The sequence below is a fragment of the Leclercia pneumoniae genome, from assembly GCF_017348915.1.
Lineage (GTDB): Bacteria > Pseudomonadota > Gammaproteobacteria > Enterobacterales > Enterobacteriaceae > Enterobacter > Enterobacter pneumoniae.
On record NZ_CP071383.1, the window covers coordinates 1,092,561 to 1,150,231 of the forward strand.

Here is a 57,671-nt window from a genome sequence, read left to right on the forward strand (position 1 = left end):
TTTAGCGCGCCTCCGGGAATGGTATAGCTGGCAAAGGCAGAGGCCATATGGGCGGGTATACGCGCCGGCGTTTTGCCCTCCGTCCCTGCCACCGTGGTGCTTTTGTTTTCTGCATCCGTCCAGGTATAGGAGCCAATCAGGTTGATGTTCTCCATCAGCGTGGCGTGGATCTCTGCTTCAACCCCTTTCGAGCGAACTTTGCCGGCGTTCTCAAACCAGCCTTCGGCGCTGTTGTACGTTGCGACGTTCTCCTGGGTTAAATCGTACAGCGCCAGGGTCATCAGGGTGGTGTCCACTGGCTGATACTTCAGGCCAATCTCCGTCTGCTCGCCGGTGGTCGGTTTAAAAGGCCCGACGCCCGGCGCGCGGTTGGTTTGCAGGTTCGGTTCGAAGGAGGTGCTGTAGCTAATATAGGGCGACAGGCCAAAATCAAAGGCGTACAGCAGGCCGGTACGCCAGGTGAATTTGCTGTCGTTTTGCTGGGTGACGCTGCTGTCCGTGAAGTCTTTGGTGCGAACTTCGCTCCAGTCGTAGCGCCCGGAAACCAGCCACTCCCAGTTTTTCCAGCTCATTTGATCCTGCAGATAGAGGCCCATCTGGTCGAGATTTTGCTGTTCATCCGTTGCGGTGCTGAACGTGCTTTCATCGACATTCACGCCGTAGACCGGGCGGGTCCAGTCGAGGTCGTACTGCGTGCCGGCGCCGCGCGCCAACAGCTGTTTATCTTTGCTGGCCTTGTAGTCAACGCCACCCAGCAGAATGTGGCTGACTTCGCCAGTATTGGCCAGATACTCCAGCTGATTATCCAGTCCAAACTCGTTGGTGGTGCGCACTTCACGCTGCGCCCGGCGGGTCAGCAGCGTGCTGTTGGCGGCGCTATTGGCATAAACAAGGTAGCGATACTTCTGCTTGATAGTGGCGTAACGCGCGTTCTGGCGGAAGGTCATATTATCGGTGAACTGGTGCTCCAGCTCGTAGCCGATAAGGGTCTGCTCGCGCCAGGACTGGTCGTAACTGGGATCGCTCACGTTAAAATCGTAGGGAATGTACTGGCCGTTAGCGCTCTTTACCGTGCCGTAGGCGGGCAGGAAATTGCGGTAACCTGCATCGGGATCTTTCTGGTAGCTGGTGAGGAGCGTAAAGCGCGTCTGATCGTTTGGATACCAGGTGATCGCCGGGGCTATCGCCATACGCGTCTCTTTATAATCGTCCACCTGGTTATGCTGGGTGCGAGCAATGCCGTTCACACGATACAGTACGCGACCATCGTCGCTAAGCTTGCCGCCGAAATCAAATGCGCCTTCTGCCAGATCATGATTGCCGGTGCGAAACTGCACATTATGAATAGCCTCTGCGGTGGGGCGTTTGCTGGTCATGCTGATTAAACCACCAGGGTTTACCTGACCGAACAGAACGGATGCCGGACCCCGTATCAGCTCCACCCGTTCCAGTAACCATGGATCGATCGTCCCCGTCTGGGAAGAGGCGGTTGCGCCAAAGCTCAGCCCGTCGAGGAACTTTGGCACATAGCTAAAGCCGCGCACAAAGACCTCGTCGTTACGGTTGGATGATCCGCGGTATTCTGTAAAGACCCCGGCGGAGTAGCGCAGCGCCTGCGATACGGAGGTGACATCCTGCATTGCCATCTGGTCGCGGGTGATCACCGAGACCGACTGCGGCGTCTTCAAAATTTCTGCGCTGGTTTTCGTCGCGGAGAGCGTTTTGGTGGCCACAATGCCGGTGACCGGGGCCGTGGGCTCCTGACTCACACCCTGCGTAACCACAAGCGTTTCTTCATTGTTTGCGGCCTGAGCCACCATGCTGACTGTCGCCAGGCTCATAAGCCAGAGGCGCATTACTTTATTCTTTTTAAACATTTTTATTATCTATCCTTGGTTGCTATCGCCATAAAAACACCGGTAAAAACGTTTTAAATGATATTGCAAACAATTACCATTTGCATTAGCGTTACTGACAAATTTTGCGAGGAAAGGGCGTAAATGAAAAGGGTGTGGAGTGGGTTGCTGTTAGGAATAAGTACACTGCCAGCCATGGCGGCGACCTGTGAACACTCTTCCCTTCAGGGGGATGTACAGGGGAAATTTGATGCCAGCGGCGAAGTCTGTTTTACGCTGCCGAAACTGAATGAAAACTATGTCTCGGCCACGCTAAAAGGGGTAACGGACGCCCGCCTGCTGGATGGACAAAATAGCCGGGTTCGCACCCTGATTGAGAATGGCCCGGCGGACGGCGAACACTCGCTACTCTTCGCTTTGCCGGTGCGCCAGAACACCTCCCTGGTGCTGCACGGCGAACCGGGTCAACCCTGGCATTTTCAGTGGCGAATAAGAGAAACCTCCGCATTACCGCGCGTGCAGATGCTTGAGCCTGAAAGTCCGACTCTGAATGCGCTGGCAAAAACGGTTGCTGCTGGTGGGAGTACTGAGGCGTTCTGGCAGGCGCAGCGTCGACAGGGAACGCCGATGGTGGAGCCGGTGGACGCCGACCACAAGCGGGTGACTTTCCTCTGGCGCGGCGCGCGGGAAAACGTCTTCATTCTTGGGTCACCGGCGGGCGACCATGACCCCTTGTTCCGGTTAGGGCAAAGCGACGTCTGGTTTCGTAGCTATGTAGTGCCTTCCGATACCCTGATGCAGTACAAGCTGGCGCCGGATGTGCCGGTTATCACCGGCTCCCCACGCGATCAACGTCGGGCGATCCTGGTCAGCGCACAGGCCGATCCGCTCAACCCCCACACTGCCGTGCAGGGTAAGCAGGATCGCTGGAATCGTTATTCACTGCTTGATCTCAGCCCGACGCGCTACTGTTCCGCGCAGGCCGCCGCCACGCCCATTGTGAATGGCTCGCTTACCCGTCACACCTTTACCAGCACCCAGCTTGGCAACAGCCGCGACGTGTTGCTCTACCGGCCGCGCAGCGCGCAGCCAGCGCGCTGGACGCTCATCCTCTTCGACGGGCAGATCTATCAGCGCGACTATCACGTCGCCAATATCTTCGATAGCTTAATTACGCGGCATGTTCTGCCGCCGATAAATGTGGTCTTTATCGATAGCCTCGATCACGCCCGCCGTAGTCAGGAGTTGCCGCCTAATCCGCGCTTCGCCAATGCCATGGCCCACGAGTTTCTGCCCTGGCTACGGGGTCAGGGCGTGGCTTTACAGCGGCAAAAAACAGTGCTGGCGGGCTCCAGTTACGGTGGCCTTGCCGCCTCGTGGGTGGCTTTACGCTATCCACGCCTGTTTGGCAATGTGCTGAGTTTGTCCGGCTCTTACTGGTGGGCGCCTGAAGGCGAAGAGGCAAGCTGGTTAACACGTCAGTATCAGCATGCCCCGCGCTACCCGATTCGCTTCTGGCTGCAGGCCGGCAGGTTTGAAAGCAGTGGTCCGGATGGCGGTATCTACCGGAATACCCTGGAGTTTGAGCAGGTGCTAAAAGAGAAAGGGTATCGGGTGAGTTTTCACCCGTGGTCCAGCGGTCACGATTACACGGCGTGGTGCGAAGCGCTGGTCCAGGGGATGCGCGATTTCACCGATTTACGACGTCCGTGAGAACCAGCGGCGCCAGATGAAACGCAGGATGAAAAATTCAATGGCGCCCAACAGCAGAAACCACAGGCAGAACAGAATAGTGTAAAGCTGATTCAAATCGACCATATGGAAGGTGGTCATTAGCTTTTGCGCCAGCCACAGACCCAGCGAGGGCGCGGGCAACAGCAGCACGGAGAGAAAGGCCATCAGCAAAATGCCGCCTGCCGTTAACAGCGATTCTAACGGGTGTTTCATAGTAATGTTAATCGTCAGTTAAAAATAGCATTGTCCGGGATAGCGCAACGTAAAGCAATATAAACCTCTGGCCGCGAGGGCGGATAATAATCCGCCGATGTACGCCGGAATTGCATTATTTTAGTGGAGAATATTCAAGTAATCCTTATCCGTGTAAATTAATGTCATCCCACGGAAAATAATTTAACGAAAGTGTAGGTGCTATATCCAATTAACGTGGCGATAACAATGGCAGCGACAATATATAACGCCAGGCGGCGACCGCGATAAATACCAAACATGCTTCCCCCTTGTTTAAGGTTGGTTTAGAAATATTTTGTGAAAATCATTATATGAAATAAGTTGTGCTGAGTTTTGCCATTATCTTTTTAGAATATATTGCGATAAATCAATTTTTGCCACAACTTATTAATTTATTTCACGCCCATTTTAATAAGCCAGAAAGGAATTCCGGCTGCCATTCACATGAAATTAAAGGAACTGACTATGACGAAAATGCCTAACCCGCCGTCTTCGCCATCCCCTGACAACAAGGCTTCTGGTCTGGCGTATCAGCAGACCGTGGAGCAGACTCTGGCCGCGCTGCAAACCCACACTAACGGTCTGAGCCGCGCCGAGGCGGATGAACGCTTAAATAAATATGGCCCGAATGCGTTGCCAGAGAAAAAAGCGAAACCTGCCTGGCTGCGTTTTCTGGCCCATTTTAACGATGTCCTGATTTATGTACTGCTGGCGGCAGCTGTATTAACGGCGGTAATGGGGCATTGGGTCGATACGCTGGTTATTCTTGGCGTGGCGGTCATTAACGCCTTAATTGGTCATGTTCAGGAAAGCAACGCCGAAAAATCGCTGCAAAGTATTCGAAATATGCTCTCTAGCGATGCGCGTGTTATTCGTCACGGCGAGCACGAAACCATTCCAACCACTGAAATCGTTCCGGGCGATATTATTGTCTTGCGCGCAGGAGATCGTATTCCGGCGGATATGCGTCTGATTGAAGCGCATAATTTACGCGTGGAAGAGGCGATACTGACCGGGGAATCCACGGTGGTGGATAAACATACCGATGTGCTGCACGGCGAACTGCCGCTGGGCGATCGCACCAATCTCGTCTTTTCAGGCACGACCGTCAGCGCGGGCGGTGGCGTGGGCGTGGTCATCGCCACCGGGCAAGAGACTGAACTTGGGCACATCAACCAGATGATGGCCGGTATAGAGAAGCACCGCACACCGCTGCTGGTACAGATGGATAAGCTGGGCAAAGCGATTTTCGCCATTATCCTGGCGATGATGGCGGCGCTGTTTGTCTTTAGCATCCTGTTGCGCGATATCCCGCTGGGTGAACTGCTTCTCTCCCTGATAAGCCTGGCGGTCGCCGCCGTGCCGGAAGGTTTGCCGGCCATTATTTCGATTATCTTGTCGCTGGGCGTGCAGGCGATGGCGCGTAAGCGGGCGATCATCCGCAAACTCCCTACCGTGGAAACGCTGGGGGCAATGACCGTGGTCTGTTCGGATAAAACCGGCACCCTGACCATGAACGAGATGACCGTGAAGGCAATCATCACCGCCGAAAGTTGCTACAGCGTGGACGGTAATAGCTACGAGCCGGAGGGGAAGATCTGCCTTGAGGGCAGCGACGAGCCGGTACAAATCCAGCCAGGCACCGTGCTGGAGCAATATCTGCGCACGATTGACCTCTGCAATGACAGCCAGTTGGTTAAGGACGAGCGCGGCCTGTGGGGCATTACCGGCGGGCCGACCGAAGGGGCGCTGAAGGTGCTGGCCGCTAAAGCGAAGCTAAGCCCCGTGGCGACCACGCTTATTAGCAAAATCCCGTTCGACTCCCAGTACAAGTACATGAGCACGCACTACCAGGTGGGCAACGACGCGCAGATTTTAATTACCGGCGCGCCGGACGTGATTTTCGCCCTTTGCGAGCAGCAGCAGACCCGCAACGGCGCCGAGCCCTTCAACCGCGCGTACTGGGAAGACGAGATGGCGCGCTTTGCCCGGCAGGGGCTGCGCATGGTTGCCGCCGCCTTTAAGCCGGCTGCCGCCGACAAGCCAGCACTACGTCATGAGGATCTCAGCAGCGGGCTGATCATGCTGGGGATCGCCGGCATGATGGATCCACCGCGCCCGGAAGCGATCGATGCCATCCACGCCTGTCAGCAGGCGGGGATCCGTGTGAAGATGATCACCGGTGACCACCCGCAGACGGCCATGAGCATTGGGCAGATGCTGGGAATTGCTAACAGCAGCCAGGCGATAACCGGCTATCAGCTGGAGCATATGGACGATGCAGCGTTGGCGACCGCGGCGGTGCAGTATGACATTTTCGCCCGTACCAGCCCGGAGCATAAGCTGCGCCTGGTCAAGGCCTTGCAGGAGAAGGGCGAGATTGTCGGCATGACGGGTGACGGGGTGAACGATGCGCCCGCGCTGCGTCAGGCGGATGTGGGCATTGCGATGGGTATTAAAGGCACCGAAGTGACTAAAGAGGCGGCCGAGATGGTCTTGACCGATGACAACTTCGCCACTATCGCCAGCGCGGTAAAAGAGGGGCGCCGCGTTTACGACAATCTGAAGAAGACCATTCTCTTCATTATGCCGACCAACCTCGCGCAGGGGCTATTGATTATCATCGCCCTGCTGGCGGGGAACGTCATTCCGCTGACGCCGGTACTGATTTTGTGGATGAACATGGCAACCTCCGCCACGCTCTCTTTCGGCCTGGCTTTCGAAGCCGCCGAGCGCAACATCATGAAGCGTCCGCCGCGCCAGACTGCGCAGTATGTGATGGATGCCTATGCCGTATGGCGCGTGGCGTTCGTTGGCACCATGATTGCCATCGCCGCCTTTGCGCTGGAAGCCTGGCTGGCGCCGCGTGGGCACAGCGCCGAATTTACCCGCACTGTGCTTCTGCAGATGCTGGTCTGCGCCCAGTGGGTCTATATGATTAACTGCCGCAACACCGAGGGCTTCTCCCTCAACCGCGGCCTGCTGGCTAACAAAGGTATCTGGCTGGTAACGGGTGTACTGCTTCTGCTGCAGTTGGCGATTATCTACCTGCCATTTATGCAGATGTTGTTCGGTACCGAGGCGTTGTCACTGCGCTACTGGTTCGTCACCCTGGCGGTGGCTGGCGCAATGTTCTTTGTTGTCGAAATTGAGAAAAGATTGACCCGCAGGTTCCGTAAGGCGGCATAAGATACATGGTTCCTCCCGCCCTCTCCTCAACGGGGAGAGGGCGAGAGGAGATCACGCGCCTTTAGGCCATCATTCCTGTCCGTAAGCGTTACGGACTCGTTGCCCACAGCTCAGCATGTTTCTGCACCAGGGTGATCAGCGACCCGCCGTCGGCGACGAAATCACGCATGCGCTGCGCCTCGCTTTTACCCTGTTTCAACATCAGGCCAATCTCCTGAATCGCGCTTGTCGCCCCCAGCTTTTCGGCTGACGGGGCGACGCGCTCCAGCAACCATGCGATATCCTCTGCAATGGTCTTCTGCTCACCGCTGTGAACATCCGTCAAAATGCCCGCCAGACCGTAGCGGCAAGCTTGGAAGCGATTGAACCGATACAGTAGAAAATCCTGCTCCTGATGTTTGTAAGGCCGGGTGGTCAGCAGCCAGTGCGAGGTGGCCTGAATCAGACCCGCGATATTAATGGCATGGCCCAGCGTCAGGGGGGTGTCCATTACCCGCACCTCCACGGTGCCGAAATGGGGGCTGGGGCGGATATCCCAGTGCAGATCTTTGATGCTGTCGATCATGCTGGTGGAGCTAAGCCGGCGGAAAAGCCCTTCGAACGCCTGCCAGTTAGGTGCCCAGGGCATCAGGCCGTTATCCGGGAAGCCTGAAAAGATATTCAGCCGTGATGAAGCAAACTGGGTGTCGGTGCCCTGCATATAGGGCGAGGAGGCCGCCAGCGCAATAAAGTGCGGCACAAAGCGGGATAAACCGTGCAGCAGATAGATAGCGTCGTCACCGGTGCGGCACCCCACGTGCACATGCTGCCCGAAGACCGTCGCCTGTAAAATCAGGTAGCCAAAGCGCTCCAGGGTGACGTTATAACGCTCGTCGTCGCACACTTCCTGGCGTTGCCATTTCTGGAAGGGGTGGGTACCACCGCCGCAGATCTGCACATGATGCTCGCTGGCTGCTCGCAGAATGGCCTGCTGGATAGCCGAAAACTGTGCGGCGGCCTGGTCAATGCTCTGGCACACGCCGGTGGCAATTTCGAGCATGCTTTCGGTGATATCGTGTTTGACTTCACCGGCCTGGATCTCGTTTTCAACCGCGGCAATCAGCGCGGAGGAGTCCTGGCTAAGGTCATAGCCCGGTGGGTTGACCACCTGTAGCTCCAGTTCAATGCCAAGCGTGAAGGGTTCAGAGGCGTGGAAGTCAGGTAAAGGCATGGCACACTCCGTTGTCAGGTATCATTTCAGTATAGACAACGCAGGCGGTTCGCCCTCGCTGGTCAGTTGCCGGTATCGGCACACCCCGGCTACTCACCGCGTTTTGCCGGGGCGCGTTTCATCCCGCCTTGATCTTCACTGACCGTCATTGCCGATTTTTTCTCTCCTTGTCTCCCCATAGCCTCAAAACCCATTGTGCTTTACACTGCGCGCTGCAAAAATTGAGTTATGAACGATCAGACAGGCGGTAAAAGCGATGAACGGAACAATCACAACGTGGTTTAAAGATAAAGGCTTTGGATTTATCAAAGATGAGAACGGTGACAACCGCTATTTTCATGTGATTAAGGTCGCTAACCCTGATCTGATCAAAAAAGATGCGGTGGTGACCTTTGAACCGACCACCAATAACAAAGGCCTCTCGGCGTATGCCGTGAAGGTGATCCCCGAAAGCAAATACCTCTTTATTGCGGGCGAGCGTGTGAAGCTTACCTCGATCAAATCTTTCGTGGTCTTCAGTGAGGATGAACCTGTTGAGACCGGGATCGATAAAGAGAACGCGGTGCTTTCAGTAGGGATCCTGATGAGCAATATCAGGCCAAAAGCGGATAAGAAGCCAGGCGAAATGCGCGCCGTGAAGAAGCTGGCCATCACCACTTTCCAGAACACAACGCTGATCTTCACCGAAGATGAGATCGACATCGATGCCACGGTGAAGCTGCTGAAGTGATCCTGTGCCGAAATTCTGCAGCAATGAGAAGCAGAATTTCGGCTTTATAGGTTGTCTCTGCACTTACTGTGCCGCGCCGGACGACTCCTTCACAAATTCCTCCAGCATCCACACCATGTCATGCAGTAGCCCCGTAAGTGAACTCTCCACGCTGGCTGGCAACGTTCCGCCCAGAACGGCCTGCGTCAACGCCAGGGCATAATCCACCTGAACGGTTATCTCCTGCCAGCACGCCGGCACGCTGGTGCTGAATCTTTCACCTTCGATCAACTGCGCAATCAGTTCCGGGGAAGGCTCGCTCGTGTCGCACTCCCGCATCTGCCCAAGGGTTTGCAGCAGCTTTTCGCAGAGGGCTTTACGCGTGTCGTGCGCGTCGGTCTCCTTCAGCACGCTAACCAGTGCCGCGCTGATATCAGCCAGTTCGGGAAGTTCTGCCGTCGTGGCAAGCGGCGTATCGATCAGTTGCTGAACTAACGCGTTAGTGGATGAGGCGTAAACGTATGTCGATTTTGTTGTCATGTCGTATTCCTTCTCTATAAAAGCTCCTGACAGCGAAATTTTCTGTGCTCGTGAGGGGTAGCACTGACGGAGGTAGGAATACCGTACACGACAAAACGGCCAGCCAACCGGCTGCTCCGCCAGCGCTACCGCGATTTTAACGGCGTGGCAAAGTGAATGTCGTGTCATCCTGTCTGGGTTCCTACACCCGGTTGCAGAGCGCCCGCAACTCAGGCACTTTACGGCCCCGCCCTGGCAAATAACAGTCAAAACCGCGAAATGCACCCGCTAACTTTTCGATTTGCGAGGCGCTTTCCAGAATGTCGGGATCCAGGCGTAAAAATCCTCTGTTCGCCTGCTTTTTATCCTGATATAACAAAGTCTTTACATTTCAAAGGGGGGGGCACCGTGCCGGAAATTAATGAATTTGGTCAGACTGTTAATGACGTCGTTCCCGGCTGGAATGGCGCACGCGTTTTACCCCGCTCGCTTCTGCCAGGACGCTTCTGCCGACTGGAGCCGCTGGATGCCGCCCGCCACGCCGTCGATCTGTTTGAGGCTTTTGCGCTGGGTGATGGCAGCGACTGGACGTGGATGGCCAGTAACCTGCCGGAAAGCGTGGAGGTCACCCGACACTGGCTGCTGGGCAAAGTCATGGACGATGCCCTGGTGCCCTATGCGGTGATTGATACCCGCACGGACCAGGCCGTGGGGGTAGTGTGTTACATGGCGATCGACCGCCAGATGGGAACGGTAGAAATTGGTCACGTGACCTGGTCGCGTAAAATGCGTCACAGCCCGATGGGTACCGAAGCCATCTGGCTGCTGTTGAAAAATGCTTTCGCGCACGGCTATCGTCGGCTGGAGTGGAAGTGCGACTCAATGAACGTGGTCTCGCGCCGGGCCGCCGAACGGCTGGGGTTCACCTGGGAAGGGCGGTTGCGACAAAAAATTGTGCGCAAGGGCCGAACGCGCGACAGCGATATGCTTTCGATTATCGATGGTGAGTGGCCAAAAAAAGAGGCGGCGCTGTGTGCCTGGCTGGCGGCGGAGAATTTTGACGGGGAAGGGCGGCAGATTAAAAAACTGGAAGCGTTTCGCGAATAATCCCCCTCTCCAGTGAGGAGAGGAGGAGAGGTGAAGGACGACTTACCGGCGAACCGGTGCGCCGTTCGCCACATAATAGGCTGCCGTGCTTTTCGCCAGCGGCTCGCGCCCGCGGATCGCATCAGCAATTTTCTCGCCAATCATAATGGTGGTGGCGTTCAGGTTGCCGGTGATGATTTGCGGCATGATCGACGCATCCACCACGCGTAACCCTTCCAGCCCGTGAACACGGCCTTCGCCGTCTACCACCGCCATCTCGTCGTAGCCCATCTTGCAGGTGCCGCACGGGTGGAAGGCGGTTTCAGCGTGGTTACGCACGAACTCGTCCAGCTGCTCGTCGGTCTGGCACTCCACGCCCGGGCTGATTTCCCGGCCACGGTATTTGTCCAGCGCGGGCTGGTGCATGATCTCGCGGGTGATGCGGATCGCGTCGCGGAACTCCTGCCAGTCCTGTTCATGGGACATGTAGTTAAACAGGATCGCCGGATGCTGATGCGGGTCGCGGGATTTGATCCGCACGTGCCCGCGGCTCGGCGAGCGCATGGAGCCGACGTGACACTGGAAGCCGTGCTCTTTCACCGCGTTCGAGCCGTTGTAGTTAATCGCTACCGGCAGGAAGTGGTACTGAATGTTCGGCCATTCGAACTCCTCGCGGCTGCGGATAAACCCGCCCGCTTCGAAGTGGTTGCTTGCGCCCACGCCGGTGCCGCCAAACAGCCACTCCGCACCAATCTTCGGCTGGTTCCACCACTGCAGGGCAGGGTAGAGGGAGACCGGCTCTTTGCATTCGTACTGGAGATACATCTCCAGGTGATCCTGCAAGTTCTCACCCACGCCGGGTAAGTCATGCACCAGCGGAATGTCGAACTGCTTCAGCAGTTCAGCGCTGCCCACGCCGGAGCGTTGAAGGATCTGTGGAGAGGCAATCGCCCCCGCGCACAGCAGCACTTCTTTATTCGCCGTTGCTTTCGACGGGATAGTGCTTTCGCCCTCCAGCCACTCGACGCCCACCGCGCGTTTGCCGTCAAAGATAATGTGATCGGTCATGGCGTGAGTGCGGATGGTCAGGTTCGGGCGCGGCTTCGCCTGGTCCAGATAGCCGCGCGCGGTGCTGGCGCGTCGACCCTGCGGCGTGACCGTGCGATCCATCGGCCCGAAGCCTTCCTGCTGGTAGCCATTGAGATCGTCGGTGCGCGGATAACCCGCCTGCACGCCCGCTTCTACCATCGCCTCGAACAGCGGGTTCACGCCCGGTTTAGAGGTGGTAACGCTCACCGGACCGTCGCCGCCGTGGTAGTCATTCGAACCCACGTCGCGGGTCTCCGCCTTGCGGTAGTAGGGCAGGCAGTTGAGATAGCTCCAGTGCTCCAGCCCGGTTTCCTTCGCCCAGTTATCCAGATCCATGGCGTTACCGCGCACGTAGCACATGCCGTTGATTAGCGATGAGCCGCCCAGACCTTTACCGCGTCCGCACTCCATGCGACGGTTGTTCATATACGGCTCTGGTTCGGTTTCATACGCCCAGTTGTAGCGCTTGCCCTGCAGCGGAAACGCCAGCGCGGCGGGCATCTGGGTGCGGAAGTCAAAACGGTAATCCGGGCCGCCCGCTTCAAGCAGCAGCACGGTGGTGTTCGGATCTTCAGTCAGTCGTGTTGCCAGCACGTTGCCGGCAGAGCCGGCTCCGATAATGATGTAGTCAAATTGCAAATAAACCTCCCGGTTAAAATATGGACTGGAATTTAGCCATCTCAACCTGGATGGACTTCACCTGGGTATAGCTCTGGAGCGTCATCACTCCGTTCTCGCGGCCAATGCCGGAGTGTTTATAGCCGCCGACCGGCATCTCTGCGGCGGATTCACCCCAGGTGTTGATCCAGCAGATGCCCGCTTCGAGCTGATGAATGGCGCCGTGGGCGCGGTTCAAATCGGCGGTGACGATGCCCGCCGCCAGCCCGTAGTCGGTGTCGTTGGCGCGACGAATCGCTTCCTCGTCGGTTTCATAGGTGAGGATGGACATCACCGGCCCGAAGATCTCCTCGCGCACGATAGTCATCTCGTCGGTGCAGTCGGTGAACACGGTCGGGGCCACCCACGCACCGTTGTCAAAGCCTTCACCTTTCAGCACGTCGCCGCCGCACAGCACGCGCGCGCCTTCCTCTTTGCCTTTGGCGATGTAGCGCAGCACGTTTTCGCGGTGCGGGAAGCTGACCAGCGGGCCGAAGTTGGTGTTTTCATCGAACAGGTCGCCCGCATGGATGCGGCCCACGCGCTCGACAATTTTCTGCTCAAATGCGGCTTTAAATTTTGCAGGCACAAACACGCGGGTGCCGTTAGTGCACACCTGGCCGGAGCTGAAGAAGTTGGCCATCATGGCGATGTCTGCCGCAAGATCGAGATCCGCATCATCGAAAATAATCAGCGGTGATTTGCCGCCCAATTCCATCGTCACCTCTTTCAGGGACGAGGCAGCCGAGTTCGCCATCACCTTTTTGCCGCTGGCGACGCCGCCGGTAAAGGAGACCTTCTCGATGCCCGGATGTTCGGTCAGGAACTGGCCGGTTTCCGCGCCCACGCCCGGCAGGACGTTAAACACGCCGTCCGGCAGACCCGCCTCGGTATAAATTTCGGCAAGTTTCAGGGCGGTGAGCGGAGTAACCTCACTCGGTTTGAAGATCATTGCGTTGCCCGCCGCCAGCGCCGGGGCAGATTTCCACAGGGCGATCTGAATGGGGTAGTTCCACGCGCCGATCCCCGCCACCACGCCCAGCGGCTCGCGACGGGTGTAGACGAATGAGGTATCGCGCAGCGGGATCTGGCTCCCTTCCAGTGCCGGGATCAGGCCCGCATAGTACTCCAGCACGTCCGCGCCGGTGACGATGTCGACGGTGCTGGTTTCAGAAAACGCTTTACCGGTATCGAGGGTTTCCAGCTTCGCCAGTTCGTCGTTACGTTCGCGCAGGATCTCCACGGCGCGGCGCAGAATGCGCGAACGCTCCATGGCGGTCATCGCTGCCCAGATTTTTTGCCCGCGCTGTGCGCTTTCAACCGCGCGGTCGACATCCTCGCGCCCGGCGGCCTGTACGGTCGCCAGAACTTCGCCGTTGGCCGGGTTGATGGTCTCGAAGGTGCGACCGCTGGTGGCCGATGTATAACCACCATTGATATAAAGCTGCTGTTCTGCCATTCGGGACATAATTTCTCCTCGGTTAATCGGTCGGTAAATGCTGGCTAATAAAGTGGCTGGTGAGCGACTGGGCCAGGTTTTTGTCCAGCGGTTTGCCGCTCAGTGCGGCGCGTAGCCACAGCCCGTCAATCAGGGCCGCCAGTCCGTATCCTGCCTCCTGCGCCTGGTCACGCGGCAGTTCACGACGAAACTCGTACACCAGATTCGACAGCAGGCGGCGGCTGCTCACCTGCTGCAATCGATAAAGCATCGGCTGGTGCATACTGCTCGCCCAGAAGGCCAGCCAGGCTTTCATCGCCGCGCTGCTTACCTGGGTTTCATCAAAGTTGCCGCCGACAATCGCCTGTAATCGCTGCTCCGCGCTGCCGTTGGGCAACGCATGTAAACGGCTTAATACCGCATCGCGCAGCTGGCCGGTAATGTCGCGCATGGTCGCTTCCAGCAGACCGTTTTTGTCTTTGAAATAGTGACTGATGATCCCCGTGGACACGCCCGCCCGACGGGCGATCTGCGCGATGGTCGCATCGTGCATGCCCACCTCATTTATTGCTTCCAGCGTGGCGTCGATCAGTTGCCTGCGCCGGATTGGCTGCATCCCCACTTTGGGCATTTTTGCCACTCCATTCATCAGCGTTTGTAATACATTAAAGCGGTTTTTGATTGGACGTTCAATATAAAATGTGTCTTAATTGTTGCGGATTTGGATTTCAATAGTTACAAAAACAGTGGGGATACTGGATGACAGACCTTTCACAAGACAGAGAAAAAGACAAAATCAACCCGGTCGTTTTTTATACTTCCGCCGGGCTGATTTTGTTGTTTTCCCTGACGACGATCTTCTTTCGTGATTTTTCTGCCGAGTGGATTGGGCGCACCCTCAACTGGGTGTCGAAAACCTTTGGCTGGTACTATCTGCTGGCGGCGACGCTCTATATCGTCTTCGTGGTGTGCATTGCCTGCTCGCGCTTCGGTTCGGTGAAGCTCGGGCCGGAGCAGTCAAAGCCCGAGTTCAGCCTGCTGAGCTGGGCCGCGATGCTCTTTGCCGCAGGCATCGGCATCGATTTGATGTTCTTCTCCGTAGCCGAGCCGGTCACGCAGTATATGCAGCCGCCGGAAGGGGCGGGGCAGACCATGGAGGCTGCGCGCCAGGCGATGGTCTGGACGCTGTTCCACTACGGCCTGACCGGCTGGTCGATGTACGCTCTGATGGGGATGGCGCTCGGATACTTCAGCTATCGTTATAATTTGCCCCTGACCATCCGCTCTGCCCTCTATCCGATTTTCGGTAAAAAAATCAACGGGCCCATTGGACACAGCGTAGATATTGCGGCGGTGATCGGTACCATCTTCGGCATCGCTACCACGCTGGGTATCGGTGTGGTGCAGCTTAACTACGGGCTGAGCGTGCTGTTTGATATCCCGGATTCGATGGCGGCCAAGGCGGCGCTGATTGCGCTGTCGGTGATTATCGCCACCATTTCTGTCACCTCCGGCGTGGATAAAGGGATCCGCGTGCTCTCCGAGCTGAACGTCGCGCTGGCGTTGGGGCTGATTCTGTTCGTGCTGTTTATGGGCGACACCTCGTTCCTGCTTAACGCGCTGGTGCTGAACGTTGGCGACTACGTGAACCGCTTTATGGGCATGACGCTGAACAGCTTTGCCTTTGACCGCCCGGTGGAGTGGATGAACAGCTGGACGCTCTTCTTCTGGGCGTGGTGGGTGGCCTGGTCGCCGTTTGTTGGCCTGTTCCTGGCGCGTATTTCGCGCGGACGCACCATTCGCCAGTTCGTGCTGGGGACGCTGATTATCCCGTTCACCTTTACCCTGCTGTGGCTCTCTGTGTTCGGCAACAGTGCCCTGCACGAGATTATCCATGGCAATGCGACCTTTGCTCAGGAGGCGATGGCGCACCCGGAGCGCGGTTTCTACAGCCTGCTGGCGCAGTATCCGGCGTTCACCTTTAGCGCCTCCGTGGCGACCATTACCGGCCTGCTGTTCTACGTCACCTCGGCGGATTCCGGTGCGCTGGTGCTGGGGAACTTCACCTCGAAGCTGAAGGACATCAACAGCGACGCGCCAAACTGGATCCGCATCTTCTGGTCGGTCGCTATTGGCCTGCTGACGCTCGGCATGCTGATGACCAACGGCATTTCCGCCCTGCAGAACACCACGGTGATCATGGGGCTGCCGTTCAGCTTTGTGATCTTCTTCGTGATGGCCGGGCTGTACAAATCGCTGAAGGTGGAAGACTACCGCCGCGAAAGTGCCAATCGCGACACCGCCCCGCGCCCGATGGGCTCGCAGGACCGCCTGAGCTGGAAGAAACGTCTGTCGCGCCTGATGAACTACCCGGGCACGCGTTACACCAAACAGATGATGGAGACGGTCTGCTTCCCGGCAATGGAAGAGGTGGCTCAGGAGCTGAAGCTGCGCGGCGCGCGCGTCGAGCTGAAAAGCCTGCCGCCGGAGGAGGGCGAAACCCTGGGGCACCTGGATCTGCTGGTGGATATGGGCGACGAGCAGAACTTTGTTTACCAGATCTGGCCGCAGCAGTATTCCGTGCCCGGCTTTACCTATCGGGCCCGCAGCGGGAAATCAACCTACTACCGGCTTGAGACGTTCCTGCTGGAGGGCAGCCAGGGCAATGACCTGATGGATTACAGCAAGGAGCAGGTCATTACGGATATTCTGGACCAGTATGAACGGCACCTGAACTTTATCCACCTGCACAGGGAAGCGCCGGGGAACAGTGTGATGTTCCCGGATGTGTAAGCTGGAGTGTTAAAATAAGAGCGGCGCCATGCGTAAGTGTGGTGCCGTTTTTTTTGGCGTAAGCGCCAGGCACCACGAAAAACGGTATGTGTTTGGGGTTAGGGATGAATGGCTAATCTGTGCCAGAAGCGGACTTTCGGGGCACAGTCAGTGCCCGCTGATTTCTTATCATAAATTTCCGGGACTGCCAGAGTGGCAACTTTGTCAAAGCATTCCGCTTTGATCATATCGTTGCCAGCAAAAGACTTATCGATAAGGGTTAACCATGCCTATGTTTCAATAATAATTCGGAATGCGTACTCAGTGGTCAAACCGATTACAGAGAACGCAGTCCCTCAGGTAAATCAGCCCTCAGGTATCCAACGTTGTTCTGTCGCTTCTTCATCGTAACGTACACCGGCTGGAAGGGATATTAGCTCAATTAATATGCCAAACGGCGTCATGCCGAACCACGTCTGGTTACCTTTACCCTCTTCCTGTGCGAAACAGTCTGACGGCCCGTCGAACATTTGCGCTCCGTGTAAACGCATGTTGGCAGCAGTCTTATGGATATCATCAGTATACAGCGAGAAGTGATTAATTCCCGGCTGGCCAGGATTGGCAGAATGTTCCTGAACAGTGGGGGAGGTCTGAAACAGTTCAACGTTACAACCGTTAGCCAGACGTAACATGGCTAACCCGGTAAGGTTCATTTCAGCGGGAAAACCATTCAGAGGGGACATTTTATCTCCTGTTATGGTCTGATCCGGATTGTCAGGCGGCACTAACCCCAATGCCAGGTAACGACGCGACACCAAAAACCAGCAATATCAGGTCAGTTCGTTCAGCCATGTTCACGGATGCCAGAAACGGCGCAATGTAGGTATAAAAGATGTTGTGCGCCAGTACGAACGTCAGTACCACAAATAACACCGGGCGGACGCCTGCAAGCGTCAAAATCTGTCTCAGCGGCAGGCGTTTACCCGCAGCCAGCCCCGCAAAATCAGGCACCCGGATACGCACCCATACCATCAACCCCACCGCCATCACGCTCATGATACCGAAGCACATGCGCCACCCGATCAGGCTGCCAAGAAGAGTGCCGGCAGGCACGCCAAGCGACAGAGCAAGTGGAGTGCCGACCATCGCTATGGCAATAGCCCGGCCTTTCTTTTCGTCTGGCACCATACGTGCGGCATAGCCAGCCAGCAATGCCCAAACGAGCCCGGCTGAAACGCCGGCCAGGAACCTTGCCGCCATCGTAATGACATAATTACCAGAGAACGCTGTGACGGTATTTGCGACAACAAATCCTGTCAGCGCGAGCAGTAATAACGGGCGGCGACGCATGCCCTGCGTGGCGGTAATCAGAGGGATAGCAGCCACCAGCGATCCGACAGCGTAAAGCGTAACGAACTGTCCGGCCAGCGCGCCCGAAATATTCATGCCAGCACTAATCTGCGGCAACAATCCCGCAGGGAGAGCTTCTGTCACAATGGTAATGAACCCTGCGAGGGCGAGCGCCAAAAGCGCGGCAATGGGGAGCCGATCATGTTCAGCATTTTGACGCTGAGTGAGAGTTGAATTAGTCATAGTTGTGCCTTGCTGCGCGGCGGAGCCCCGTCTTTGTTACCCGGGGCCGCCAGAGGAAGTGGGTAGCAGCCATAATGCGGGTGTTACTTATTCAGGACAATAATGCTAATGTTCAAAACATATCGGACAAATATTCTTAAGTGTTGTTAATGATGGAATCACTGAGTGGTATTACCTTTTTCGTGCAGGCAGCAGAAGCGTTGAGCTTCTCCGGGGCCGGTCGAAACCTTGGCGTTTCTTCATCAACGGTAGGCAAAAGCGTCTCCCGGCTGGAAGAGCGGCTGGGCGTCCGCCTGTTTCACCGCAGCACGCGTAGCATAAGGCTCACCGCTGAGGGCGGTCTGTTCCTTGAACGATGCCGCCGCATTCTGAGCGAAGTGGAAGCCGCCGAGCTGGAGCTTTCTGAAACCAGACTACAACCCCGCGGGCGCTTGCGTATCAGTATGCCTCTTGTTGGTATGCTGGTGATGCCTGCCATAACCGCCTTCATGCATCGTTATCCCGAGGTCGAGCTGGATGTGGATTTTTCGGATCGCATGGTAGATGTGATTGAAGAGGGATTCGATGTAGTGATGCGTACCGGTGAACCGGCTGATTCACGCCTTATGTCACGCACGCTGGGCAACTATCAACTAAAGCTGGTTGCTTCACCGGGCTATCTGGAAGCGTTCGGGGTACCCGAAACCCCTAACGATCTGATCCAGCATGCCTGCCTGCACCACAGATTTCCTAGTACGGGCAGGCTTGAACCCTGGCCGCTGAAAACATCCTCTGATACACCGGTCGTAAGCCCACCAGTAACGATGATATGCAACACCTCGGCCGCACTGATGGACGTTGCCCTGGCAGGGCTGGGCATAGCCTGCCTGCCGGATTTCATGATTCGGCCCTCTCTGGCGACAGGCCAACTTCAGCTCGTCCTTGATCAGCATATCGCGCATCAGGGTACGTTCAGATTGTTATGGCCCTCAAGTAAGTTTCTCTCACCCAAAATACGCGTGTTCATCGACTTTATGGCCGAAACGCTTTTTCGGGACGAGGATGAGACCTAATAAGTCTGCATGGGCATTTGGGGGGATCGCTTGCGAATGCAGTATCCGCTTTTTGCTCACAGCGGACGTTGGCTCACAACCTGGCTTGCTTTGCGCCAGAAGCGGAAGTTTATTTACCCCAACTGTCGAAAGGTGAATCATTGCGTTAAGGCTTTGTTTGCGTATCTGTCCCAGAAACCGGTCATTTTGAATAGGCGGGGCGTTCAGAAACGCCAGTAATCGACTTGCCTATAGCACTTATCAGAGAGGGTATACGACACCTTCGTGTCCGTATGTATAACGCTTTCCCTGTGTTATTGTGCCAATAAGTGCATGGGTAAATTAAGGATGAGATATGTCCCGATTTAATTATATGAGTGACGACTACTTATCGACAGTATTTGCCGATGAGTCATTTACTTGTGATTGCTGTAAAAAAATTAGCAATGCTAAATATATCGGCCCCCAATATTCCACGGCGGATAATGATGCCAGCCTGTGCCCGGATTGCATTCAAACTGGTGAGGCTGTTCAATCCGGCTTAGTCGATTTTTTTAATGAAATAGATCCTGAATGTGTCGATGAGAACGTCTCGAGTGAAATTTCTTGCCGCACACCGGGCATCTTTACCTGGCAAGATCAGGAGTGGGCTACGCATTGTAATGACGCGTGTGAATTTCATGGCGATGCTACTGCTCAGGATATAATTAAAGCAGATGAAAAAACTATCCAAATCTGGATGGAAAGATACGACCAAAGCCGGAATGACTGGGATACCTTTATGAGCGGGTATCAACCCGGAGGAGATCAGGGGGTTTATAAATTCTCGTGTAAACACTGCAACGCTATCGTTCTTAATTGGGATTTCTCATAGTTCCTGTGAACAAAGAGAGTTGAGTCGCCACGATACCGATATGCACGTTTGCGTTCTTTGATAAATGTTAACGTCCGCTTTTGCTCAGAGCGGACCTTCAGGGCCATCCGGGCCATATCGTGTGGCCCCTTCTGATTCCGCGAATGTTTCCTTTTCAGGGCGCGCAGGCCTTGCAATGTACTTTGCTTTATCATGATCAAAGCTTCGCTAACGCACTGGCATATTTCGGCGCCCACCGAAGCAACATGCCTCCGTCATCATTAATCTGTCCGAAATTTGACAATGGAGCGAAACATGATTGCAGTACTTTTTGAGGCAGATGCCCTGCCAGAAGCGCAGGAAAGATATCTTCAGCTCGCTTCGGAGCTGAAGCCTCTCTTATCCGACACGCCCGGCTTTATTTCAATTGAGCGTTTCCAGAGCCTGACTACACCCGGAAAAATTCTTTCGCTGTCGTGGTGGGAAGATGAGGAATCTGTAGCGGGATGGAAGCGAAATGTGATGCATCAGGCTGCTCAGACAGAAGGGAAGCAGTCGATTTTTTCATTCTACAGAATACGGGTAGCCAGCGTACTCCGTGATTACTCTTCAGATAAGGGAACAAATCAGCATGTATGACATTCACGTTATTCTCAAAAATAGCCCGGGTTCCCTTGGTTCACTGGGGAGTGTATTGGGCGAAAACGGAGTGGGACTTGAAGGCGGTGGCGTATTTACAGGAGCAGAAGGCGGGCACGCACATTTCCTGGTTGAAGACGGTGAAAAAGCCCGCAGGGTGCTGACTGAAGCCGGTTTTGAAGTCCGCAACCTGTGTCGTCCTCTGGTAAGAAAGTTACCTCAGGAACGGCCCGGAGAGCTGGGAGAAATAGCGAATACAATTGCCCGGAACGGGATCAATATTCTGGTACAGTACAGTGACCATAGTAACCGGCTCATCCTCATTACGGATGATGATGCCCGGGCAGCTGAAGTAACCCAAAAATGGGCAATACCTTCTGAATGAACCTCGTTAAAACAAAGCACGACAGTGAGCCAGATGATGTCCTTGAAACATCCATGGCAATGGTGGCTTTTGCGTTGTCTGACCCGTCCAGGGTCAGCATCCTGTGCGCCCTGATGGACGGGCGCGCATGGACAGCCACCGAACTTAGCGTAGTGGCTGATATAGCAGCCTCGACAACCAGCGGGCACCTAAACCGGCTTCTTACCAACGGTCTGGTTATTTGCCTGACGCAGGGGCGTCATCGCTATTACAGCCTTGCGGGACATCATATCGCCGGACTGCTGGAAAACCTGATGGGTGTGTCCATGCGTACTCGTAAGGCTCCTGCCTGTAGTACACCGCACTCTCTTCGTTATGCACGCACCTGCTATGACCATCTGGCAGGCGAGCTTGCTGTCAACATTTATGAGTGTATGCTGCGGGAAAAATGGCTGGAAGCCGACGGCTCGGCACTGACGTCAGCCGGCAAAATACATTTTGAGAAAATGGGCGTCGTACTGAATTCACGCTCGCGCCGCAAGCACTGTTGCCCCTGTCTGGACTGGAGTGAACGACGTTCCCACCTCGGCGGTAATGCTGGCTCGGCACTGCTTACGCTTTTTCTTGAAAAAGAGTGGATAACGCGTACACCGGGATATCGTGAAGTGAAACTAACCGATTCAGGCAAGGTCGCCATGTATCGGCTGTTTGGGCTTAAAATTACCTGATTAAAGAGGATTGTCATGTGCATATTTTGGCAATTTATGATTCATCGTAATAACTTCGCTGATGTTATTCGGCAATCGACGAGCGCCAATATACATTCTCTTCCAGTATACATTCCTTAAAGACGAACGGGTGACACCCTTACTGACTGACGCGTGAATAAACTTATTATTGGTATCATAAAAACCAACATGGAAGCCATTTTTAATTTTGAAGAAAACAAGATCTCCCGCACGAAGATTTTTTTTATCAACCTTTACCCCCATATGAATAAGATCATGAGTGGTAACACGTTTCATAGGAAGGTTGAACCTGTCTTTAAGGGTTCTCCATACAAACCCGGAGCAATCGACACCATCAATATCAGTCCCTCCCCACTGATAGGGAGCCGTACGCCAGGTGTTCAACTGATCGTGCAGCGCAGCCACGACAGGAATTAAATCCGGGGAATAATGACTGTTAGATTTGATAAGAGATTTATTGTTATTATTTTTTACATTATGAACTCTTTTCTCACTGCAACCGGAAATAATCGCTACGACTAAAAGAATAACTAATTTAATACTTATAAGTTTCATAAACATTTATACAGGTAACCGGAATGTCATACTAACCCGACAGAAGGATTACCCCTGTATATAATGTGAGCAACTTACTCTACATTACAAAATTCATAACTTGTTAATGTTTTTCAGTTATCTTTCTCGTTACTGGTATTGTCATGGCCTTTCAGCAGGCTAATTTCGCGCTTCCTCTGGCGTCGCACGTATTCCTTCCACGCCAGTACCGTCATGCTGAACTCCCATCGCTCTCGGCCATAAGCCGTGGTTTATAGGGCTGGGTTGCAAGAGAGTTAGTCAACAATAAACAGTTTTGCACCCGTACTCGTTTTCGACTGATGTTGCTCTGCATTATCGCCAACCTGATACCCAAATTTTCGCTTCGCTATCGTCAGGGTAGTAATAGCCATTGGGTATCGATTGCAACTCGACAATACTTCCCCAGGGGGTATAAAAGTATACGCCGGCATTATTTTCAGTGTCTTCATGACGCGAGTTTCCGTGGGGCTCTGAAAGAAACTTGCCTCCCGCAGCCTTCACTCTTTCAATGGCGTAATTGATATCGTCTACGTATAAAGAAATATGTTTCCAGCCAAAATCCTGCACTCTTACCGGCTTCGTTTGATCTTCACTGATAATTTCAAAAAGTTCCAGGTTTGGCCCATTACCAATGCGCAGTAGCCGCTGCTTGATCATCATTGAGCCAGAGGTTAAGCCCAGTTGTTTCTCGGCATCAGCCCCTTTCAGCGGTGTGTCCTTGTCCGTCAGGCCGTCATAAACATATTTTGCATCCAGCGCCTTCTGCAGAAATTCCGTTGCCTGTTGCAGATCTGTTGTCCGCTTTGGCCAGAAGCGGACGTTGCCAACTCTACGCAGTCTCTCTTATCGAAGAGATAAACGTTAAATTTTTTCCTGATTAACGCGGACGGAGAGCGCCTGGTGGCTCTCTTTTCGTTCGCTATAACGATCGGCGAGATAATCTGTTTGGCCCTTCAGCAGCAGCGTGATTTTAAATAACTCTTCGGTCACATCGACAATACGATCGTACCAGGAAGAGGGCCTCATTCGTCCATTTTCATCAAATTCCTGCCAGGCTTTGGCGACTGAGGACTGGTTGGGAATGGTGAACATCCGCATCCAGCGGCCCAGAATACGCATCTGGTTCACGGCATTGAAAGATTGCGAGCCGCCGCAGACCTGCATCACCGCCAGAGTTTTCCCCTGGGAGGGGCGAAGGGCGCCTTCGCTTAAGGGTATCCAGTCAATCTGGGCTTTCATCACCGCGCTCATGGCCCCATGCCGCTCCGGGGAACTCCACACCATGCCGTCACACCATCTGACCAGCCCGCGCAGTTCGGCCACTTTTGGGTGTGTATCCGGGGCGTCATCCGGCAGGGGTAAACCGGAAGGGTTAAACAGTCTCACCTCTGCGCCCATCGCCGTCAGCAGGCGACCCGCTTCTTCCGCTGCGAAACGGCTGTACGAACGCTCCCTTACCGAGCCGTACAAAATCAGAATACGTGGCGGCTCCTGAAGCTGCAGGCGTTCAGCAATCTTTTGGTCAAAGCATTCAGCGTTCAGGGCAGGGAACTGTTCCATTGTTTACTCCGGGAGATGATGATTTCAAAAAATACACATATGATTTACCATATATGAAAGATAAAGGGAACGGAGCAAAAAATGCTACAGCCTGTGCAGCTTTTTAAAATCCTGGCGGATGAGACCCGCCTTGCCATTGTCATGCTTCTCCGGCATTCGGGTGAGCTGTGCGTCTGCGATATTTGCGCGGCTACTTCGGAGTCACAGCCCAAAATTTCCCGGCATATGGCTATCCTGCGTGAAGCAGGGTTGGTGCTCGATCGTCGGGAAGGCAAATGGATCCACTATCGTCTTTCTCCCCACATGCCGGCGTGGGCCAGTGAAACAATAACGATGTCATGGCAGTGCCTGCGCGAAGAGGTGGGTGAATGGTTAAAAAAATCCGCCTGTACCTCCTGCTGAGTAGTGTAATCATATACGTATAATCATATATAAAGGAGCCTAAAATGTTTCTGGCAGGGAGTATCTTTATCCTGACGCTGGTTCTGGTCATCTGGCAGCCCAGGGGGCTTAGCATCGGCTGGAGCGCAAGCATCGGAGCCGGGCTGGCGTTGGTTACGGGAGTTATTCATGTCGAGGATATTCCCGTCGTCTGGGACATCGTCTGGAATGCCACGGCCGCTTTTATTGCGGTGATCATCATTAGCCTTTTGCTTGATGAGTCCGGTTTCTTTGAATGGGCCGCGCTGCATGTTTCACGCTGGGGGAACGGACGGGGTCGCCTGCTCTTTACCTGGATAGTTTTGCTTGGCGCTGCGGTGGCTGCGCTGTTTGCCAACGACGGCGCAGCGCTGATATTGACGCCAATCGTGATTGCGATGCTGCTCGCACTGGGGTTCAGCCAGGGGACGACGCTGGCCTTTGTCATGGCGGCAGGGTTTATCGCCGATACCGCCAGTTTGCCGCTGATCGTCTCCAACCTGGTAAATATCGTCTCGGCGGATTTCTTCAACCTGGGCTTTACGCAGTACGCCTCGGTCATGGTCCCCGTAAACCTGGCGGCCATTGCGGCCACGCTGGTCATGCTGCATCTTTTCTTCCGCCGCGATATCCCGGCGACCTATGACGTCTCGCTTCTGAAAACGCCTGCCAGCGCGATAAAGGATCCGGCGACCTTCAGGGCGGGCTGGATTGTGCTGCTGCTCTTGTTGATTGGGTTCTTTGTTCTGGAGCCGCAGGGGATCCCGGTCAGCGCAATAGCCGCATCTGGCGCGGCTGTGCTGCTGGTGGTGGCGAAGCGAGGTCATGCCATCAATACAGGAAAGGTGCTGCGTGGGGCGCCATGGCAGATCGTGATCTTCTCGCTCGGCATGTACCTGGTGGTTTATGGCCTGCGCAATGCCGGACTCACGGAGTCGCTCTCGGGCGTGCTGGATCTGCTGGCGGATAAGGGGTTATGGGCAGCCACATTCGGCACCGGCTTCCTGACCGCATTTCTCTCGTCGGTGATGAACAACATGCCGACGGTGCTGATTGGCGCCCTCTCTATTGACGGGAGTACAGCAACCGGCGTCATTAAAGAGGCGATGATTTACGCCAACGTCATTGGCTGCGATTTAGGCCCGAAAATCACCCCGATAGGTAGCCTGGCCACGCTGCTGTGGCTGCATGTGCTGGCACAGAAAAACATGAGCATCACATGGGGATATTACTTCCGCACCGGCATCATCATGACCCTGCCCGTGCTCTTTGTCACTCTGGCCGCGCTGGCGTGGCGGCTCTCTGTCACTTTGTAATGAGATACTGATATGAGCAACATCACCATCTATCACAACCCGGCCTGTGGCACCTCCCGTAACACGCTGGAGATGATCCGTAACAGCGGGAACGAACCGAACATTATCTATTATCTCGATACGCCCCCCACCCGCGATGAGCTTGTGCAGCTGATCAACGATATGGGGATCCCGGTGCGGGCGTTGCTGCGTCAGAACGTTGAACCTTATGCGCAACTGGGTCTTGCAGAGGAGATATTTTCTGATGCGCAGCTGCTTGGTTTTATGCTTCAGCATCCCATCCTGATCAATCGACCGGTGGTGGTCACGCCGCTTGGGACAAGGCTTTGCCGGCCTTCAGAAGTGGTGCTGGAGATCCTGCCTGAAGGTCAGAAGGGCGCTTTCACGAAAGAGGATGGTGAAAAAGTGATTGATGAGACCGGTCAGCGAATTAAGTAGCTGGACCTCATTCGTTGAGCCGGGCTGGCTGTCTCAGAAAATGCCAACGATCCTGCGTGGGCACGCTCTTTAAAACAGTCCCGGTCCCCTGAAGGTGCGCCGCCATTCGCTGGGGCTGACATTAAAGCGCGCCTTGAAACTCTGGCGAAAAGAGACCGGGGACTGGTATCCCACCAGGGACGATACTACGTCAATGCTGTGATCCGTGGTTTCGAGCAGCTCCTGGCTGCGCTGCAGACGCTGGGCGCTGAGCCAGTCTTTGACGGTCATTCCGGTTGCCTTGACAAAATGGCGCGTCAGCGTGCGCCGGCTCATGCCGGAAAAACCGGCCAGAGAGTCAATATCGTGGCGCTTGTCCAGGTTGCGGCGCAGGTAGTTAATAAGGTCATTAATCTGCTCGTCACGCGTCGTCTCCGGCACCACGTGCTCAATAAACTGCGCCTGTCCCCCTTCACGGTACGGAGGAATGACCATTCGCCGGGCCACGCGGTTCGCAAGTGCAGATCCGTAATGTTCCCGCACGATATTCAGGCAGCAGTCTATGCCTGCGGCCGTACCCGCAGAGGTGATCAGGCGCTCATCGCTGGTATAGAGCGCATTACCGTCCAGCCTGACCTGCGGAAAGCGCCCGGCAAAATCCTGCTCAAACTCCCAGTGCGTCGAGGCCCGGCGGTTATCCAATAGTCCGGCATAGGCGAGTACGTAAGCCCCAAGGCATAGCCCCACCACCTCAGCCCCGCGTTGCCAGGCCGCTCGCAGGGCATCAAGCAGGGCAGGGGAGGGACGCACCCCGGGATGCTCCCAGAAGGGGACGATAATAATGTCTGCAATCTCGAGTTGCTCAGCGCCATGCTCCACGCTAATGGAAATCCCGATATCAGATTCCACTGTGCCAGGCTGCTCAGCACAGATTGTCACGTCGAACAGCCCCGGCTCCGGCATGGCCTTATCAAAGACCATGGACGGAACGGAGAAGTGAAACGGGCTAAAACCCGGCGTGGCAATAACGGCAACATGCAGAGCGGACATAATAGAGACCTTTTACTGATTAAATCGGGTGTGGCCGACGTTTTGCCGGCAGGCGGCAATCAGATTTTAGCCGCCTGCAGACAGGTTGTGCATCAGAGACTGAGCGTCTCGCCGTCTTCAGGCACCCGCACCTTTTGTTGCAGACCGTTTTCTGCGGTGTATGCACGCAACTCAGCGCGGCTGAGCAGGCAATGGTTTACGGCTTCCATATGTGAGGCCACCAGGGTCGCTGCCGGCAGAATCTCCAGCGTGCGCAGGGCATCCTCTTTACCCATAATAATGGCGCCAATCCCGTCGACCGTCGCACATCCGATATTGAGGACGACGACGTCCGGCGCGTATTTCTTCAGGCTGCTCACGTACGGCGGTACCCAGATGGTGTCGCCGGCAATATAGAGCGTCTTTTCACCCTCGGCGGAAAAGACCAGCCCGCACGCATCGCCCAGGCGTTCGGCCACTTCAGGAATGGCATAGGCTTCATCGCTGCCGTGCTGTCCATCGGTTTTCACGACGTTAATGCCGGCAATGACGTTGGTGTCAGCCAGCACGCTGACTGCGGTAAAGCCCTGAGAGCGTATAAGTGACGCATCGCTTTCATTCTGAGTGTAAATCACCTTGTCTTTGGGGATGAGCTGCTGAGCCGCTTCGTCCCAGTGATCCTGATGCGTATGCGTCACGATAATCACATCTACGTCCAGCAAGGTGTCAACGGAAACCGGCAGCGCCACCAGAGGGTTACGCAGGTGAGAACGCGCCGTTCCGGGAAAGCCGGGCCAGGCCTCTTTATCCGCGAGCATCGGGTCGATCAGGAAGCGAACCCCGGCATAGTCAAGCTTCAGTGTGGCGTTTCGTATTTGAGTCAGCTGCATTTTTTACTCCGTCAGGTACACCGCAGCGATGCGGTCTGTGCATGGAGAGCGCAGTATAAAAAAGCTGCGGAAGAGGGGTAAGGCGCGCGCAGGTCATTCTTCGATGAAAAAGGGTCAAAAAGCGATGCCATTGCGCTCAGAGCATTATCCCTTTCCCGTTGGCGACCGGCCTGTCTCCTGTGGAAACGAGGTTGGCCCGATATCATCGCATTTTGACTTCCTGGCCTCTCACGCCGTTGCGGGGCGCTTTTTATACTTTTCGGACTGTTAACATCCGAGGTAATACTATGGCATACGCACTCACCGATGACGGCATCGAAATTTACTACGAAGCGAAGGGGCAGGGCCTGCCGATCGTTTTTGTTTCCGGCTATTTTGGCATCAGCGATATCTGGCAGGCACAGACCGACGTGTTGTCCAGGACATTCCGCACGGTCTCTTATGACAGCCGCGGCTATGGCCGTTCCGCTAAACCCCTGCAGGCAGAGGCATACAGCATTCCGCGTCACGCAGAGGATTTAAAAGCGGTGATTGATGCGGCTGGCATCAACGGGCCTGTGGTACTGGTTTCTCATTCGATCGGCTGCAATATCATCTCCACCTTTGCAGCGAACTCTCCGCAGCGGGTGGCCGGACTGGTCTATACCGCCTGCTACGTAGACGGCAAGCAGATGCGCGACGCGGGTATGTCCGTGGAGGGGGTTAGCGAAGCGGTTGCCACGCCTTCCGGTGCGGTGGCCTTTTATCAACCCTTTGGCGTCCCGGAAAGCGTGGGTGCCGAGGCCGCAAAATGGGCGACGCATGCGCTGCAGGCGAATGCCGCTGCATTCCTGAACCATGAAATGGCCGATCGCTATTGCGCTATTACCGCACCGGCACTCATCCTGCAGGGTGAAAACGATGCGCCTAATCCGCTTCCTTTTGCCACCGCGCTGCAGCAACTGCTGGGCGGTGGGGCAGAGCTAAAGGTGCTGAAGGGGGTCAACCACTTCCCGCCGCTGGAGGCACCGGAAACCGTTACGACCTTTGTTGAAGAGCATGCAGCTCGCTGCTTTGCTGAATAATCTTTCTGTATGTGCCCATTAACGACGCAGCCACCTGCGGGGGTGGCTTGTATGAGGTGTGATGGGTCATCACGCTAAATGCTTATGCTCCACAGAGCAGATTTATATATTCGAACTGGCTTGAACCGTCATTTATTACAAAGCATCACTTTATGAGGGTTAATATTTTTGCCAAAACGATATCTATAAATTTAGCGGTTGAAAACAGGGTGATTAGGGTAATTGTAATTTTTGAAAATTCCTCAGGCAACGAAAACCATGACAAGTCAACAATCGAGGAACCACTCAATAGTGCAAGGCCCAGTAATAAACTGGATATAAAAGATAATATTTTAATAACCATTGCAGCATCCTTCGTTGATACTTATTTATCGGCTATATGGCGCACTATGAGTGTGGGGGGGGTATTTTGTGCCAGTAAGTTATGAGCTTCAGCGTTGATATTACAACTCTGGCCACTGTTTAATGATCAATGACGTTGTCATCCCCGGTTAACGTACTCTCATCAAAATTCATTTCTTTGATAGTTGACACAAAAATCATGGATTTTGACGTAACGTGCAATTTCACTATCACACCACCAAAATGTATAGGAAAGTGAATTTGTGTAAGTTTGTGTAATCTCGGCTTTGTGTGTTATTGCGATGAGCTTGCCTGGTTTAACGCCTCTTCACGCTCACCTGCTGCCGGAGCTCAACCAGCAAGTCCGGACTGACTTAAGGGCAGGGCGTACATCCTCCTGATGCCAGAAGCGAAGGTTTCAGAAGCCGTCGTTGCCCTTAAGTTGAGTCATTATCGAACCCCACTCATGCTTCCAGAACATTATCCTCTGGGGTAAGGCTAAGAAAGGTTATCGCTGCCGTAGCCAGCCCTGAATACCCATGGATGCGGAGTCGATTGCGCCAGCGAGGTAGCCTGAAAACTGTGGTGACCATTCACTGGCAATACCCGTTATTTTTCCTGTCCACTCGCCACGATCCGGGACTGACTCAGGCAGCGCATGTCCTGCTTCCTGCAGCAGGTCGAATTCCGTGGCCGTAAACGGATCGGCTGCCCAGTCTTTCAGGAACTCCGCTTCAGGAGCGGCCGCATCCGGTCCAAACAGGCGCGCCAGCTGCTCACGACAAAGTTGTATGAGCATCTCTTCGCTGACCGTCCATCTTGATTTAGCGGGTACGCCGATAAAGCCAAAGAGCACCGTTTTCCCTGAGTCAGGCTCGGAGACATCGTGAATTTCAACCATCGGGCCAGCCTGGCTGCTGGCATCGCCGGAAAGCCGCTGAGCTTGCAAAAAATCGGTGTTGTAGACGGCGACATACTTTGCATGGGGTGCCATCCAGGTTGGCGTAGTGCGCCAGTTTGAAAGCAGCGCCTCAGGCAACGCCGGGCTAAAAGCAATGTTTGCAGCCAGCGCGGGCGGCAGGGCAAGAAAAATGTGCTCGCAGGTAAAGAGGGTTTCCTCTCCCGCCCCGGTTTGGGCCAGGACCTGCATTCCCTCTTCGGTGCGAATAATGGATTTCACCTGCTGACCCAGCTTAATTTTGTTCGCCGAAACCTGATACCTGAGTGCGGCCGTCAGGGCCTGCATACCCCCCTTCAGCCTGAATGATGGCGGTGCGGTTTCATAGGCAGGATAACGCTGCGCCGGGGAGGAGGGATGGCGCTCATACAACATATCGCCTGGTCGCCCCTGTGGGATGACGGTGAGTCCCAGTTGCCCGATGAGTTGCGCGAATTCAGGCTGGATCTGCGGCCAGAACCAGGCTGCCCCCATATCCACATGCAGCCCTGCAACTTCGTCGGACAGCACACGGCCGCCTGTCCTGTCCCGCGCTTCCAGAATCACATAATCCACGCCTGCTTTTTCCAGTAGCGTGGCGGCATAGAGCCCGCTAACGCCTGCCCCGATAATAATAACGCTGCTTCTCATGGTGTGGCTCCGGTCAGGGTGGCAGGGCTGAGGTGCCCGGTTTTCAGATAAAAAAGTGCGCCACTGGCGGTGGCTGTCAGGGCGGGCATGTCGCCAGGCGGAAACCGTAACCAGCTCCCCTGTTCGTAGCGGCCTTCCGGTGCCATTAATGCCCCTTCCAGAAGCAGCAGTTCAGCACCGCCGATAAGTGGCGCACAGAAGATGCGTTCGCCCGGCGCCAGTTTCTGGAGTAGTACCGTTTCTCGCGAGTCAGAAAACAGGGGGCAAATTCTTCGTTGCGGCTGGCCGTGCCAGTTATGATCATCATGTGTATTGATTCTGACGGGCTGGCGTTCATCATCGGTCATCTGGCGCAGTTTGACGAAAATCGTCGTGCCGTCGCGGCTGGAGGGCTGATGGGACGATCCGTCCGGACTACGCAGATACCAGCCTGCAGGGTAATCCATCCCGTTTTCCGTAAACGTTCCGCTCAGCACCAGTATCTCTTCGCCACCAGGGTGGCTGTGCTCGGGGAAGAGCGATGCCGGCGCATAGCGGACAAGGCTGGTGGCCCGGGCCTGCTCACGGCCTATCCGGTCGAGCATGACGCGTTCCACGCCCGGCTGCGGAGAGGGGATCCAACGATAATCATCCGGCGTGATGATGGCTCTTTGCGAGAAATCAGAATTCAGTAACATCATAATCAGTCAGTTGACGGCACCCAGTGGGGTGCCGTTTGCGGGTTTATTTATTCGGCAGGTTATCGTAAACATCCAGAGCACGCGCGGTATAAGTCAGTGCCGCACCGGTATTCAGATTGATGGCGACGGCAAGCGCTTCGGCAATCTCTTCCCGTGTGGCGCCGTGCTTGACCGCAGCATCCACGTGCACCGCCAGGCATCCGTCGCAGCGGGTGGTGACAGCCACGGCCAGCGCGATCAGTTCATGGGTTTTAGGATCAAGGTGCTTGTTTTCAGACGCGCCTTTATCCATTTGCTGAAAGCCTTTCATAAACTCAGGCTGCAGTTTGGCAAATTTGCCAATGGTGGCGAGCAGGCCGCTCCGATATTCATTCCAGTTTAAGAACATTGAAAACTCCGGTTTTTTGTCTCAGAAAAACGTTAATTACATAACGTCGTAGATACGTACATCAGGGTCGCTGTTCAGGTAAGGTTTCAGGCCTGCGACTACATCCTGGGTGAAAAGCGGGTTGTTGAGATACGCCTGCGCCTGGGCTGTGGTCGCAAAACCGTGCAACACCTGCACGTCCTGGTCGCGGATAAGCAGTTCTTTCGAGGTGGCACCGTCGATGGTGGTCAGAAACGGGGTTTTGTACTTCTGATAGATACCCGCGGCTGCCGCACGGTTTTCATTGCTGATATCAAGGGTGATTTGCAGATAAGCCATCGTTCTCTCCTTCGCTCAGGTTAAAGCAATGCCGTCAGGGCCACTGCCGTTCGTTGAGAGGGATTATCGGAAAGCTCGCGAGCGCCAACAAATCAGATAATCTTGCGATGCGGAGAAGAAATTCTATGTCGCGCCTGTTATGGAATTAACGCCTCATGCTTGAGGCGTATTTTCAGAGAGGACGTCCTGCACAAGCCAGTCGTGGAAAACTTTGACTTCTTCACGCATGACGTTCTGCTGCGGAGTGACCAGGTAGTAAGACCAGGTCAGTGGCCAGCGATGGTCGGAGTGCAGCTGAACCAGCTGTCCCGTTTCAATCAACTGCTTCACCAGGGCGTAACGCACCACGGCCACCCCCCGTCCACTCAGGGCGGAGAGGATAACGGCAGAGGTGGAGTTAATATGCAGGCCGCTTTCCTGCGCTTCAGGCGCACCGACGGCGCTCAGGACATCGTCCCATGAGGGAAAATTCGCCCCCGGATGCGGCGTGTCATCATGGATCAACTTTTGCGTGGCGAGCCACTCAGCACAGGTGATTTTCTCTGCCGGGACCAGCCGCGGGCTGCAGACCAGCACCGCCTCTTCATCCATTAGCCAGGTCTTATTCACGCCGGGCCAGTCCCCCTGACCGCAGCGGATGCCGATATCCGCCTCACCGTGCGACACATCCATCAGCTTTTCCGTCACGTTAAGCCGCAGGTCGATCGTTTCATGCGTTTCTGAGAAGCGGTTCAGGCGATCCATCAGCCAGTTCATCATCAAAACCTGCGAGGCGGTCACTATCACAACAGAGCGTGCCCGACGGCCGCGCAGTTTATTTAACCCGGTTTCCAGTTTATCCAGCCCCTGGGTGATGTCCTGCAGGGCTTCCTGCGCTTCATCCACGAGGGTCAGACGCTCTTTCCCGGAGCGGGTGCGGTGGAGCAACGGGTGTCCTACCCAGTCCTCCAGTGAGCGGACTAGCTGGCCCACGGCGGCTGGCGTAACGCCCAGCTCCTGGGCGGCGCCGGTAAAGCTGCCGTGCCGGGCAGTGGCCTCAAAGGCATGCAGCCACTTCAGTCGGTTTAGCGATCGCATTGCAGGTATCCTGATTCAGTGTTTTTTCAGTATACCTGAGCGAGAAAGATTTTCTTTCCTGTGTCGCAATTTCTTCTCAGTCGTCAATCCGGCTTCAGGGTGGCATTCTGGCTTCACACGATGAGGAGCAGGGCTTTTCATCAATGACAACCAAATGAATTTAAAGAGGTTAGCGATGAACGCATCTTTTGCCGGTAAAAAACTGTTAGTGGTTGGTGGTACCAGTGGAATGGGCTTTGAAACAGCGAAGCTGGTTCTGAAAAACGGCGGTAGTGTCGTACTGGTTGGTAATCGTCAGGACAAAGCCGAGCAGGCACGCCAGGCGCTGGCTGCTGACGGCCAGGTATCCATCATCGTGGCTGACCTGATGAAAGAAGAAGGCATGCAGCACGTGGTGAACACCATCAACGCTGAGCATAAAGACATTAGCCTGCTGGTGAATGCGGCCGGTGTATTCTTCCCGAAACCTTTCACCGAACACGAAATGTCTGATTACGACATGTACATGAACATCAACCGCGCGACCTTCTTCATTACCCGCGACGTGGTGCGCAACATGGTTGAGGCCGGCATTAAAGGCTCTATCGTTAACATCGGCTCCATGTGGGCGCAGCAGGCCATTGGTGCCACACCGTCTTCAGCCTACTCGATGGCGAAAGCCGGTCTGCACGCACTGACCAAAAACCTGGCGATTGAGCTGGGCGAAAAAGGGATCCGCGTCAATGCGGTTTCTCCGGCCGTCGTTCACACGCCGATCTACGAAGGCTTCATTCCGAAAGACGACGTGAAAGACGTGATGAACAGCTTCGACAGCTTCCACCCGATTGGCCGCGTGGGTACGCCGGTGGATATCGCGGAGACCGTCGCCTTCCTGCTTTCTGACAAGACTGGCTGGGTCACTGGCGCCATCTGGGATATCGATGGTGGCGTGATGGCTGGCCGTAACGCCTGATGACTCTGCCGCACGCGGGCGACCGCGTGCGGCACTGGAGTACCTATGCAAATCCAGACCGCAAACTATGACCTTGTCACCACGTGGCAGGGGGGGATGGCGAGCCGCACGCGTTGCCGGTCCATTACGGGTGACAGAAGTCAAAGCCACGTTATCGATTCCGATGAACCTGTCGCGCTGGGTGGCGAAGGGCGGGCCCCCGCTCCTCAGGACCTGATGCTGGCCGCTTTTAACGCCTGCATGACGGCCGCTTTTGTTCAGGAAGCCAGAGGGGCGGACCTTACGCTCACCCATCTCGATATCGAGACCCGCGGCGAACTCCTGACGGAAATCACCCAACTCTGTGACAAAACGACAGAACTCTCCCCTGGCAGGCTGCAGTACGTCATTCACGTCAGCGGGAATGGAACGGCCCATCAATTTGAATGCGTCCATCAGCGAGTCATTAACGCCTCCCTTAACCGGTGGTTACTGGCTCAGAACATGACGATAGAGGGTGATTTAATCCTTATCTGACGCGGCCCCATTATTCAACCGGTGCAACTTATGAATAAAAAATATCGCGCTATGCAGGTTGTCGCCCCCGGCGTGCTGGAAATGACAGAGCGGCCGATACCTGCTCCCGCTCCTGATGAAGTGCTCATCAAAATTGAAGCATGCGGCGTATGTGGTGCCGATCTCCGGGATACAGAAAAAGCGCCGCAGGCAGGCCAGCCCGGGCGAATTCCGGGCCATGAAATTATTGGATACATCACCCGGAAGGGGGGCAGGGTGCCCGATATCTGGCAAACCGGCCAGCGGGTCGGGATCGGGCGTTTAGGGGGCTACTGTCAACAATGTAAGCCCTGCCGTAACGGACTTTTTCATCTGTGTGAAAACCAGTTAACACCGGGTCTCAGCTGCGATGGCGGCTATGCAGAGTATGTTGTTATGCGCCATACCGCGCTGATCGCTATTCCCGCAGAGCTCTCTTCCGTGCATGCCGCGCCGATCCTCTGCGCCGGTACTGCCACCTTTAATGCGCTGCGTCACTCCGGTGCCAGGGCGGGCGACAGAGTGGCTGTTCTCGGGATGGGGGGGCTGGGGCACATGGCCGTTCAGTACGCTCGTCACATGGGTTTTGAGGTGACGGTGATAGCGCGTGGTCGTGAGAAAGAGCGTACAGCCTTTCAGCTGGGCGCGCATCACTACATCGATGCGCTCAGCGAAGATGCCCAGCGTGCCTTAAAGAAGATGGCGGCGTGGATCTTATTCTGGCTACGGCGGCGGATTCTGAAACGCTTTCAGCCCTGCTGCCTGCTCTGGCCCCCCGGGGAAAAGTCGTCCTGCTGGGTACCGGACGCACGCCTCTACAGATTATGCCGGGTATGATGATTGGTGCTGAACGCTCGCTGACCGGGTCCTTCGTCAGCACACCGGCTCAAACCGAACGCGCGCTGCATTTCAGCCATCTCTTCCAGACGTTGCCTGTCACCGAACAGTTGCCGTTTGAACGGGCAAACGAGGCGCTCAGCAGACTCAAAATGGGCAAGGTACGTTACCGGATGGTGCTCACAATGAATCAGGATAATTAATCACATGTCCACAGAACAGTTCCTGCCTGTCGCAGATCAGAAAAAGAATATTATTCGCCTCTCCGCCGCGCAGGCTCTTGCCGGTGCTAACTCGGTCGTTTTTTATGCCACCGGGGCCATTGTCGGAAACGCAATCGCGCCCAGTAGTGCTCTGGCCACGCTGCCCATTCGGCACCTGCGGTCATAAAGAACGGATCATGTTTACCCCAGACCGCCAGCAGCGGGGGCTGGTAGTCCCTGAAATACTGCTGAAACTGCGGATACATCCGTACATTCGAAGCGTAATCCAGTAATAAATCGAGTTGGATCTCCGCATTGCCCGGCCGTAATACCTGCATTCCTTCCAGCGAGTAGCCATCCGGAGAGACCAGACTCGCATCGCTTACCCCTTCCAGATACTGCCATTTGATTGAGGCGGGCGTCGGAAATTCACGCAGCGCGCTGCGGTTCTCGGGAGTCGGGTCGCGCCAGTATCGTTGAATAGGCGCCCAGGCCTCGCCCAGCCCCTCTTCGTAAGCGTTGCCATTCTGGGAAATGATGGCGGTAACCCGCTGTGGATGCGCGAGGGCAAGACGCCACCCGACGGGGGCGCCATAGTCGTGAACCATCAGAGCATAGGCGTCGAGGCCGAGCGCTTCAGTGAACTGGTCAATGGTTTCAGCCAGCTGGTCAAAGGTATACGCGTAGTCGCCGCGCGCTGGCGCCTCGGTAAAACCAAAGGCCGGCAGGTCGGGGGCTATCAGACGGTAACGATCGGCCAGTTGGGCAATAAGGTCGCGGAACATAAATGATGAGCCTGCAAAACCGTGCAGCAGCAGCAGAACAGGCGACGCCGGATCGCCTGCCTCACGGTAAAAAACGTTAACCTTACCCGCCTGTTGATAGAGGTAATGAACCTGCGCGGTAGATGCGTTATCGGCGGATGAAGATCCTGAATATGGAGACGTCATAGTAAACCCCTTGTAACCTTTAAAGCGCTTGATTGAAGGTTACACATATTTTTGGTAACCTGTCAAAATTATTTAATGGGTTACAGGTGCCTATGAACATCGAAAAGCTTTCTTCTCCGCCGCTCTTCCTGGCTGATAACCTCGCGCTGGATTTCATCAACAGTGAATATGGGATGGGTGACGAGCGACACGATTGCTTTGAGGATGCGTTCAGCGTTATTGACTGGCTGGAGAGGGCGGGCCTGGTGCCTGAAGGAACGCAGGCTCCGCCTGAATTACTGACGGAGGCCCGCCAGCTCCGTGAAGCTGCCAGAGCCGTCGTGCATGCCGCGATGCAGTCCCGTGAGGCAGAGCTGACGGTCATCAACCGGATTCTTGAAAAAGGGCGGCCTGAGGTCAGGCTAAAATGGGCGCAGGATACACAGCGCTATCGTGTCGATGTACATTGCGGCGTTGAGAGTCCTGCCAGCCTGCTCTGGCCCATCGCCGACGCCCTGGTAAAACTCGTCACAGATGAAAAATTCGAATATGTACGCCAGTGTGAGGCGCATAACTGTGTTTTACTTTTTCACGATTTGAGTAAATCGCACCGCCGTCGCTGGTGCAGTATGGCCACCTGCGGTAATCGCATGAAAGTGGCCGCGTTTCGAAACAGGAAAAGTTCATAGTCGTTCAGGCCGCACCTGTAAAAGTGCGGTGTGACAAACAGTTAAAAACATACGGTGCCCGGCGCTCCGGGCGGCAAAGCTTTTCGCGTATTGATTGGGTATGAAGTGAACTGGATTATCTTTAATGGACGATGGTATCTGATATCCCCGATGCCATTAAATGGTGAGTTCAGGCTGACCATACCTGGCGAGCGGACCAGTATCATTCTCGACAGAGTACAAATGCGCCGGGCGGTTAAAGAGAGCCTGGGTCTGCCAGGCAAATCTCGCACTCAATCCAACAAACTGCGTTGATCGGCGCGCAGCACTATCCCCGCATTTTTACGTTTATCGTCATCTGACCCAGCCTCAAATTTCTTCCTCCACGCCCGATTTATTTCTGAATGCGTATTTGTTCAAGCGAACTCCTGTTACAACGCTGAATATAAAATCACATTTTATTCAACTGCTTATGTGACTTCCCCTTCGTGATTTATCCCTTCTGAAAAAAGAAATAATAACAAATGCTTGACCAGGTAGAACGATCGTTCTACCTTTAAGGCATGAACAAGAAGCCAACTGATACACGAGAAAAAATCCTCGCCACCGCTGAGCAGCTCATCTATCAGAACGGGATCCACGCCATGGGCATGGACCTTCTGGTGAAGACCTCGGGCGTCGCCAGGAAAAGTATTTATCGCCATTTCGCGAACAAGGAGGACGTGGCATCAGCCGCGTTAAACGAGCGTGACGAACGGTGGATGCAGTGGTTCAGAACCGAGTCTGATAAAGGCGAAACGCCCAGGGACCGCATTCTGAATATGTTCACCGTTCTGAAAAGCTGGTTTGAGTCCGAGGGGTTCCGGGGATGTGCCTTTATCAACACGGCCGGAGAAGTGGGGGACCCGGAGGATCCCGTCCGCCAGATAGCGAAAATGCATAAGCAAAAATTGCTGGATTACGCGCTCGAACTCAGCGAGCAGTTGAACCCTGAGCACGCTGTTGCGCTGGCCAGACAACTGCTGCTTCTGATCGAGGGGGCTATCACCATGACATACGTAATGGGTGACCGGAACGCCGCTGACGACGCACGGGAAATGGCAAAAGTTTTACTGGAACGGCTCTCAGCCGGGGCCTGAGCAACGAATCTTTTATTACCTTTAAATCAAGTTAACAGGAATATTACCATGACCGATACACAAGTCCGTCCGCCGCTTCCGCCATTTACGCTGGAAACCGCCATTGAGAAAGTCCGTCTGGCTGAAGATGGCTGGAACACGCGCGATGCGGCCAAAGTCGCGCTGGCTTACTCGCTGGATACCAAATGGCGTAACCGTGCCGAATTCGCCAATAACCGCGAAGAGGCGGAAGGTTTCCTCGCCCGTAAGTGGAAAAAAGAGCTCGAATACCGCCTGATTAAAGAGCTGTGGGCGTTTGGCGGGAACCGTATTGCCGTGCGTTATGCTTACGAATGGCGTGATGACTCAGGCAACTGGTTCCGCTCTTATGGCAACGAAAACTGGGAGTTCGAGGCTGATGGCCTGATGAAACGTCGCTTCGCATGTATCAATGACATGCCTATCAAAGAGAGCGAGCGTAAGTTCTTCTGGCCGCTGGGCCGTCGCCCTGACGATCACCCGAGCCTCTCTGACCTCGGCCTGTAAGTCAGTCAGATATTGCGCGTGAGATAAAGCAGGGCTGTCTCAGTTCATTTTCGGGGAGCCTCGCTTTTCGCGCGTCACCAATCTGACATTCTGCGAGCCTGGGCCAGCATAAGCGCCCAGATCCCAAAGGCTTCATTGTTATTATTCCGCATCTCTGCAACTATGACCCGCACATAGCCTACCCGGCAAAACGACCCACCGAACAACACCGCCGAATCTGGGCTATGACATACGCGATAAGCCATAACAGCAATATGCTGACGAACGGAGTGAGCGCTGAGGACCGCAATATGACCAACTTTTACCCTTTTTCTGCCAGTACACTGCGTGGCGAGCCCATCCCGATGGCCGACTATGCTGGCAAAGTGATTCTGGTAGTAAATACCGCCAGCCATTGTGGTTTCACGCCGCAATATGCCGGCCTTGAAGCACTCTACCAAAAGTATGCGGCCCAGGGGCTGGTGGTGCTTGGTTTTCCCTGCAACCAGTTTGGCAAGCAGGAGCCCGGCGGAGCCGATGATATTGAGCAGACCTGTCACATCAACTACGGTGTGAGCTTTCCGATGTTCGAGAAAGTGGAAGTTAACGGCGCCGCCGCGCACCCGCTGTTTCGCTACCTGAAAGAGGCGTTGCCCGGCGTGCTGGGCGGGCGGATAAAGTGGAACTTTACCAAGTTCCTGATTGGTCGGGACGGCAAACCCCTCAAGCGTTATGCCCCGTTCACCAAACCGGAAAATATAGAAGCCGACATTATCGCTGCGCTTGAGCGTTAATCGTATCGGCCCGGGCTATTGCGGTTCTGAAAGAGAAGCGCCACCTGAAGGCGAAGGGCTCAGTCGATGAGCGTGACTAGCGCGTGATTGAAGCGGCGCCAGAACAGAGTAAAAGCATGATTTTCCTGGAATCCCGCCAGCGGCTGGCACAGCGTAAGTTGCAGACTATGGTCAGTAATGGCGCTGACGCGGGTGGTTTCAAAACCCATATACGCCTTCACCCTGGGAAAGAGCGCCTTGAACAGGCTCTCCTTGGCGCTAAAGGCCAGCGTTAAGGCGAGAGGAAAGGGCAAGCCGCTGTTGAGCAGCAGGCTACTTTCCACGTCGTTAACAATGCCCTCTTTAATGTCGAGAGCCTCTTTTTCGTCGAGGATCGCTTCATAATCAATCCCCACTAACGAATTCTTGCTGACGATAGCCATCGCGATATGGCCGCTGTGGCTGATGCTGCCATTCAGGCCCGTCGGCCAGAGCGGTTCGCCGTTTTCACCTACGCCCGGCACGGTCGATACCCCCCGCGATGAGAGAGCCGAGACCGCGGCGATCCGCCCGGCAAGGTGCTCTGTTTTGCGCTTGCGCCCGGCGTTAGCGAGCTGCGTATGATGGGGGAGCCAGAGGAGATCGTACTCCGTAAAGGTGGCGGGATCGAAGGTCACAGTGTGGACGGTGGTGCCGGCGAGCTGAAAAGTGGATGTGGTGTAATACATGGCGTCCGGGATCTCGCACGGGTTTAAAACCCATGTTATCGCACGGGAGGCGATAAAACGGCAACCCATCCAGGTTGCCGTTATCAGGATGACTTAGAAGTGCGTATTCACGCTCATGTACCAGGTGCGTCCCGGTTCGTTAAACGTATAAGCCCCTGCGCCGTACATATAGGCCCCGGTCTGGTCATTACCCGTGGTTTGCGCGTTACCCGCACGCCACACGCGTTTATCAAACAGGTTATCCACGCCGCCGGTCAAACTCACGTTTTTGGTGACATCCCAGGTCGCGCTCAGGCCAACAATGCTATATGGGCTCACTTCGTCTTTCTCAGAGCCGGTTGCCGGTTCGCCTTTGTAGTTGTATTTCTTCGGCTGCTGCTTGCCGTACCAGGTGAAGGTCGACTGCAGCGACACATCCTGGTGTACCTGCCAGCTCAGGGTCGAGTTCAGCGTGTACTCAGGGATGATCGACAGTCGGTCACCGGTCTCTTTGTTTTTACTTTGCAGCATATAGGTGAGGTTATTGGACCAGTTTACCGTATCGCTAACCGGGATATTGAGCGAACCTTCCAGACCTTCTACCACGGCTTTCGGGACGTTCTCCCACTGATAGATATCGGTAGAGACCTTGCTGGTTGAGGTATGACCGATTGGCGCGTAACCCGCTTCGATCTTGTCGCGATAGTCGTTACGGAACCAGGTCACGCCGGCCAGCCAGCCATCGTGTTTCCACTCCAGCCCAATCTCTTTGTTAATGCTGGTTTCGGCCTTCAGGTCGTCATTGCCCATCATGTAGCAGCCCACGCCGTCGGAGCTTGCGTAGCAACCCTGGCCTTTACTGTACAGCAGGTAGTTCGGGTTGGTCTGATACAGGCTTGGGGCTTTATAGGCCCGGGCAATACCCATTTTCAGGGTAAAGTCATCCCCCAGACCTTGCGACAGGTTCAGGGAGGGGCTCCAGTTGTTACCCACAATGGTGTGGTGATCGAAACGCAGCGCCGGGGTCAGCATGGTGCTGTCGGTCAGCTCCATGTTGTTCTCTGCAAAGACAGAGAAGATTTCGGCCTGCGAATACGGGCTGCGATCGTCGCTCATGCCCGGGATCGCGCCGCCTTGCAAGGGTTGCGTGTTCGAGGTGGAGTCCTTCATCCGCTGCTGGTTCCACTCGGTGCCCAGAGTCAGGTTCTGATTGACCAGGAAATCGATCGGAATATTCACTTCGCTGTGCAACATGACGTCTGCCAGGTCGGTATCGGTGAACTGATTGCTGTTAAACAACCCTTCCAGACCGCCTGCCAGCCCTTCGCCAAGACGGGAGTTACGGGTATGCTCGTATTGCGCCCAGTTGCTGGTGGTAACGCCGTTATCCCAGCCACCGTTCCAGGTGACGGCAAAGTTCTGGCGATAAATACGGTTCGTCTCTTTACCGTAATTTTTCTTAACCAGACCCTCTTTCGCATTGTCGTTATTGGTGTTTTGCGTATCACCGGCGTAGAGGTTGTTCTGACGGCTGTAGCCCGCTTCGAACTCCAGCGACTGCATTGGCGCGAAGTCCCAGCGAACCACGCCGTTAATGTCTTTGTTCTCGACCCCTTCACGGCCTGCTGGCAGGGTGTCGGCGTAGGCGCCGGTACGTTCAGACTGATGACCGTCGTTGATGTCCCAGGCATCGGCCTGGGTTTTATCCAGATTGCCATACATGCGGAAGCTGAAATCGCCCCCCAGCGGCCCGCTCAGGCTGAAGTTGGTGCGTTTGGTTGAACCCTCTTCTTTGTGCTCTGGCGCGTTGAGATAGGTGTTCCAGGAGCCGTGCCACTGGTCGTCGAATTTTTTGGTGATAATGTTCACCACGCCGCCCGCCGCGCCGTTGCCGTAACGCGCAGCCGCAGGACCACGAATAACTTCAATGCTCTCAATCATCTCTGGCGGTACCCAGCCGGTATCACCACGCGTATCACGCTCGCCGCGCCAGCCCAGACGGATAGAGTTGCGGCTGGTCACCGGTTTGCCATCAATCAGAATCAGGGTGTTCTCTGGCCCCATACCACGAATATCGATCTGGCGATTGTTACCGCGCTGGCCGCTGGTGGAGTTACCGGTCAGGTTGACACCAGGCATGGTGCGGATGATCTCTGCCACATCGCGTGCAGGAGGATTTTTGCGGATCTGATCGGCGGTAATCTTCGACACCCCCGGTGCCTGCAGGTTCTGCTCGGCGGCGGTGATAACCATGGTGTCTTCATGCGCGGGCGTCTCAGCGGCCATAGCGGGCAGGGCCGTGCCGAAAATCCCCAGGTTGACCAGTACGGCCAGTGAGTGAATCTTGTTGTTCATTGTGTGTCCTGCTTTTCGTTGCCGCGTTCCCCTGGCTCCGTTCCCGAAAGGGCAGGGAGGCGGCAGGATGTCGCCCGCAAGGCTGTGTAAACTGCTCGTTCCTGATCAGTACACAACGCCAGGCATGGTTAATAAATGGTCACGCTTCCCACAGCGCGACCATACGCTATTGCAAATGCAAATAGTTATCAATAATATTATCGATATAAATTATCGTTGATCAAAAACAGGCCTGTAAACATGGGGTTAATTCAGTGACAACGCTGGAGACAGGAAGCGACGCCTGGTGGCGGGCGGTAAATGGCCCGCAGAAGGTGCAGGAAGGGGATCACTATCGGGTCACGTTTTACTGGCGCGATCCGGCCGGCACCGAGCAGACGTCGCGGTTAAAGCGAGTCTGGCTCTATATCACCGGCGTCACCGACCATCACCACAATGCCCGCCCACAATCTCTGACGCGCCTGCCTGGCACCGATGTCTGGCAGTGGCAGGGCACCTTCAGCCCGCACTGGCGCGGCAGCTATTGCTTTATCCCCTCCGTGAATGACAACGATTTTGCCGACACCGTGTTTGCTGCCGATCCGCCGGATCGTATGGCCCTGCGCGAAGGCTGGCGTAAGCTGCTGCCGCAGGCCATTGCCGATCCGCTCAACGCCTGGAGCTGGCGCGGTGGGCGCGGGCACCCCGTCTCGGCGCTGGAGATGCCCGGTGCGCCGGCGCAGCCGGGCTGGGAGATGACGACGTGTAGCCATGCGCAACCACGCTGCATCACCTGGCAAAGCGACAGGCTGGGCAATAGCCGTCGGGTCTGGATTTTCACCACCGGCGATGACGCCCCCACAGAACGCCCTCTGGCAGTGCTGCTGGACGGGCAGTTCTGGGCCGAGAGTATGCCCGTCTGGTCGCCGCTCACGGCCCTGACTCAGGCGGAAAAACTGCCGCCGGCGGTTTATCTGTTAATCGATGTGATCGATACCGCCCACCGCAGCCGCGAGCTGCCCTGCAACCCCGATTTCTGGCTGGCAGTGCAGGACGAATTACTGCCGCAAGTGCAGGCCATCGCCCCCTTCAGCGACCGGGCCGACCGCACGGTGGTGGCCGGGCAGAGCTTTGGCGGCCTCTCTGCGCTGTATGCCGGGCTTAACTGGCCTGAACGCTTTGGCTGCGTGCTCAGCCAGTCGGGGTCGTTCTGGTGGCCCCATCGCGGCGCTCAGCAGGACGGGCAATTGATTACCCAACTAAAAAACCATGAAATCACGCCGCAGGGATTGCGCATCGTCATTGAAGCGGGGATCCGCGAGCCGCTGATCCTGCGTGCCGGACAGGCACTTTATGCCGAGCTACAACGCACGCAGTTGCCGGTTTTCTGGCGTCAGGTTGACGGCGGACATGATGCACTTTGCTGGCGCGGAGGGCTGACGCAGGGGCTGATGACGCTCTGGCAGCCGCTTATTCAATAACGGAGTCTGGTATGGAATTTACTAATCCCTTCGACAATCCGCAGGGTCAGTTCATCCTTTTGCAAAACGCACAGCAGCAGTTCAGCCTCTGGCCGCAGCAGTGCGCGTTGCCTGCGGGGTGGCAGGTGGTGAGCGAGCCGCAATCCAGCGAGGCCTGTCAGCAGTGGCTGGCGGCAAACTGGCGCACCCTGACCCCCGCCCATTTCGCTGAGGAGCAGGCATGAGCACGCGTCTTCCCCTTGTCGCGGCTCAGCCGGGTATCTGGATGGCAGAGCAGCTCTCTCCCTTGCCCAATGCCTGGAGCGTGGCGCACTACGTAGAACTTGAGGGTGAAATCAGCGCGCCGCTGCTGGCAAAAGCCATCGTCGCGGGCATGATGCAGGCCGATACCCTGCGCACCCGTTTTGCGGAGGATAACGGCGAGGTGTGGCAGTGGGTTGATGAGACCCTGCCGCTTGCTGAACCCCCTATTGTTGACTGCCGCAATGAAGCCGATCCGCATGCCGCCGCCATGGCGCAGATGCAGACAGATTTACACCAAAACCTGCGAGTGGATAGCGGCCAGCCGTTGGCCTGCCATCAGCTGATTCAGGTAGAGGACAACCGCTGGTACTGGTATCAGCGCTATCACCATCTGGTGGTGGATGGCTTTAGCTTCCCGGCCATTACCCGGCAAATCGTCGCCATTTATCGTGCCTGGTCGAGGGGAGACGAGACCCCCGCATCGCCCTTTACCCCTTTTGCGGAGGTGGTGGAGGAGTATCAACGCTATCGGGAGAGCGATGCGTACGCCCGCGATGGTGCTTTCTGGGCTGAGCAGCGTAAACAGCTACCGCCGCCGGTGTCGCTTTCCGCTACGCCGCTGCCAGGCCGGGCCGCGACCACCGATATTCTGCGCATGAAGCTAAGCGCTGATGCCCGCGCCTTCAGTAAGTTGGCAAACGCCGGGCAGGTGCAGCGCACCGATCTTGCGCTGGCGCTGGTGGCCTTATGGCTGGGACGTCTGACCGGACGGATGGAGTATGCCGCCGGGTTTATTTTTATGCGTCGTATGGGCTCTGCGGCCCTTACCGCCACCGGCCCGGTGCTGAACGTGCTGCCGCTGGCGGTCACCCTTCAGCCTGCGGAGACGCTGCCCGCACTGGCGCAGCGCTTAGCCGGACAGCTTAAAAAAATGCGTCGTCATCAGCGTTACGATGCTGAGCAGATCGTTCGTGACAGCGGGCGTACCGCCAGTGACGAAGCGCTCTTCGGTCCGGTCTTCAACGTTAAAGTCTTTGACTATCAGCTCGATCTGAACGGCGTAACGGCCACGACTCACACCCTGGCGACGGGTCCGGTGAACGATCTGGAGATGGCGCTGTTTCCGGATGAGCAGGGCGGATTGACCATTGAGATCCTCGCTAACCAGCAGCGTTACGACGAAGCGACGCTGAGCCGGCACGTAGAACGTCTGCATGCCCTGCTGGCTCAGTTCGCTGAAAATCCGGCGCTGACCTGTGGCGCGGTAGAGACCGTTTCGCCCGCCGAATATCAACAGCTGGCGCAGATCAACGATACCGCGGTGGCGCTACCCGCTACCACCCTGAGCACGCTGGTGGCAGAGCAGGCTGCCCGCACGCCCGATGCCCCGGCGCTCGCCGATGCACAGCACGAACTAAGCTACCGCCAGATGCGCGAGCAGGTGGTTGCCCTTGCCACGCTATTGCGCGAACGGGGCGTACAGCCAGGCGACAGCGTCGCGGTTGCGTTACCTCGCTCGGTATTTCTGACCCTGGCGTTACATGCCATCGTGGAGGCGGGGGCCGCCTGGCTACCGCTGGATACTGGTTATCCGGACGATCGCCTGCACATGATGCTCGAGGACGCGCAGCCCTCGTTGCTGATCACGACCGACGACCAGCGCGCGCGCTTCAGCCAGCTGGCGATACCGACTTTTAGTTACAACACACTATTACCTGCCGCGGGCAGCGAACCGCTGAACCTGTGCGCGCCGCAGCAAACTGCCTACATCATCTTCACCTCGGGCTCAACAGGACGGCCGAAAGGGGTGATGGTGGGACAGACCGCCATCGTTAACCGCCTGTTATGGATGCAGGATCACTACCCGCTGACTGCTACAGACGTCGTCGCGCAGAAAACCCCGTGCAGCTTTGATGTGTCGGTATGGGAGTTCTGGTGGCCATTTATCGCCGGGGCGAAGCTGGTGATGGCCGAGCCGGAGGCCCATCGCGATCCGTTGGCTATGCAGCAGTTCTTTGCCCGGTACGGCATCACGACGACCCATTTCGTGCCTTCCATGCTGGCCGCCTTTGTGGCGACCCTGACCCCGGAAAACGTGGCTTGTACCCGCAGCCTGAAGCAGGTGTTCTGTAGCGGTGAAGCGCTGCCGACCGAGCTTTGCCGTGAGTGGGAGCAGCTTACGCGCGTGCCGCTGCATAATCTGTATGGCCCGACCGAGGCGGCGGTAGATGTCAGCTGGTATCCGGCGTTTGGGCCGGAGCTGGCGGCCGTGCAGGGCAACAGCGTGCCGATTGGTTTGCCGACGTGGAACACCGGCCTGCGTATTCTGGATGCCATGATGCGTCCGGTGCCGTTTGGCATCGCGGGCGATCTCTATCTCACCGGTATCCAGCTGGCACAGGGCTATCTGGGCCGTCCGGATCTGACGGCCAGCCGCTTTATTGCCGATCCCTTTGCCCCCGGCGAACGGATGTATCGCACCGGCGACGTGGCGCGCTGGCTGGATAACGGCGCGGTGGAGTATTTAGGGCGCAGTGACGATCAGCTTAAAATACGCGGTCAACGCATTGAGCTGGGTGAAATTGACCGGGCGATGCTGAGCCTGCCGGACGTGGCGCAGGCCGTGGCCCATGCCTGCGTCTTCAACCAGGCGGTGGCGACGGGCGGAGATGCGCGTCAGCTGGTGGGATATGTCGTATCTGAGTCCGGCCTGCCGCTGGATCGCGACGCGCTACGCGAGAGGCTGAAAGCGCAGTTACCCGCCCACATGGTGCCAGTGGTACTGCTGCAAATCAGTGAGTTGCCGCTGTCTGCCAATGGCAAGCTTGACCGCAAGGCGCTGCCGTTGCCTGCCGTGTCCAACAAAACCAGCGGTCGCGCACCGGGATCCGACACTGAAATCGCTGTTGCTCAGGCCTTCTCAACGCTGTTGGGTTGCGAAGTGAATGACATTGAGGCCGATTTCTTTGCCCTGGGTGGTCACTCGCTACTGGCGATGCGTCTGGCGGCACAGCTTAGCAATACGTTTGCCCGCAAGGTAACCCCAGGACAGGTGATGGTAGCCTCAACGGTGGGGGCGCTCAGCACGCTGCTGGCGTCGTGGAACGACGATGAAGCGCAGCGTATGGGGTACGAAACCCTGTTGCCTCTGCGTAAAAGCGAGGGGCCTACGCTGTTCTGCTTCCATCCGGCTTCGGGTTTTGCCTGGCAGTTCAGCGTGCTGGCGCGCTATCTGAGCCCGCGCTGGTCGATAACGGGGATCCAATCGCCGCGGCCCGAGGGACCGATGCAGCAGGGTGACAATCTGGATGCGGTGATAGACCATCATCTGGCGACGCTGCAAGCCCAACAACCGCACGGCCCCTACTCTCTGTTCGGTTATTCACTCGGCGGCACGCTGGCGCAAGGCATCGCCGCACGTCTGCGTCAGCAGGGCGAAGAGGTCGCGTTCCTCGGACTGCTGGATACCTGGCCGCCAGAGACGCAAAACTGGGCAGAAAAAGAGGGAAACGGACTTGATCCCGAAGTGCTGGCCGAGATTGCTCGCGAGCGCGACGCCTTTATCGCCGCCCAGCAGGGGCAGGCGTCTGGCAAACTGTTTGAAGCGATAGAGGGCAACTACGCTGATGCCGTGCGCCTGCTCACCACCGCCCACAGCGCGAAGTTTGACGGCAAAGCGACGCTGTTTGTCGCCGAGCGCACACGCACGCAGGATCCGCATCAGGCATGGGCACCCTGGGTGGGAGAACTGGAGGTATACCGTCAGGATTGCGCTCACGTCGATATTATCTCGCCGCAGGCGTTTGAGACGATTGGACCGGTATTACAGAGAATTTTGGGATAATGACTCCCTTAAGCATGACTATCCCGGCCTGTGCCGGGATTTTTTTTCAGCTGGGTGGGAGGATATTAGAAGCGGTAGCCGACAGTGAGGTTAAAGCCATTAACGGAGTAAGATTCGTAATATTTTGCTGTGGTACCTTCGTAGCCGATGCCGATAGAAAAATCATCCGTTGGGTTAAATTGTACGCCAGCGCCCCAGGCAAACTGGGTTGAATTTTCTGACGTTTTATCCCGCTCTGAATAGCCCCAGTCATAATCCCATCGGGTTTCTCCATCCCATTTGATATAAGAAACGCCACCCAGCGCATAAACAGATACGTAATCGTTAATACGATAGACTGGCCCAGCCAGCAGCGAATAATATTTAATATCGTCTTTATATGACCATGTCTCGCCAGCTTCGTACTCGCTATCACTGTTGTCCCCGGTCAGATAGGTGAAAGAGCCCATCACGCTAAAAGGGGAGTCCCATTCATAGCGATACTGAACGTTCACGCCACGGATATCACCCAGATTTTCAAAGTCACTTTGTGCATAACCAATCGAGACAGTATGGTTATTTGCCAGCGCAGTGCCGCTCATCAGGGTACTTGCTACCAGCAGCGCCAAAGACAATTTTTTCATTGATTAACATCCTTATTTTTACTGTGAAACACGCCCGTGAATGCGGCGTAGTAATATGAAGTTTACCTTTTCGAGGCAGAAAACTTTGCCTGAAGGACGACGCTATTTTGAAGAGGTTAAGCCCATAATTGTATTTATTTCAGTAAATTAGAGGTTAAATTCAGAATCTATTTAGCCTGATGCTGTAATGGGTGTTATTGCCAGTTGATGTGATAAACGAAGGCGAGGGCTGCTTTGAATAGGTGGGCGGGCTTTGAGTGTGATGATGATATTTTGTCTTTCGAGGCGGGAAGGTAACAGCGGGGTAGCAGGTCGCTGCCGCTGAAAGAGAGAGCAATGTTACGCTCTGCTGGTTAAAAATGCTCTGTAGTATAAACGAGGGGTGACAGTATTAGCGGGTGGACTAAAGCGGCATGGTTTATGGCAGATTTTTATTCAGGGTGACTGGTTATATGGGCTATAGCCTGGTGCGAGCGTAACCCTTTTTGCGTGGCGAATGGATAGCGCAGGTAGGATTTGTTGACGGGATGCCGATTAGGATTGGGTGATGCCGGACTCCATCGTTATCACCGCCCAGAACACCCGTGAACTGTACGGTTGTGCCGAGGGTCTGACGTGGCTTACGTCAACAAGAAGAAGATGGAACAGTGGATCAGAACATTTCCGGGGGGCTGAACTACACCGACGATTTGTCGGAGTATAAGCGCGGGGGACGGGCATTATGGGTAACGGCTGATAAAACAATCCCGGCCTGAATGACCGGGATTTATAAATACTATTAACCCCTTATTCCTAACCGGATTGTTTCAGTTGGAAATAAGGGTTGTAATATTAATTTTTCATTGAAAATAAATAACTTAGGTGACAGGGCTGTAACATCATAAATATTCTCAGCAATCAAGGTGAGCGTACTCCTAAAAACAGGAATGCCTATTTCATCCACAAAAACAAATACATAATCATTTTCATTATGATTGTTTGCTATAAATGCATTTATATCTTCATAATCTATATAATTAAGCTCTAACCATGATACATTTCCATTAACAAATGGATATTGATATAAAATATTAATAGCCTCTTTCTCGCACTGGCCTTCAAGTATATGAAAGTCAGCGCTAAGGGCTTCTTTACATTCATCGAATAGAGTCATGTCCCCTACCTATTCAACTGTTTCAATATGGTTTCAAATGTTTTTTCATTGCCTTCAAATGGTATTACCTGCTTAACTGCTTTTCCTGGCCCCTTTCCTTGGGAGTAATCCCATATATTAATATGTGTTCCCTTTTCAGGATCGTAGTCAACACGCCAACCAACTTTACCATCACTAGATTGACGTCCAATTACTTTTCCATTTCCTGCACTAACTTCTAATCGTCCAACAACAGGTTTAGAATTAGCCCCCAAATTACCTACAATATTTAATGCCTTATTGCGTGCATTTTCCCAACTTTTTTCAGTTTTGAGAATCGTTTCAATTCGATTTGTTGCACTGGGAACTTTTTTACCTGGCAGAAGTACCGATGCAGCCAGCGCCCCAAAATTCTCCGCTGCAAGCTGATTACCCTCCAGAGCCTGGTTTGCCATCTCACCAATAGCTGACCAGGTTTCAGTTTTCATCAGGTTTCTTATGGTATCTGCAACACCCTGATGCTTACCGTCCAAATCGCTGAGAGCTTTATTACAGTAGCTATCACCAATCGCACAGGCTGTGAGTGCCATTGCGCCATCAGCAGCATAATCAGCGGAACCTAATGCCACATCTCCAGTATCAGCAAGGGCATTGATGATAGCGTTGGTCGTTGCAGATAACGGGCCTTCGCCCATCTTGTCCCTGACCTGCGCTTTCCACCATTCCTTGCTTTCTTTCAGTGACTCTCGGCCCTTATCCCCGGCCATCGAGTTATTCTCAACCTCCACCCGCGCCGTGTTCGCCCCCACGGCAGCCAGCGACACATCCCCGCCGCCCGCAGCATACCCTACACCGGCTCCGGCGAGGGTGACAAGGTTACTTACCAGGCTTTTCTCATCCGCGGTCAGCTGGCTGACATCCTTGCCGTACAGCGCGCTGACCAGCCGTTCGGAGAGCAGGGAGGCCGTCACTGCCCCTGCGGCCCCGGCCTGCATGTTGCCGCCGAGCGCGCCGGCCAGCAGACCTGCCGCCGCGCTGCCCTTCGTCCAGAAGGCGCTCCCCGGACCGTAGTCGGTGCTGTTGTACTCCGGCTGGCTGCGGATAACCGCCTCCCGCTGGGCGGCAGTCAGGCCATCAAGCTTCCCTTCCGATGCCAGCTTCGCTTCCAGTGCGGCATTGGACTCTGCCGCCTGCTTCTGGGCGTATTTGCTGTAGGCATCCAGCACCGTGGTACCCAGGGCTGCGGCTTCGCTCTGTACTGCAAGGTTGTCCTTCACCTTCTGAATATCCCCGCGGATATCCACGCCGTCGTGCGTGTTCTCCGTATCCCGGATGAGCCCGGCGATGTCCTGCGTCTGGCCTTCCGGGTTGCGCAGGATAATCTCCCCGTCGCTGATGGCGGAGCTGGTGGTGCCGCTGTCTTCGCTGCCCGCATGCCCCGTACCGATAGCCGGGGCTACGTTGAGCTGCATGCCGTCGTTGCCGCCGAACAGCTTACCGCTGCCCGAGAGGGCCACGCTGTAGCTGTCACCGGAAGTGGTGCTTCTGTTTTCGAGATCACGCCAGCCGAGGGTGCCGGTATCGAGCCGGTTTTTATCGGCGGCGGTGGAGCTGATCACTGCCCCGTCCAGCTGGGTGTGGTTGCCGGTGGTGATATCAAAGCCGCCGCTGCCCGCGCGGATGGCGCTCTGGTTTGCCACGCTCTGGCCTTCGTGGGTGATGTTGTCGCCGGACAGGCTGACGCTGGCCGTCGAGGCGCCATAGCAGATGGGCGGAATGCACAGACTGAGCCCGACCCCGGAGGCGCTGTTTTTGCTGTCCAGGGTAACGCTGTCCTGCACGCTGCTGATCGTCAGGTCGCGACCGGTGTTTATCTCCACGCGGTTGCCGGAAAGCTCCGCGCCGCGCAGGGTGGTGTCGCGCCCGCTGGTCACGCTCAGCAGCTCGTCGGCGCGGATAAGGCTGTTGCTGTTGAAGGCCGAACTGCCATTCTTGCGGCCGCTCTGCTGCGAGGCCCCGAGCTCAATGCTGAAGCCGTTCTGGCCGCCAATCAGGCTGAAACCGACGCCAATACCTACCTGGTTCCCCTGGCTGCGGCTCGACCGGGTGAGGGTGTCCTGAGAGGCCGTCATCAGAATATCGCGACCGGCGTCCAGGGTGACGCGGCGGCCGTCGATCTGCACCCCTTCGCCGACGATATCGTTGCGGGCGCGGATGTTGACCTCTTCACCGGCCCGCAGGGTGGTGCCCTGCGTATCGGCGCTGTGATACTCGCTCTGCTGCGAGGAGGAGCCGGCGGTGAGAGAGACCTTCGCTTTCACCACCGAGCTGTCCGTCATGGCACCCTGGACGGCAGTGGCGCCCGCCTGTCCGGCGCGAATGGCCGTCAGGCGTGGGTCATCGCCGTTCTCCGCGCTGCGGACGGCGTTCTCGGCGCTTTTCGCCGCATCCACCGCCCAGCCGCCCGCGGAGGCGGTGACGCCGTACTGCGTCTGGCTGCTGCGGGATGCGCCGTCGCGGCTATCGCGACTCACGTCCAGCAGGACATTCTCGCCGGTGAGGGTGACTGATTTGCCGGCCGCCACGTCCGTACCGGATAGGGCGATATCTTTTCCGGCCTGAACGATGACATTACCCTCGGTGCTGTTGAGTTGGCTGCGCAGGCCGTTCTCGAGGCTGCTCGCCTCATGGGTGCGGTAACTGTCCCGGCCATAGCCCACGGTGCCACCGTAGCCATCGCTACCCAGTGTGCCGACGGTTTTACTGCTGCCGCTGGCATCGTGGCGGGCGGTATCCTGCCCGGCGGTGATCCGTACATCGCCCTGGGTGGCCGAAAGCATCAGATCGTCCGTGGCGCTGAGGCGGCTGCCGCTCACGTCGATACTCCCTTCGCGGCTGTTAAGGTAGATATCGCGGCCCTCAATCAGCGAGGCGTTCTGCGTGGTGCTCGCACCGCTGGTTTTACCCTCAGACTGGCTCATGCCGCCAGGCAATATCCGGTTGCCATGCTGGCCGCCACCGCCGGTAGCACGCACCGTGCTGACCATGCTGATGTCATCAGTAACCATCCACCCGCTCTGGCTGTTGCGGGTGTTGTACGCTTCGCGATCGGTCGAGGTCGTGATACGGATATCGCGGTGGGCATCCAGAATGACCGATTCCCCTGCCTGTAGCTGGCTGCCCGCAATCACCAGATCGTTGCCCGTGGCGTTCATCTGGATATTGCCCGCCGCGTTCAGCTTGCTGCCGCTGCTGAACTCACCCTCGTAGTGCGACTCCTGAGTGGATTTACTGCTGCCGAACGAGGTCGTCACCATATTGCCCGGCCCGTCGAGGCCCAGCGCCGCGCCTTCTGCGGCGAGAGCCTTCACGCGGTCGACGGTGCTGTTACCCCCTTTGCTGGACAGCGCATCGCGCACGTTGCGCACCGAATCCTCGAACGGGGCCTTCACGCTGACGGTGAGGCCGCTGCTGCGGGTCTCCTGTTTCATCGACTCCGTGAGGGTGTCGCGGCCAGGCAGCACTGCAATGTCGCGACCGGTAATATCGATATGACCCGTTGCGCGGGTAGTATCGCCTTCGGCGCGGCCCGCAACGACATCGGCGGCGCTTAGCGTCACCTGCTCCCCGGCGCGGATAATCACGTTGCCGCCGGAGGTGCCCACCAGGCTGCGGGCATCGCTCTGGGTGGTTTCCGTACCCTGACGGGTGGTTTTCGTTGACTGGGAACCCACGGTAACGCCCACGCCCGATCCGCTGCCGAAGACGCCCGATTTCCTGGTTTTCTCCATGTGATAATCGGCGCGGGTATGGGTTGCGGCTTCAATGGTGACGTCGTGGCCCGCCTGCAGGGCGATATCTCCCTCGCCAGCAACCGATGAGCCGTGGATCAGCAGGTCGTTACCCGCCTGCACCGTCACGTTGTCGCCGCTTAACAGGCTGCCCTGCGCGGTGGTCTGCCAAATTTCGTCATGGGTAACGGTGGTTTTCTTCGACAGCATCCCGCTGGTGCTCTGACGGCTGTGCTCCTCAAGATGAGAAGACGATTCTCCGCTAGTCAGCGTGACGTTGTTTCCCGCCGCAACGATAAGATCATCCCTCGCCGTCACGCTGGCGGCCCGGGCATTAAGGTCGTGCCCGGACTGCAATACGACATCGCCGCCGCCGTTAATCTGGCTACCTACATCTGAGGACTGCTCCAGCAGACGGCTGTTGCCTTTGCCCCAGTTGCCATACTCGGTGCGTGCCGTGCTCACCGTGTCGAGGGTCAGATCGTTGCCTGCGGCAATTCGCGTGCGGCTGTCGGCCCCGGCGTTGCTCACCTGGCTGCCGGTGAGGGTAATATTATTCAACGCCTGCAGGCTCAGGTCGCCGCTGTCACTCTGTACAAAAATAGTGGCCGGGCGGTCGACCCAGCGGTTGGCCGCATCGCCCTGAGTGGTCGTGACGCTGTTAATGTCGCGCCCGGCCATCAGACTCAGGCTGTCGTTACCCTGTAGGGTACCGCCCAGGTTATTGATATCCGTGCGTGCTTCAAGAGCGACGTTACGCCCGCCGATAAACCCGGTGTTGGTCAGGCTCTCTGCGGTTATCTGCGTAACATCCCGGCCGCTAATGCGCCCGCTGTTGGTGAGATCCTGTTTCAGATCCAGCACAATTTCGTTACCGGTCAGCAGGGCGCCGCCGGCATCAAGGTCGCCGGGTTTTACCTTCGCATACACTTGTGGCACCAACACCCGCTGCGTGGTGCCGTCTTTCAGAGGGATCTCCTGCTGCACCAGCCAGACGATGTCGCTAGTCAGATGAGCCATCTGTTCTGCGGTGAGCGCCACGCCCGGTACCAGGTGGTATTGATGACCAAATGCCACGCCAGCGTCCATCAGCGCCCGGAACTGCTCTTCATCGTTACTGAAGCCCTGCAGATAGCGGTTGCCGGTAAGCTGAATAATCTGCTCGCGGATCAGACGCTGCTCATAAAACCCGTCGCCCAGCCGTTTGAGCATGTTGTTACCGTCGAGTTTGAACTGCCGCTGCATATAGTCGCTGCCGAGCGAGGTTCTCCGGTCCGTGAAGCGCGGATCGGTCTCAATCAGATAAGGGACATCTGTGTTCAGGTGCAGCCGGAACAGACTGTTGTCTGGCAGACGGAGATCCGGGGGCGTGATGCGAATAACGCTGTTCTCACCGCCGCCGATCTCCATGATCTGGCCGGGCAGGGCGGGTGATGTCGTACCGGCGCGCGCGGTCCCGGTGGTCATACCCTCGGTGTTGCGGCTGGCAATCGTAGCGCTGCTCCCGCTGTTCTGGGTATGGCTCTGCCAGGCCATCTGTTTGAGGTCGATGGTTTGGGTGACTGGGGCGGGTGCGTAATCGCTATATTTTTTGCCCTGTGAGGTTTTGGTGCCGCCAAATCTGCGTTTTTTCTTTTTGGCATACCAGCGGATCTGGGTACCGATATCAGTGGTTATCCGTACCCCCGTGGTCGCCAGATTATTCAGTTCGCCGATGATGCCGCCCAGCAGACCGCCTGCCACAATCTGGCTGTCCTGGTTATTGACCTGGCGGCTGTTAAAGTGGATGTTACCGCCCGCGATAATCTTGCTGGGATCGGTTTCGGTGACCTGGGTCTCTTTCACCTCCCGTTTGTACTTATACTCATAAAACTCACGCCCTTTGGTGCCGTCCGGCATCGTCGCCTGATGTACATCCCACTTATCCTTATCACCGATAAAGACATCCGCCCGGTCGAAGCGGTTTGTTGAGCCTTTCAGCGCGACTTCGTGGTGGGCGGAGTTTTCGACGACGGCTACTTTGGTTTTCATTCCGGCGTTAGTGTTATTGATGGTGGCGACGCCAAGGAACATATTCCCCGCCGCTTCTATTGTCGCACCTGTGTTGTTTAGCGTCTGCGCCTGCCCCTGCGCTTCATATTGCGCATTAAGGTTGCCGCCCATAGCCATATCCCCGGCGCTGTAGATCAGGGCGTGACCCTTGTTATTAATCGTCCCGGCGGCGATATCAAGCCATTCACGGGCGGCAATGACCGGTGCCACCCCTTTTTTGGCCTCGTTATTGATGGTTGCGGCGGCCAGCGCGAGATGGTCGCCGTAGATACTGCCAGTGCCGTAGTTATTGAGGGTAGCGGCGGTGAGGTGCGTCAGGCCGCCGTCCAGCAGGCCGCGGTTGGTCAGTGTGCCTTCAATGAGCAGATGGTTTTCCCCAGCGCTGATCCCGGCGTTCACCTTGTTGGTGAGATTTTTCGCCGTTATCGTCAGGGCTTTTCCGGCTTTGATCAGATTTTCGTTGGTCAGCCCCTTCGCCAGGGTAAAGGTGACATTGCCGTTGGCAATGATCTCCCCGGTGTTCACAAAGGCTTTTTGCAGATTAAGCTGCAGCGCATCCTGCGAGAGCAGTTTGCCATCGCCGCTGGCAGAAGCGGCATTGACCTTCAGTTCGCGGCCTGCAATCAGCGTGCCGTCGGTGTTGGTGAGGGCGAGCGTTTTTCCGCCCCTGACATCCAGCTCCCCGGCGGACGAGAGCAGGCCGCGGGTATTATCCAGTAGAGTGAGCGTGTTGACGATCAGGGTGTCATTACTGCGTATTGCGCCGTCGCTATTGTCCAGCACCGGTGCGTTAAGGATGACCGCATCGCCCTCGATGCCCCTGTTCTCGCGGGCGGTATTGCGGTTAAGCAGGCTCCGGGCGTTCAGCGTGGTGGTTTTGCCGCTGCGGAGCAGCCCGGTGCTGTTATCCAGCTGTGTACCGACGGCAAGCGTCATATCCCCGGCGGACTGGATCTGTCCGCTCTGGTTACCCAGCTCGCTGCTCTCTAGCCGCATCTCCCCGCCCGCGGCCAGTATTCCCTGCTGATTATTCAGCGGACTGGCCTGCGTGGTCAGCGTCATTGCGTCGCCCGCCACAATGTGCCCGCTCTGGTTATCGAGCGCACCGCTTTGCAGCGCCAGATTCTGCCCGGCGCTAATCCGCCCTTGATTGTTATTCAGCCTCTGAGCTAGGGTCTCCAGCGTCAGGTTGTTGCCCGCCTGGATCAGCCCCTGGCGGTTGACCAGCGCGTCCGTTGTCAGGCTGAGATGTGATTCGCTGTAAAGCGTGCCGTGGGTGTTGTCCAGGGCGAGGCCGTTAATCAGGCTGTCGCCTGCGGAGGCCATGTATCCGCTGCGGTTGTCCAGCGTGCCGCCGCTGAGGGTGAAGGTCCCGAAGCTCAGCAGGCCGCCGTTTTTGCCGCTGTCGCGATTGCTTAGCGCGCCGCCATGCAGATCGATATTCAGGGCGCTGCCCGCCTGAACTAAACCGGCATCGTTGTTCAACCCCCCGCTGTGTAGCATCATCTCCCGGCTGGCGGTGAGAATGCCCTGCTGGT

The 57,671-nt window shown here is 56.1% G+C and carries 47 protein-coding genes and 2 pseudogenes (2 of these 49 cut by a window edge); 24 read left to right on the forward strand and 25 right to left on the reverse strand.

Annotated features, from left to right (window positions below):
- On the reverse strand, positions 1-1,877 hold the 5' portion of the coding sequence (locus JZ655_RS05085) for a TonB-dependent siderophore receptor (RefSeq protein ID WP_207293153.1). It extends 268 nt beyond the left edge of the window; only the first 1,877 of its 2,145 coding nucleotides appear in the window; the start codon lies at positions 1,875-1,877; its stop codon lies beyond the left edge, outside the window.
- Between the two features lie 123 nt (positions 1,878-2,000).
- On the opposite strand from JZ655_RS05085, the gene JZ655_RS05090 reads away from it, so the two are divergent.
- Complete coding sequence (locus JZ655_RS05090; RefSeq protein WP_207293154.1) at positions 2,001-3,569, forward strand: alpha/beta hydrolase-fold protein; 1,569 nt, start codon at positions 2,001-2,003, stop codon at positions 3,567-3,569.
- Here the strand turns inward: JZ655_RS05090 and JZ655_RS05095 are convergent.
- Positions 3,555-3,803 (reverse strand): DUF1158 domain-containing protein, encoded by a 249-nt coding sequence (locus JZ655_RS05095; RefSeq protein ID WP_207293155.1) that lies wholly within the window; start codon positions 3,801-3,803, stop codon positions 3,555-3,557. The two genes, JZ655_RS05090 and JZ655_RS05095, sit on opposite strands and share 15 nt — an antisense overlap.
- A gap of 486 nt (positions 3,804-4,289) precedes the next feature.
- On the opposite strand from JZ655_RS05095, the gene JZ655_RS05100 reads away from it, so the two are divergent.
- Positions 4,290-7,013, forward strand: coding sequence for a cation-transporting P-type ATPase (locus JZ655_RS05100; protein WP_207293156.1), 2,724 nt, complete (start codon positions 4,290-4,292; stop codon positions 7,011-7,013).
- 88 nt (positions 7,014-7,101) lie between these two features.
- On the opposite strand, the gene JZ655_RS05105 is transcribed toward JZ655_RS05100, so the two are convergent.
- Positions 7,102-8,223 (reverse strand): YbdK family carboxylate-amine ligase, encoded by a 1,122-nt coding sequence (locus JZ655_RS05105; protein WP_207293157.1) that lies wholly within the window; start codon positions 8,221-8,223, stop codon positions 7,102-7,104.
- 256 nt (positions 8,224-8,479) lie between these two features.
- On the opposite strand from JZ655_RS05105, the gene JZ655_RS05110 reads away from it, so the two are divergent.
- Positions 8,480-8,953 (forward strand): cold-shock protein, encoded by a 474-nt coding sequence (locus tag JZ655_RS05110; protein ID WP_207293158.1) that lies wholly within the window; start codon positions 8,480-8,482, stop codon positions 8,951-8,953.
- A gap of 63 nt (positions 8,954-9,016) precedes the next feature.
- On the opposite strand, the gene JZ655_RS05115 is transcribed toward JZ655_RS05110, so the two are convergent.
- Positions 9,017-9,472, reverse strand: a complete 456-nt coding sequence (locus tag JZ655_RS05115; RefSeq protein ID WP_207293159.1) for a hypothetical protein — start codon at positions 9,470-9,472, stop codon at positions 9,017-9,019.
- A gap of 387 nt (positions 9,473-9,859) precedes the next feature.
- On the opposite strand from JZ655_RS05115, the gene JZ655_RS05120 reads away from it, so the two are divergent.
- Positions 9,860-10,558: a GNAT family N-acetyltransferase gene (locus JZ655_RS05120; RefSeq protein ID WP_207293160.1), complete on the forward strand. Its 699-nt coding sequence runs from the start codon at positions 9,860-9,862 to the stop codon at positions 10,556-10,558.
- A 42-nt stretch (positions 10,559-10,600) separates the two neighbouring features.
- Here the strand turns inward: JZ655_RS05120 and betA are convergent, their stop codons facing one another.
- The 3 genes from betA to betI are packed head-to-tail and all read right to left on the reverse strand — an operon-like array spanning position 10,601 to position 14,352.
- On the reverse strand, positions 10,601-12,265 hold the full coding sequence (gene betA / locus JZ655_RS05125; protein ID WP_207293161.1) for a choline dehydrogenase: 1,665 nt from the start codon (positions 12,263-12,265) through the stop codon (positions 10,601-10,603).
- A 13-nt stretch (positions 12,266-12,278) separates the two neighbouring features.
- Positions 12,279-13,751 carry a betaine-aldehyde dehydrogenase gene (gene betB, locus JZ655_RS05130; RefSeq protein ID WP_207293162.1) on the reverse strand — a complete coding sequence of 491 codons (1,473 nt, stop codon included), beginning with the start codon at positions 13,749-13,751 and terminating at the stop codon, positions 12,279-12,281.
- A 13-nt stretch (positions 13,752-13,764) separates the two neighbouring features.
- Positions 13,765-14,352 (reverse strand): transcriptional regulator BetI, encoded by a 588-nt coding sequence (gene betI / locus JZ655_RS05135; protein ID WP_207293813.1) that lies wholly within the window; start codon positions 14,350-14,352, stop codon positions 13,765-13,767.
- A 128-nt stretch (positions 14,353-14,480) separates the two neighbouring features.
- Here betI and betT point away from each other — a divergent pair, with 128 nt between their 5' ends.
- A complete protein-coding gene (gene betT, locus JZ655_RS05140) occupies positions 14,481-16,514 on the forward strand; it encodes a choline BCCT transporter BetT (protein WP_046884374.1) in 2,034 nt (677 codons plus the stop codon).
- 344 nt (positions 16,515-16,858) lie between these two features.
- Here betT and JZ655_RS05145 read toward each other — a convergent pair whose 3' ends face one another.
- Together JZ655_RS05145 and JZ655_RS05150 are read right to left on the reverse strand one after the other, a co-directional pair.
- Positions 16,859-17,236 (reverse strand): VOC family protein, encoded by a 378-nt coding sequence (locus JZ655_RS05145; RefSeq protein ID WP_207293163.1) that lies wholly within the window; start codon positions 17,234-17,236, stop codon positions 16,859-16,861.
- A 43-nt stretch (positions 17,237-17,279) separates the two neighbouring features.
- Positions 17,280-18,086 (reverse strand): annotated as a pseudogene (locus JZ655_RS05150) (MFS transporter); the annotation flags it as partial.
- Positions 18,087-18,238: 152 nt separating this feature from the next.
- On the opposite strand from JZ655_RS05150, the gene JZ655_RS05155 reads away from it, so the two are divergent.
- The 5 genes from JZ655_RS05155 (at position 18,239) to JZ655_RS05175 (ending at position 21,701) form a co-directional block, all read left to right on the forward strand.
- Entirely contained in the window at positions 18,239-19,138 is a 900-nt protein-coding gene (locus tag JZ655_RS05155) for a LysR family transcriptional regulator (RefSeq protein WP_207293814.1), read from the forward strand.
- Between the two features lie 334 nt (positions 19,139-19,472).
- Positions 19,473-19,991 carry a CbrC family protein gene (locus JZ655_RS05160; protein WP_207293164.1) on the forward strand — a complete coding sequence of 173 codons (519 nt, stop codon included), beginning with the start codon at positions 19,473-19,475 and terminating at the stop codon, positions 19,989-19,991.
- Between the two features lie 294 nt (positions 19,992-20,285).
- The gene (locus JZ655_RS05165) at positions 20,286-20,609 is read left to right on the forward strand and encodes an antibiotic biosynthesis monooxygenase family protein (protein WP_046884365.1); all 324 of its coding nucleotides are present in this window, start codon (positions 20,286-20,288) and stop codon (positions 20,607-20,609) included.
- Positions 20,602-20,994: an amino acid-binding protein gene (locus JZ655_RS05170; protein ID WP_207293165.1), complete on the forward strand. Its 393-nt coding sequence runs from the start codon at positions 20,602-20,604 to the stop codon at positions 20,992-20,994. The genes JZ655_RS05165 and JZ655_RS05170 overlap by 8 nt, the downstream gene beginning before the upstream one ends.
- Entirely contained in the window at positions 20,991-21,701 is a 711-nt protein-coding gene (locus JZ655_RS05175; RefSeq protein ID WP_207293166.1) for an ArsR/SmtB family transcription factor, read from the forward strand. The genes JZ655_RS05170 and JZ655_RS05175 overlap by 4 nt, the downstream gene beginning before the upstream one ends.
- Here the strand turns inward: JZ655_RS05175 and JZ655_RS05180 are convergent, their stop codons facing one another.
- The 3 genes from JZ655_RS05180 to arsH all read right to left on the reverse strand — a co-directional run bounded on the left by JZ655_RS05180 (position 21,702) and on the right by arsH (position 23,858).
- On the reverse strand, positions 21,702-22,277 hold the full coding sequence (locus JZ655_RS05180; protein WP_207293815.1) for a C40 family peptidase: 576 nt from the start codon (positions 22,275-22,277) through the stop codon (positions 21,702-21,704).
- 333 nt (positions 22,278-22,610) lie between these two features.
- Complete coding sequence (locus JZ655_RS05185) at positions 22,611-23,135, reverse strand: VOC family protein (protein ID WP_207293816.1); 525 nt, start codon at positions 23,133-23,135, stop codon at positions 22,611-22,613.
- Positions 23,136-23,159: 24 nt separating this feature from the next.
- Entirely contained in the window at positions 23,160-23,858 is a 699-nt protein-coding gene (gene arsH / locus JZ655_RS05190) for an arsenical resistance protein ArsH (protein ID WP_207293167.1), read from the reverse strand.
- An 81-nt stretch (positions 23,859-23,939) separates the two neighbouring features.
- On the opposite strand from arsH, the gene JZ655_RS05195 reads away from it, so the two are divergent.
- The 3 genes from JZ655_RS05195 to arsC are packed head-to-tail and all read left to right on the forward strand — an operon-like array spanning position 23,940 to position 26,032.
- A complete protein-coding gene (locus JZ655_RS05195) occupies positions 23,940-24,260 on the forward strand; it encodes a metalloregulator ArsR/SmtB family transcription factor (RefSeq protein ID WP_040076660.1) in 321 nt (106 codons plus the stop codon).
- A 44-nt stretch (positions 24,261-24,304) separates the two neighbouring features.
- Complete coding sequence (locus JZ655_RS05200) at positions 24,305-25,594, forward strand: arsenic transporter (protein ID WP_207293168.1); 1,290 nt, start codon at positions 24,305-24,307, stop codon at positions 25,592-25,594.
- 12 nt (positions 25,595-25,606) lie between these two features.
- The gene (gene arsC, locus JZ655_RS05205; protein WP_207293169.1) at positions 25,607-26,032 is read left to right on the forward strand and encodes a glutaredoxin-dependent arsenate reductase; all 426 of its coding nucleotides are present in this window, start codon (positions 25,607-25,609) and stop codon (positions 26,030-26,032) included.
- 69 nt (positions 26,033-26,101) lie between these two features.
- Here arsC and JZ655_RS05210 read toward each other — a convergent pair whose 3' ends face one another.
- The gene (locus JZ655_RS05210) at positions 26,102-27,061 is read right to left on the reverse strand and encodes a GlxA family transcriptional regulator (protein ID WP_207293170.1); all 960 of its coding nucleotides are present in this window, start codon (positions 27,059-27,061) and stop codon (positions 26,102-26,104) included.
- Positions 27,062-27,153: 92 nt separating this feature from the next.
- Positions 27,154-27,930, reverse strand: a complete 777-nt coding sequence (locus JZ655_RS05215; protein WP_207293171.1) for an MBL fold metallo-hydrolase — start codon at positions 27,928-27,930, stop codon at positions 27,154-27,156.
- A gap of 287 nt (positions 27,931-28,217) precedes the next feature.
- On the opposite strand from JZ655_RS05215, the gene JZ655_RS05220 reads away from it, so the two are divergent.
- Positions 28,218-28,994, forward strand: coding sequence for an alpha/beta fold hydrolase (locus JZ655_RS05220; protein ID WP_207293172.1), 777 nt, complete (start codon positions 28,218-28,220; stop codon positions 28,992-28,994).
- Positions 28,995-29,844: 850 nt separating this feature from the next.
- Here the strand turns inward: JZ655_RS05220 and JZ655_RS05225 are convergent.
- From JZ655_RS05225 to JZ655_RS05245, 5 genes are all read right to left on the reverse strand, one after another.
- Positions 29,845-30,924: a flavin monoamine oxidase family protein gene (locus JZ655_RS05225; RefSeq protein ID WP_207293173.1), complete on the reverse strand. Its 1,080-nt coding sequence runs from the start codon at positions 30,922-30,924 to the stop codon at positions 29,845-29,847.
- Positions 30,921-31,604 carry a cupin domain-containing protein gene (locus tag JZ655_RS05230; RefSeq protein ID WP_207293174.1) on the reverse strand — a complete coding sequence of 228 codons (684 nt, stop codon included), beginning with the start codon at positions 31,602-31,604 and terminating at the stop codon, positions 30,921-30,923. Before JZ655_RS05230 ends, JZ655_RS05225 begins: the two co-directional genes overlap by 4 nt.
- A 43-nt stretch (positions 31,605-31,647) precedes the next feature.
- The gene (locus tag JZ655_RS05235; protein WP_007712977.1) at positions 31,648-31,992 is read right to left on the reverse strand and encodes a carboxymuconolactone decarboxylase family protein; all 345 of its coding nucleotides are present in this window, start codon (positions 31,990-31,992) and stop codon (positions 31,648-31,650) included.
- A gap of 36 nt (positions 31,993-32,028) precedes the next feature.
- Positions 32,029-32,310, reverse strand: a complete 282-nt coding sequence (locus JZ655_RS05240; RefSeq protein ID WP_207293175.1) for a hypothetical protein — start codon at positions 32,308-32,310, stop codon at positions 32,029-32,031.
- Between the two features lie 153 nt (positions 32,311-32,463).
- The gene (locus JZ655_RS05245) at positions 32,464-33,387 is read right to left on the reverse strand and encodes a LysR substrate-binding domain-containing protein (protein ID WP_207293176.1); all 924 of its coding nucleotides are present in this window, start codon (positions 33,385-33,387) and stop codon (positions 32,464-32,466) included.
- A gap of 175 nt (positions 33,388-33,562) precedes the next feature.
- On the opposite strand from JZ655_RS05245, the gene JZ655_RS05250 reads away from it, so the two are divergent.
- The 3 genes and pseudogenes from JZ655_RS05250 (at position 33,563) to JZ655_RS05260 (ending at position 35,913) form a co-directional block, all read left to right on the forward strand.
- Positions 33,563-34,339: an SDR family NAD(P)-dependent oxidoreductase gene (locus JZ655_RS05250; protein ID WP_207293177.1), complete on the forward strand. Its 777-nt coding sequence runs from the start codon at positions 33,563-33,565 to the stop codon at positions 34,337-34,339.
- A gap of 45 nt (positions 34,340-34,384) precedes the next feature.
- Positions 34,385-34,855: an OsmC family protein gene (locus JZ655_RS05255; protein WP_207293178.1), complete on the forward strand. Its 471-nt coding sequence runs from the start codon at positions 34,385-34,387 to the stop codon at positions 34,853-34,855.
- 81 nt (positions 34,856-34,936) lie between these two features.
- Positions 34,937-35,913, forward strand: a pseudogene (locus JZ655_RS05260) (zinc-binding dehydrogenase).
- 86 nt (positions 35,914-35,999) lie between these two features.
- Here the strand turns inward: JZ655_RS05260 and JZ655_RS05265 are convergent.
- Positions 36,000-36,863 carry an alpha/beta fold hydrolase gene (locus tag JZ655_RS05265; protein WP_207293179.1) on the reverse strand — a complete coding sequence of 288 codons (864 nt, stop codon included), beginning with the start codon at positions 36,861-36,863 and terminating at the stop codon, positions 36,000-36,002.
- Between the two features lie 92 nt (positions 36,864-36,955).
- On the opposite strand from JZ655_RS05265, the gene JZ655_RS05270 reads away from it, so the two are divergent.
- From JZ655_RS05270 to JZ655_RS05285, 4 genes are all read left to right on the forward strand, one after another.
- On the forward strand, positions 36,956-37,531 hold the full coding sequence (locus JZ655_RS05270; protein WP_207293180.1) for a CGNR zinc finger domain-containing protein: 576 nt from the start codon (positions 36,956-36,958) through the stop codon (positions 37,529-37,531).
- Between the two features lie 542 nt (positions 37,532-38,073).
- On the forward strand, positions 38,074-38,649 hold the full coding sequence (locus JZ655_RS05275) for a TetR/AcrR family transcriptional regulator (RefSeq protein WP_207293181.1): 576 nt from the start codon (positions 38,074-38,076) through the stop codon (positions 38,647-38,649).
- 48 nt (positions 38,650-38,697) lie between these two features.
- Positions 38,698-39,174, forward strand: a complete 477-nt coding sequence (locus JZ655_RS05280) for a nuclear transport factor 2 family protein (protein WP_207293182.1) — start codon at positions 38,698-38,700, stop codon at positions 39,172-39,174.
- A 290-nt stretch (positions 39,175-39,464) separates the two neighbouring features.
- A complete protein-coding gene (locus tag JZ655_RS05285) occupies positions 39,465-39,947 on the forward strand; it encodes a glutathione peroxidase (protein ID WP_207293183.1) in 483 nt (160 codons plus the stop codon).
- Between the two features lie 59 nt (positions 39,948-40,006).
- On the opposite strand, the gene entD is transcribed toward JZ655_RS05285, so the two are convergent.
- Both entD and JZ655_RS05295 read right to left on the reverse strand, forming a co-directional pair.
- A complete protein-coding gene (gene entD, locus JZ655_RS05290; RefSeq protein ID WP_207293184.1) occupies positions 40,007-40,654 on the reverse strand; it encodes an enterobactin synthase subunit EntD in 648 nt (215 codons plus the stop codon).
- A 93-nt stretch (positions 40,655-40,747) separates the two neighbouring features.
- Positions 40,748-42,988, reverse strand: coding sequence for a TonB-dependent siderophore receptor (locus tag JZ655_RS05295; protein ID WP_046884337.1), 2,241 nt, complete (start codon positions 42,986-42,988; stop codon positions 40,748-40,750).
- A gap of 254 nt (positions 42,989-43,242) precedes the next feature.
- On the opposite strand from JZ655_RS05295, the gene fes reads away from it, so the two are divergent.
- Genes fes through entF form a run of 3 tightly spaced genes read left to right on the forward strand, consistent with a single transcriptional unit; the run spans position 43,243 to position 48,535 of the window.
- Complete coding sequence (fes, locus tag JZ655_RS05300; protein ID WP_046884336.1) at positions 43,243-44,448, forward strand: enterochelin esterase; 1,206 nt, start codon at positions 43,243-43,245, stop codon at positions 44,446-44,448.
- Between the two features lie 11 nt (positions 44,449-44,459).
- The gene (locus JZ655_RS05305) at positions 44,460-44,672 is read left to right on the forward strand and encodes an MbtH family protein (RefSeq protein ID WP_040076627.1); all 213 of its coding nucleotides are present in this window, start codon (positions 44,460-44,462) and stop codon (positions 44,670-44,672) included.
- Entirely contained in the window at positions 44,669-48,535 is a 3,867-nt protein-coding gene (gene entF, locus JZ655_RS05310; RefSeq protein ID WP_207293185.1) for an enterobactin non-ribosomal peptide synthetase EntF, read from the forward strand. The genes JZ655_RS05305 and entF overlap by 4 nt, the downstream gene beginning before the upstream one ends.
- Positions 48,536-48,600: 65 nt before the next feature.
- On the opposite strand, the gene JZ655_RS05315 is transcribed toward entF, so the two are convergent.
- From JZ655_RS05315 to JZ655_RS05325, 3 genes are all read right to left on the reverse strand, one after another.
- Positions 48,601-49,158, reverse strand: coding sequence for an Ail/Lom family outer membrane beta-barrel protein (locus JZ655_RS05315; RefSeq protein WP_207293186.1), 558 nt, complete (start codon positions 49,156-49,158; stop codon positions 48,601-48,603).
- A gap of 778 nt (positions 49,159-49,936) precedes the next feature.
- Complete coding sequence (locus JZ655_RS05320; protein ID WP_207293187.1) at positions 49,937-50,311, reverse strand: CDI toxin immunity protein; 375 nt, start codon at positions 50,309-50,311, stop codon at positions 49,937-49,939.
- Positions 50,312-50,316: 5 nt separating this feature from the next.
- Positions 50,317-57,671 carry the 3' portion of a hemagglutinin repeat-containing protein gene (locus JZ655_RS05325; RefSeq protein ID WP_207293188.1) on the reverse strand. The gene runs 1,561 nt beyond the window's last position, so the window shows 7,355 of its 8,916 coding nt (coding positions 1,562-8,916); the start codon falls outside the window, past its right edge; the stop codon is at positions 50,317-50,319.

Bases quoted from the DNA above. Each gene is read 5' to 3' on its own strand.
- JZ655_RS05195 (WP_040076660.1), top strand. From the start codon at position 23,940: ATGCTACAGCCTGTGCAGCTTTTTAAAATCCTGGCGGATGAGACCCGC.
- JZ655_RS05145 (WP_207293163.1), bottom strand. From the start codon at position 17,236: ATGTCCCCTCTGAATGGTTTTCCCGCTGAAATGAACCTTACCGGGTTA.
- JZ655_RS05305 (WP_040076627.1), top strand. From the start codon at position 44,460: ATGGAATTTACTAATCCCTTCGACAATCCGCAGGGTCAGTTCATCCTT.
- JZ655_RS05215 (WP_207293171.1), bottom strand. From the start codon at position 27,930: ATGCAGCTGACTCAAATACGAAACGCCACACTGAAGCTTGACTATGCC.
- arsH (WP_207293167.1), bottom strand. From the start codon at position 23,858: ATGGAACAGTTCCCTGCCCTGAACGCTGAATGCTTTGACCAAAAGATT.
- JZ655_RS05245 (WP_207293176.1), bottom strand. From the start codon at position 33,387: ATGCGATCGCTAAACCGACTGAAGTGGCTGCATGCCTTTGAGGCCACT.
- entD (WP_207293184.1), bottom strand. From the start codon at position 40,654: ATGTATTACACCACATCCACTTTTCAGCTCGCCGGCACCACCGTCCAC.
- JZ655_RS05285 (WP_207293183.1), top strand. From the start codon at position 39,465: ATGACCAACTTTTACCCTTTTTCTGCCAGTACACTGCGTGGCGAGCCC.
- JZ655_RS05180 (WP_207293815.1), bottom strand. From the start codon at position 22,277: ATGAAACTTATAAGTATTAAATTAGTTATTCTTTTAGTCGTAGCGATT.
- JZ655_RS05295 (WP_046884337.1), bottom strand. From the start codon at position 42,988: ATGAACAACAAGATTCACTCACTGGCCGTACTGGTCAACCTGGGGATT.
- JZ655_RS05200 (WP_207293168.1), top strand. From the start codon at position 24,305: ATGTTTCTGGCAGGGAGTATCTTTATCCTGACGCTGGTTCTGGTCATC.
- JZ655_RS05270 (WP_207293180.1), top strand. From the start codon at position 36,956: ATGAACATCGAAAAGCTTTCTTCTCCGCCGCTCTTCCTGGCTGATAAC.
- betB (WP_207293162.1), bottom strand. From the start codon at position 13,751: ATGTCCCGAATGGCAGAACAGCAGCTTTATATCAATGGTGGTTATACA.
- JZ655_RS05155 (WP_207293814.1), top strand. From the start codon at position 18,239: ATGGAATCACTGAGTGGTATTACCTTTTTCGTGCAGGCAGCAGAAGCG.
- JZ655_RS05165 (WP_046884365.1), top strand. From the start codon at position 20,286: ATGATTGCAGTACTTTTTGAGGCAGATGCCCTGCCAGAAGCGCAGGAA.
- JZ655_RS05110 (WP_207293158.1), top strand. From the start codon at position 8,480: ATGAACGGAACAATCACAACGTGGTTTAAAGATAAAGGCTTTGGATTT.
- betT (WP_046884374.1), top strand. From the start codon at position 14,481: ATGACAGACCTTTCACAAGACAGAGAAAAAGACAAAATCAACCCGGTC.
- JZ655_RS05105 (WP_207293157.1), bottom strand. From the start codon at position 8,223: ATGCCTTTACCTGACTTCCACGCCTCTGAACCCTTCACGCTTGGCATT.
- JZ655_RS05210 (WP_207293170.1), bottom strand. From the start codon at position 27,061: ATGTCCGCTCTGCATGTTGCCGTTATTGCCACGCCGGGTTTTAGCCCG.
- JZ655_RS05240 (WP_207293175.1), bottom strand. From the start codon at position 32,310: ATGGCTTATCTGCAAATCACCCTTGATATCAGCAATGAAAACCGTGCG.
- JZ655_RS05265 (WP_207293179.1), bottom strand. From the start codon at position 36,863: ATGACGTCTCCATATTCAGGATCTTCATCCGCCGATAACGCATCTACC.
- entF (WP_207293185.1), top strand. From the start codon at position 44,669: ATGAGCACGCGTCTTCCCCTTGTCGCGGCTCAGCCGGGTATCTGGATG.
- JZ655_RS05250 (WP_207293177.1), top strand. From the start codon at position 33,563: ATGAACGCATCTTTTGCCGGTAAAAAACTGTTAGTGGTTGGTGGTACC.
- JZ655_RS05275 (WP_207293181.1), top strand. From the start codon at position 38,074: ATGAACAAGAAGCCAACTGATACACGAGAAAAAATCCTCGCCACCGCT.
- JZ655_RS05255 (WP_207293178.1), top strand. From the start codon at position 34,385: ATGCAAATCCAGACCGCAAACTATGACCTTGTCACCACGTGGCAGGGG.
- JZ655_RS05115 (WP_207293159.1), bottom strand. From the start codon at position 9,472: ATGACAACAAAATCGACATACGTTTACGCCTCATCCACTAACGCGTTA.
- JZ655_RS05095 (WP_207293155.1), bottom strand. From the start codon at position 3,803: ATGAAACACCCGTTAGAATCGCTGTTAACGGCAGGCGGCATTTTGCTG.
- JZ655_RS05320 (WP_207293187.1), bottom strand. From the start codon at position 50,311: ATGACTCTATTCGATGAATGTAAAGAAGCCCTTAGCGCTGACTTTCAT.
- JZ655_RS05225 (WP_207293173.1), bottom strand. From the start codon at position 30,924: ATGAGAAGCAGCGTTATTATTATCGGGGCAGGCGTTAGCGGGCTCTAT.
- JZ655_RS05100 (WP_207293156.1), top strand. From the start codon at position 4,290: ATGACGAAAATGCCTAACCCGCCGTCTTCGCCATCCCCTGACAACAAG.
- betI (WP_207293813.1), bottom strand. From the start codon at position 14,352: ATGCCCAAAGTGGGGATGCAGCCAATCCGGCGCAGGCAACTGATCGAC.
- arsC (WP_207293169.1), top strand. From the start codon at position 25,607: ATGAGCAACATCACCATCTATCACAACCCGGCCTGTGGCACCTCCCGT.
- JZ655_RS05170 (WP_207293165.1), top strand. From the start codon at position 20,602: ATGTATGACATTCACGTTATTCTCAAAAATAGCCCGGGTTCCCTTGGT.
- JZ655_RS05230 (WP_207293174.1), bottom strand. From the start codon at position 31,604: ATGATGTTACTGAATTCTGATTTCTCGCAAAGAGCCATCATCACGCCG.
- JZ655_RS05090 (WP_207293154.1), top strand. From the start codon at position 2,001: ATGAAAAGGGTGTGGAGTGGGTTGCTGTTAGGAATAAGTACACTGCCA.
- JZ655_RS05315 (WP_207293186.1), bottom strand. From the start codon at position 49,158: ATGAAAAAATTGTCTTTGGCGCTGCTGGTAGCAAGTACCCTGATGAGC.
- JZ655_RS05220 (WP_207293172.1), top strand. From the start codon at position 28,218: ATGGCATACGCACTCACCGATGACGGCATCGAAATTTACTACGAAGCG.
- JZ655_RS05160 (WP_207293164.1), top strand. From the start codon at position 19,473: ATGTCCCGATTTAATTATATGAGTGACGACTACTTATCGACAGTATTT.
- JZ655_RS05175 (WP_207293166.1), top strand. From the start codon at position 20,991: ATGAACCTCGTTAAAACAAAGCACGACAGTGAGCCAGATGATGTCCTT.
- JZ655_RS05280 (WP_207293182.1), top strand. From the start codon at position 38,698: ATGACCGATACACAAGTCCGTCCGCCGCTTCCGCCATTTACGCTGGAA.
- JZ655_RS05235 (WP_007712977.1), bottom strand. From the start codon at position 31,992: ATGTTCTTAAACTGGAATGAATATCGGAGCGGCCTGCTCGCCACCATT.